Source organism: Mesorhizobium sp. BAC0120 (genome assembly GCF_033542235.1).
In the GTDB taxonomy this organism is placed as follows: domain Bacteria; phylum Pseudomonadota; class Alphaproteobacteria; order Rhizobiales; family Rhizobiaceae; genus JAWRCU01.
Genome location: NZ_JAWRCU010000002.1, coordinates 110,226 through 167,896, shown reverse-complemented (window position 1 = coordinate 167,896; position 57,671 = coordinate 110,226). Strand labels below are relative to the sequence as shown.

The following is a 57,671-nucleotide window of genomic DNA, read 5'->3' as shown; positions in this document are numbered from 1 at the left end:
CAGGATCGGGTCTATCGGCATGGCCGACCACAACCTCAGCGTGTTGACGCGCTTGCCGCGCCAACCGACCACCGGCGTGTCGTAGGCGACGGCCAGCACACGCTCCTGCGGCTTCCAGACGTGGCGTTCGAGGCGGCCGTCGCTGGAGGTGATCGATTCCACCGAACCACCGAAGCCTATCTCGAAGCTGCGCTCCCGGCGCTCGAACTCCCATGGATTGCCGTGGTCTAGCCAGGTCTCCGGCAACTCCACCTGCCAGCCGTCATGGATCTCCTGCCGGAACATGCCGTTGACATAGCGAATGCCGTAGCCGTGCGCCGGCACGTCTATGCTCGCCATGCTTTCCATGAAGCAGGCAGCCAGGCGGCCAAGCCCGCCATTGCCGAGCGCGGCGTCCGGCTCGAGCGCCTCGATCACCTCCATATCCACTCCGAGGCTGGCCAGCGCCTTGCGCATCGCCTCGAGCAGGCCGAGATTTGAGAAGGCGTCCCGCATCAGGCGCCCGATCAGGAACTCGAGCGACAGATAATAGACCCGCTTGGCCTCCTCGCTGTAGGCCTCCTTGGTCGCCTCGATCCAGTAATCGATGATGCGATCGCGTACGACCGAGATCGATGCCGTCAGCCAGTCATGCTGCGTCGCGACCGACGCATCCTTGCCGATCCGGTAACGAAGGCTCGTCAGGATTTCGGATGCGAGGTTTGTCGGATGGGGGATTGTCACGAAGGGCCTTTGGAGTTCGACTGTTTTCGCCCGCGCCATTATCGCCTCGAAAAATATACCGCCAGCTTGGACCAGCGCGGCGGTTTCCACCAGCTTTCCTCCAACGACGTTTCCTTATTCCCTGTCTTGTACCAATTGAAGTGGCTGGCCTGAGATTAGTTCCCCGCCTGAAACGAAGATCAAGCGGCCATGGCAGCCTCCGGTGGCCTCTTTGCGCCGGTCATGAACGCAACGGCATCAGACATCGAATATTCCTTCGGGTTTATGACGCAAAGACGACGGCCGAGCCGGTGGATGTGGATTCGGTCTGCAACCTCAAACACGTGCGGCATGTTATGCGAGATGAGCACAATGGGCAGGCCGCGCTTCTTGACGTCGAGGATCAGTTCGAGCACGCGACGCGATTCCTTGACGCCCAGTGCCGCCGTCGGCTCGTCCATGATGACGACCTTCGATCCGAAGGCCGCGGCACGGGCCACCGCCACGCCTTGTCGCTGACCGCCGGACAATGTCTCGACCGCCTGGTTGATGTTCTGAATGGTCAGGAGGCCAAGCTCGCTGAGCTTCTCGCGGGCAATCCTCTGCATCGTCGAGCGATCGAGCCGGCGAAACAACGTGCCGACCCAGCCCGGCTTGCGGACCTCGCGCCCGAGAAACATGTTGTCCGCGATCGACAGCGCTGGCGACAGCGCGAGGTTCTGGTAGACCGTCTCGATCCCGGCATTGCGCGCCTCGATCGGCGAACGGAAACTCACCGGCTGACCGTCGAGAAGCACCTGCCCCGAGTCCGGGATGACCGCTCCCGTAAGGACCTTGATCAGTGTCGACTTGCCAGCGCCGTTGTCGCCGATAACCCCAAGGATCTCGTTTCGCCTGAGGTCGAAATCGGCGTTGTCGAGCGCCACGACGCGACCATAGCGCTTGGTGATGCCGCGCGCCTCGAGAACCGTTGAAATGCCCGCTCCGCTCATGCCGATATCTTCCTGATCCATTGATCGAGGGTAACGGCCACGATGATCAGCACGCCGACCGTGAAATCCTGCCACAACACTTCGAGACCGGATAAGGCCAGGCCGTTGCGGAACACTCCCACGATCAGCGCCCCGATCAGCGTGCCGATGATCGAGCCGCGGCCGCCGAACAGGCTGGTACCGCCGATCACCACGGCGGTGATGGAATCAAGGTTGGCGGTCTGTCCGGCCTGCGGGCTCACGCCGCCGATCCGGCCGATCAGCACCCAGGCGGCGATCGCGCAGATCAAACCGGCGATCGTGTAGACGGCGACAAGCGTCCGGTCGGTATTGATGCCGGCAAGGCGGGCCGAGTCGGGTTCATCACCGGTCGCGTAGATGTGGCGGCCGAACGCAGTGCGGTTCAGCATGTACCATACCGCTATCGCCAGCAGCACCATCAGCAATGAGCCGTAGGTGATGACCGAGCCCTTGAGCCATCCGACCTCGATCCCGATCGTATTCAGAATGAGGTCGTAAGGCTTGATGATCGTGCCCGTCCATTGGAGGAAGGGCGCGGAAGCTTCGATGTCCTGCTGCCTGATGGTTTCGCTGCGGGAATAGAAGACATTGAGCGCCCCGAAGATGCTCCAGGTGCCGAGCGTCACGATGAATGGCGGCAGCCGCAGGGCCGTCACGATCACGCCGTTCACCAAGCCGCATAAAAGGCCGACCAAAAGGCCAAGCGGGAAGGCGATCCAAAGTGGGACCCCATAGATGACACAGGTGCGGCCCATCACGACCGAGCAAAGGATCATGATCACGCCGACAGAAAGATCGATGCCGGCCGTAAGGATCACCAGTGTCTGGGCGATGCCCAGCACGGCGATGATGGTCACCTGCTGGAGAATGAGCGAAAGGTTGAAGGCGGAGAAGAAACGGGCACCGGCAAGCGCCGCGAACTGAAGCTCGCCATCGACATATCGCGGAACGGGGATCGTGAAGGCCGCGATGCCGATGAGGAGCACCACGAACGGCACCATCGTCGGAAACTGGTGCAGGAAATGCTGCACCCGGCGCATTGCGCTCTTGTGCTCTTCCTCGAAGGAAGCGACAGCTGCCGGCGCAGATGCCAATGAAGCTTCGAAATCCGCAGGGCGGTGATTGGCCGTGTTGTCGGCGGTGCTCATGCGCTTATCCAGTGCCTCCCACACGAGACCGAGAGAGCAACAGGTGCCTGTTGCTCTCTCATTGAAGCGATAAGTTTGGCTTTCAAGCGATCAGTCTAGGGAAAGTACCGTGAGAAACTAGCCCCAGCACAGCTTCAGACCTTCCTCGACCGAAATCGAGGGAACGCCTTCCACCGGCTTGGCAGTGATAAGCTGCGCTCCGGTATCGAAAAAGCCGACCTTGGGATCGATTTCGGGAAGCTTGCCCGACACGATTGCCTCGAGCGCCATCGAGGCCATCTTGAGCGGATATTGTTGCGAAGTTGCGCCGATCACGCCGGCCTTCACGTTCTTCACGCCGGGGCAGCCGCCGTCGATGGAGACGATCATGACGCTGCCATCATCCTTGCCAACACTCTTCAACGCTTCCCAGGCACCCGCTGCAGCAGGCTCGTTGATCGTGTAGACCACGTTGACGTCAGGGCACTTCTGGAGAGCGTTCTCCATTGCCGTGCGGCCCTTCTCCTGGTCGCCCTGGCTGATCTCATGCGTGCAGATGCGCTTGTCGTTCTCATCGCCGTATTTGTTGGGATCCTTCACGTCGATGCCGAAGCCCTGCATAAAACCTTGATCGCGCAGATAGTCGACGGTCGGCTGGTTGGTCGCGAGATCGAGGAAGACGATGCTGGCGTCCTTGGCCTTGTCGCCAAGCGTCTTCGACGCCCACTCGCCGATCAGCATGCCAGCCTTGCGGTTGTCGGTGGCGAAGGTCGCGTCCGCCGCGTCCATCGGGTCGAGCGGGGTGTCGAGGACGATGACCTTGAGACCGGCGTCACGCGCCTTCTTGATGGTCGGCACGATAGCCTTGGAATCGCTCGGAACAATCGCAAAGCCCTTGGCGCCAGCGGCAATCAGGTTCTCGATCGCAGCGACCTGGCCGTCATTGTCGCCGTCATATTTGCCAGCCGCGGTGATCAGGTTGACGCCAAGCTCCTTGGCCTTGGCTTGAGCGCCTTCACGCATCTTCACGAAGAACGGGTTTGTCTCCGTCTTCGTGATGAGGCCGACAGTATCAGCCGCATAGGCCGCCGTGCCGGCCATCAGGCCGAAAATCGCGGCTGCAGCCAACGGGGTCTTCAAAAGTCTCAGTTTACCCATCGCGGATTCCTCCCAGTGAACACTTTGGAAGCCGGCTCGGCCGGCATCCCTCTGCGAGCTCCGGATTACACTCCCATTCCGGACCTCGTGTGAAGGGAATACCAAGGCGACAATGTTGTCAATAAATAAATCAATCTGATTTAATATTGACAGCACCGGCGGACGCCGCCATTCTCCGCCCGAAATCTGAACGCTCACGGAGGCGCTGGGTGGAGGAGACCGGCATCCTCAGGAACGGCATACCGGTTGCGGCCGAGCGCTATCACCGCGGCACCAACCAGAGCGGCATGCGCGATTTCAATGAGCGGCTGGTGCTGTCGCTCGTGCGCCGTCACGGCAGCCTCGCCAAGACCGAGATCGCCCGCCTGACCCGGCTTTCCGCACAGACCGTTTCCGTCATCATGCGCGAGCTGGAGGAGGAAGGCCTGCTGCTTCGCAACGAGCCGGTGCGCGGCAAGATCGGCCAGCCGTCGATCCCGATGTCGCTCAATCCGGAGGGCGCCTTCTTCCTCGGCCTCAAGATCGGCCGGCGTAGCGCCGAGCTGGTTCTGATCGACTTTCTCGGCACGGTCCGGTCGATGCTCCAGCACTCCTACCGATACCCTACCCCGCGCGACACCGTCGAGTTCGTCGCAGAGGGCATCAAGCGCATCCGCGCCGGCTTGACCCTGGAGCAGGACCGGCTCATTGCCGGCCTCGGCATTGCCATGCCCTTCGAGCTGTGGAGCTGGGCCGACGCAGCCGGCGCGCCGCGCGAGGTAATGGATCATTGGCGCAACCGCGACATCCGTGCCGACATCCAGGCTGAGCTCCCCTTCCCCGTCTACCTGCAGAATGATGCGACCTCGGCATGCGGGGCAGAGCTGGTGTTCGGCAAGGGCGGCACCCCGCGCGACTTCATCTATTTCTATATCGGCGCCTTTGCCGGCGGCGGCATCGTGCTGAACGGCGGGCTGTATAGCGGTCCGACCGGAAACGCCGGCGCGCTCGGCTCGATGCCGGTCCCAGGTCCCGGCGGTGCGCCACGCCAGCTCATAGACATCGCCTCGCTCGCCATGCTCGAGCGGGCGCTCAACACCAAGGGGCGCGACACGTCATTCCTCTGGAACTCGCCGGAAAGCTGGGGCGAGTTCGGTCCCGAGCTGGACGACTGGATCGGATCGGCGGCCAATGGGCTGGCCTATGCGATCGTCTCGGCATCCTCCGTCATCGATTTCCAGGCTGCCGTCATCGATGGCTGGATGCCAGGCGCGATTCGCGCCCGTCTCGTCGCGACCGTCGGCGAAGCGCTGATGAGGATCGATGCGGAAGGCCTTTCGCTGCCGCCGGTGCGCGAGGGGACGGTCGGCATCCATGCCCGCGCGCTGGGCGGCGCGAGCCTGCCGCTTTCGGACCGCTTCCTCGTAGGAGCGACCGCGGCTATTGGAGGCTAGTTGCTGCCGTGCAGCCTTGGCTTTATGGCAACGTCGTCATCCGCAAGTGTATGATCAATCCATGAGGGGCTCGTAGAGAATGATTGTCTGCTGCGGCGAGGCGCTGATCGACATGCTTCCGCGCGAGAGCACGGCGGGTGAGCCTGCCTTCGCGCCCTATGCCGGCGGGGCATTGTTCAACTCGGCAATCGCGCTCGGCCGGCTCGGCGCGCCGGTCGAATTCTTCTCCGGCCTCTCCTCCGACCTGTTCGGCCAGCAGATCCGCGAGACACTCGCCTCCAGCAAGGTCGGCTCGCGTTACGCCGACATTTCCGCGCGGCCGACGACGCTCGCCTTCGTGCGGCTTACCGACGGTCACGCCACCTACACTTTCTATGACGAGAACACTGCCGGCCGCATGCTGAGCGAGGCCGATCTGCCGAGCTTCGACGCCGACATCGACGCCATGCTGTTCGGCGCGATCAGCCTGATCCCCGAGCCTTGCGGCTCCGCTTATGAAGCGCTGATGAAGCGCGAGCACGAGTACCGCGTGGTGATGCTCGATCCGAACATCCGCCCCGGCTTCATCCAGGACAAGGACAAGCACCTTGCCCGCATGGAGCGCATGATCCAGCTCGCCGATATCGTCAAGCTCTCGGAGGATGACCTCACCTGGTTCGGCGAGACCGGCTCGCCTGCCGAGACGGCCGCGAAATGGCTGGGCCTCGGTCCGAAACTCGTCATCGTGACCGGCGGCAGTAAGGGCGCGACCGGCTACACGAAGGACCACAAGATCTCGGTCGCGTCCGGGCAGGTGACGGTGGTGGACACGGTAGGCGCCGGTGACACGTTCAATGCCGGGGTGCTCGCATCGCTTCACGACCAGCACCTGCTCTCCAAGGAAGCAATCGGCAAGCTGTCCGAAACGCAGATCCATCGGGCGCTGACGCTCGGCGCAAAGGCTGCAGCAATCACCGTCTCAAGAGCCGGCGCAAACCCGCCCTGGCGGCGCGAAATCGACTGATCTACTGCCGGCTGATTTTCAGGTCGGGATCAGGCTCTGAGGCCCATTTCACGATCAAAATATATTTCGCAGTGCAGCACGAGGAGCCAGCAGAATCGGCGCTCCCGCGGCAAAAAGCTTGGCCGCCCTCACCTTGCAGCAATCGGCACAGGCGCCTCCGGTAACATCGGCCGCCTGAGGTCCCCTGGCCCTGCAGGCCTCGGCTGCTTCCGCCGTTCCGGCAACTCTGATATCAGCCTTGCCCATAAGATAGTGAAATTCTTCTGCTTTTGGGGGCCTGATGCAGTTCATCGATCTCGGCGCACAGCGCGAGCGGATTGGCGCCAAGCTTAATGCCGCGATCAGCCGCGTCGTCGAGGGCGGTAAGTATATCCTCGGTCCGGAAGTCACGGAATTCGAGCGGCAGCTTGCCGCCTATGTCGGCGTCAAGCATGTCGTCGCCTGCGCCAACGGCACAGACGCGCTGCTGATCCCTCTCTACGCTTCCGGCATCGGCCCGGGTGATGCGGTGTTCGTGCCGAGCTTCACCTTCGCCGCGACCGCCGAAGTGGTTGCGCTTGCCAAAGCGGAGCCAGTTTTCGTCGACATCGACCCCGACACCTACAATATCGACATCGCCAGCCTCGAAGCGGCAATCGATATGGTGAAACGCGAAGGCCGGCTGACCCCCAAGGCGATCATCCCAGTCGACCTGTTCGGGCTCGCGGCGGATTACGATGCAATCGATGAGATCGCCGCGCGCGAGGGCCTGCTGGTGATCGAAGACGCCGCGCAGTCGATCGGCGGATCGCTTGCCGGCAACAAATGCGGCAGCTTCGGCAAGGTCGCCGGCACCAGCTTCTATCCGGCCAAGCCGCTCGGCTGCTATGGCGACGGCGGCGCGATGTTCACCAATGACGACGAGTTCGCCGAAAAGCTTCGTTCCTTCGCCTTCCATGGCAAGGGCGAGACGCAGTACGACAACATCCATGTCGGCGTGAATTCGCGCCTCGACACGCTGCAAGCAGCGATCCTGATCGAGAAGCTGTCGATACTCGAGGACGAAATGGCCGCCCGCCAGAGGATCGCCCGGCGCTATGCGGAAGGCCTCGGCAATGTCGTCAGGGTCGCATCCGTGCCAGAGGGCAGCCGCTCGGCCTGGGCGCAATTTTCGATCGAGACGCCCGAGCGCGAAGCGCTCAAGGCGCATCTCCAGTCACTCGGCATTCCGACCGCCATCTACTACGCCAAGCCGCTGCACCTGCAGGTCGCCTATCGCGATTTCCCGCGCACGCCGACTGGCCTCTCCGTCTCGGAATCGGTTGCCGAGCGCATCCTGTCGCTGCCGATGCATCCCTATCTCAGTGAAGCCGACCAGGACCGTGTCATAGAGGCCATCCGCGAATTCGTGATCAGCCGTGCAACGCCGATTGCGGCGGAGTAGACCGCCTCAACAGCCCTCGACCTGCCCTTTCGCGATGAAGTCGGGATTGGCGAAATCGGCGCCCCCCGGCCGGCCGCGCTTGCCGTAGATGAGCGGCTTACCGTCGAGCGTCGTCGTCAGTCCGCCTGCCGCCCTGAGCACCGCATCGCCCGCCGCCGTGTCCCACTCCATGGTGCGGCCGAAGCGCGGGTAAAGGTCCGCCTGGGCCGCAGCTATCATGCAGAACTTCAGTGACGAGCCGACCGAGACGATCTCGGCTGCGGCGAAGTTGCGGATGTAGAGGTCGGTCTCACTGGTCCTGTGCGAGCGGCTCGCGACAATAGTCAGTGGCGTGACCCCGGCGCGCACCCGGATCCTGCGCCGGCCCTCGACCACATAACCGTGTCCGACCTGAATAGCCTCAGCGTGGTCGGCGAAGCCCGAATGCATTTCGCCGCGCGCCGGGGCGTAGACCACGCCGACCACGGGTGCGCCGTCGCGGATCAGCGCGATATTGACGGTGAAATCCGGCCGATGGCCGACGAACTCGCGCGTGCCGTCGAGCGGATCGATGAGCATGAACTCACGGCCGAGCGCAGGCGGCACGATGCCGGCCGCGATCTCCTCCTCGGCTACGCAGGGCATGCCCGGAAACTCGCGGCGCAGCTGCTCGAGGATCAGCCGCTCGCTCGCGCGGTCAGCGGCCGTGACCGGCGACAGGTCGGCCTTCTCGTCGACCACGATCTCGGACGCATAGACGTCCATGATGAGCTTGCCGGCCTCGAGCGCCAGCTGTTCGAAGAAGGCGGCGATCTCAGCGTCAGATGCCTGCGCCGCTGTCGTATTCCTGATCGGCATTGTCGCGCTCACGAAGTAAGTTTTCGAGAGCGTCTACCATCTCCTCGGGAGATTTGCCGAGCGTCTCCAGGTGAATTTCCGGATTTTCCGGCGCCTCATAGGGCGAATCGAGGCCGGTGAAGTTCTTGATCTCGCCGCTCAAGGCCCGGGCGTATAGGCCCTTGGGGTCGCGCTTGGCGCATTCGTCGAAGGGCGTGTCGACGAACACCTCGACGAACTCCCCCGCCCCCATGATCGATCGCGCGAATTGGCGCTCCGCGCGGAAGGGCGAGATGAAGGAGACGAGCACGATCAGACCGGCATCCGCCATCAGCCGCGCAACCTCGGCGACGCGCCTGATGTTCTCGACGCGGTCCTTCTCGCTGAAGCCGAGATCACGGTTGAGGCCATGGCGGACATTGTCGCCGTCGAGGATATAAGTGTGCTTGCCCTCGGCGTGCAGCTTCTTTTCGAGCAGGTTGGCAATCGTCGACTTGCCGGACCCCGATAGTCCGGTGAACCACAGCACCGCCGGCTTCTGACCCTTGAGGCCGGCGCGCGCTGCCCGGTCCACCTCGATCGACTGCCAGTGAATGTTGGCAGCCTGCAGCGGACGGAGGAACATGCCGGCGCCGACAGTCGCATTGGTGATGCGGTCGATCACGATGAAAGAGCCGGTCGAGCGGTTTTGCGAGAAGGGATCGAAAGCGATCGGCGACTGCGCCGTGATGTGGCAGACGCCAACCTCGTTCATTGCGAGCTGCTTCGCCGGCTCAGCGGCAAAGCTGTTGACGTCGATGCGATGCTTGAGCTCGGTGACCGTGGCGCTCGTCTGATCCGTCTCGGTGCGCAAGATGTAGGCGCGACCTGGGAGCATCGGAGTTTCGTCGAACCAGACGACATTCGCCGCGAATTGGTCGGCGACGCTCGGCCGCGCCATGGGCGAGACCAGCATGTTGCCGCGCGAGACCTCGACCTCGTCTTCGAGAACGATGGTCACCGCCTGCCCCTCGACCGCACGCGGCAAGTCGCCGTCTTGCGCGACGATGCGCTTCACGTGCGACGACTTGCCGGATTTTGCGACCACGACCTCGTCGCCCGCCGCGATCGAGCCTGAGGCGATCGTGCCGGCAAAGCCGCGGAAGTCGAGGTTCGGGCGGTTGACGTACTGCACCGGGAAACGGAACGGCGCCTCCTGGCTCTCCTCGTCGACGACGATCGTCTCGAGATGCTCGAGCAGCGTCGGGCCGGAATACCAGGGCATCCGCTCGGAGCCCTGGGTGACATTGTCGCCGAAGCGCGCCGACATCGGGATCGGCGTGACCGAGGCGAAGCCAAGGTCGGCCGCGAAACCTGCATAAGCGGCGCGAATGCGGTCGAACACGGCCTCGTCGAAGCCGACGAGGTCGATCTTGTTGATGGCGAGCACGACGTGGCGGATGCCGAGCAGCGAGGCGATGATCGAGTGCCGCCGGGTCTGGACCAGCATGCCCTGGCGCGCATCGACCAGCACCACCGCGAGATCCGCGGTGGAGGCTCCGGTCGCCATGTTGCGTGTGTACTGCTCATGGCCAGGCGTATCGGCGACGATGAACTTGCGCTTCGGCGTGGCAAAGAAGCGGTAGGCGACGTCGATCGTGATGCCCTGCTCCCGCTCGGCTTCGAGCCCATCGACCAGCAGCGCGAAATCGATATCGTCGCCATTGGTGCCATGCTTCTTCGAATCGCGCTCGAGCGCGGCAAGCTGGTCGTCGAATATCAGCTTGGTGTCGTAAAGCAGCCGCCCGATCAGCGTCGACTTGCCGTCATCCACCGAGCCGCAGGTGAGGAAGCGCAACAGCGACTTTTTCTCCTGCGCGGCGAGGTAGTCGCGAATGTCGTTCGTGCCCGTGATTTCAGCCGCCCCGACTTGCGGAATGGTCACATGCTGCATGGTCAGAAGTACCCTTCACGTTTCTTCTTTTCCATGGAGCCGGCCTCATCCTTGTCGATCAGCCGGCCCTGCCGCTCGGACGTGCGGGCAGTGAGCATCTCGCCCACGATATCCTCGAGGCTCGCTGCACTGGATTCGATGGCACCGGTCAGCGGGTAGCAGCCGAGCGTGCGGAACCGCACCACGCGCTCTTCGATGGTCTCGCCTTGCCTGAGCTTCAGCCGGTCGTCGTCGACCAGGATCAGCATGCCGTCGCGCTCGACGACAGGCCGCCGTCCGGCGAAATAGAGCGGCACGATCGGGATGTCCTCCTGGAGGATGTATTGCCAGATATCGAGCTCGGTCCAGTTCGAGAGCGGGAAGACACGGATCGATTCGCCGGGCGAAACACGCGTGTTGTAGATCTTCCACATCTCCGGCCGCTGATGCTTGGGATCCCAGGCGTGCTGGGCGTTGCGGAAGGAGAAGATCCGCTCCTTGGCCCTTGACTTCTCCTCGTCGCGCCGGGCGCCGCCGAAGGCTGCGTCGAAACCGTATTTATCGAGCGCCTGGCGCAATGCCACGGTCTTCATGATGTGTGTGTAGGTGTTGGAGCCGTGGTCGAACGGGTTGATGTTCTGGCTCTTCCCCTCCTGGTTGGTGTGGACGAGCAGGTCGATGCCGAGCTTCGCCGCCATCTGGTCGCGGAAGGCGATCATCTCCCGGAATTTCCAGGTGGTGTCCACATGCAGGAACGGGAAAGGCGGCTTCGCCGGAAAGAACGCCTTCATGGCAAGGTGCAGGAGCACCGAAGAATCCTTGCCCACCGAATAGAGCATGACGGGGTTCGCGAAGTTTGCCGCGACTTCGCGAAAGATATGGATGGCCTCGGCCTCCAGACGCTGGAGGTGGGTGAGATGAATGGTCATTGGCAGGCGCTTCGGGTGATATTCGTCAAGTGATCTCTTCGGCCGCACGCGGTCAAAGAGACTTTGTGCAAAGAGGCGGCTGCATGGAGACTTTGAGAAACGTGTTTAGCAGCCGGCCCATCAGCCGGCAAAGCGTGGCGTATCGCGCTTAACCCTCATGCAAAAGGATTTTGCCAATTAGCTCAGGCGGAATAGAATTTTCTCCCTCCACCCCAATAGCATAGCTTCCGGGCGCGCAGAACGCCTTTCCCGTCGTGCCAACCCGCCACCGGCGCAAGGGCTTGACGGGTCTCTCAAGGGGAAGTTGCATGTCGGGGGACGAGCCCCTCGCCCGCCATTCGCCATACTCTCGTGTCCACTCCGGCAAGGCAAGAATGTCACCGAAGTCGATCCTGATCACCGGCGCTACTGGATTTGTCGGCCGCCATCTCGTCGAGCGGTTGCTCCAGAGCGACGCCGGGCTCGTCCTTGCCGTCCGCGATGTCGATCGCTGCCCGCCGGACTGGCGCAGCCACAAGCGCATCCGCTTCATCGCCATGAAAGGAGCCTCGTGGCGCCAGGAACTGCGTCCGGCGGCGGGCCAGCGGATCGGCACGATCGTCCATCTCGCCGGCCTCGCGCATGTCCGGGAAGGCGAGCAGAGCGTTGCCCAAGCGCTGGAGCAATCGAATGTGGGATTCACGCACGAGCTCGTGACTGCAGCACTCGATGCCGGCATCCAGAGCTTCGTGCATATGAGCAGCATCGCGGCGGTGGCGCCGAACTCCACCCCGCTCGTGATATCGGATGGTGCGGAGGGACTGCCGGACACATTCTACGGCAAGACAAAGCGGGCGGCCGAGGCCGAAGTGCGCAGGATCGCCGAAGCCGGCGGCTTTGCGATCTCGCTGAGACCGCCGCTTGTCGTGGGGGCGGATGCAAGGGGAAACTGGGCCCTCCTGCAGAAGCTCGCCGCGACCGGCTTGCCGCTGCCGTTCGCCTCGGTCCACAACCGGCGAAGCTTCATCGGCATACGCTCACTGGCGGAGATCATCGCATCGCTCAGCCGGGCCACACCGCGAGCCGGCCTCTCCGGCGCCTATTGCGTCGCCCATCCCGACCGGCTCTCACTGCGAGAGGTCGTGCGACTGCTGAGGAGCGGGATGGAGAAGCCTGCACGGCTCTTCCCCTTCCCACCCGTTTTGCTCAGGCTGACAGGCAGCGCCGCGGGCCGCGGGCGCCTGTTCGCGGAACTTACCGGTGATCTTCGGATCGACGCCACGCGGTTCTTCGAGACGTTTCCGAGATGCAACCCGGGGCTGATCCGGGAGGAGATCGAGGAGGCCGGTTACGAGTTCATCGCGCGGCGGGGTAGGTCCTAGTGGTTGGCGGGAGTGCTTGATGCAACGGGCTGAATCAGCGTCCGTCTTCAGCTGGGCGAATGACCGGCCGAAGCTTTTCACCTGCGAGCCTGGCTGGATTGTTTCCCGTGGCACAATCCCGCATAAGCGATACGTCCAATGGCAATACTGGTATTAGATGAAGCGCGTCTTCGACATCGTCCTTGCACTGATCGGCCTGGTTGCGGCCTCGCCGGTCATTCTCGTCTGCATGGCAGCCATACGCGCAACATCGCCCGGTCCCGCCATTTTCCGACAGAAGCGCGTTGGCCTGCACGAGAAGGAGTTCACCTGCCTCAAGCTGCGCACAATGTACCGCGACACGCGCGACGCGCCGAGCCACGAGACAGGCGCGTCGGCCGTGACGCCCGTAGGCAGATACTTCCGACGGTTGAAATTAGATGAACTGCCACAACTCTGGAATGTGCTCATTGGCGAGATGAGCTTCGTCGGGCCTCGACCTTGCCTGCCGTCGCAAACAGAGCTGATCATCAGCCGCAGGGCGCTGGGGCTTTATAAAATCCGGCCGGGTATCACGGGCGTCTCGCAAGTGGCCGGAATCGACATGTCGGAGCCGGAACGACTGGCGGCCCATGATGCGACCTATCTGCAGGATATGTCGCTTGCTGCGGATTTCCGGTTGATTGCCGCTACGGTCCTGGGATCAGGACGCGGGGATCGTGTGAATTCGGCTGGGTGAAGAACGCTCATTCACCGGCGCCGACCAGCTTTATCCCCGCATACAAGAGCTGATAACTCCGCTATGATGCGTTCGGCAGCACGGCCATCCCATTTTTCTGGAATTCTGCCGTGCTTCCAGCGCCCTTGAAATAGCCGATCGAGCGTTGGTTGCAATTGATCGGGATCGGTGCCGATAAGCTCGTTCGTCCCGATCGATACCGTTTCCGGTCTCTCGGTTGTGGAGCGTAGCGTGATGCACGGTACTCCCATAACCGTCGTCTCTTCCGTCACGCCGCCTGAATCGGTAATGACCGCCTTTGCATATTTGACCAGGTAGTTAAATTCCAAGTAGGGTTGAGGCTCGACCAACTGGATCGAGCCTGGGAGGTCACCTAGCCTACTGATCGTCTTCGCCGTTCGGGGATGTACGGGGAAGATGGCAGTCATGCCTCGTGTCGCCCTGCCAATGGCATCGAGCAGGCGCCTGAATGCGCCGAGGTCGTCCACATTGCTTGGCCTGTGCAGAGTAAGTACGAAATACTCTCCGCGCTCAAGGCCAAGCCGATGCCAGAAATCCGGCGGCCGCAATCTGCCTTCATTGGATAGCAGGGTGTCGATCATCGTATTTCCAACGAAGAATATGCGCCCGTCGTCAACGCCCGAGCGCCGCAGATTTTCGTTCGCGACCTCGCTGGTAGTGAAGAACCAGTTGGTGATCGAGTCCGTCACCATCCGATTGATCTCCTCCGGCATGCCCCAGTCACCAGAACGGATACCTGCCTCGACGTGAGCGACCGGGACCCCAAGTTTCTGAGCCGTAATTGCGCAGGCCATCGTAGAGGTAACATCGCCCACAACGAGGCATACATCGCTACGCGCTGACATTAGTAACTTTTCGTAGCCAACCATGATCGCAGCCGTCTGTTCGGCCTGCGTGCCCGAACCCACCCCCAAATTGGCGTGAGGCTCCGGTATGCCGAGTTGCTTGAAGAACTCTCCAGACATGAGTGGGTCATAGTGCTGACCGGTGTGAACAAGGCGATACCGGAGGCGGGTCTGATCCTCGGGCAGTGTTTCAATCGCACGAATGATCGGAGCGATTTTCATGAAGTTGGGCCGTGCGCCCGCGATCACATCAACAAGCTTGGAGCTATTCATGGAGGTAATCTCATAATGCGCAAGGTGCTTCGGCCGAAGGTTCAGCCCGTATGGAGCGCTACTATCGTGGGGGAAGAACGTTGCGATCGTGTGAATTCGGCCGGTTGAAGGACGCGCCAGGAGCGAGCGCTACATCATGAGCAGCCAGGAGCTCATCATAAATTTCCAAGGTCTCGCTGACTATTCGATCCAATGAGAAGCTGGATTTGACTAGGTCGAAGGCCGCCGAACCGTAACGGCTGCGCAACTCCGGATGCTTTATGGCCTCGTGAAGGGCATCGGCCAGTGCCGACGCATTGCGTGGAGGCACGAGCCAGCCTGTCGACCCGTGCTTGACGATCTCGCGACAGCCGGGAATGTCCGTAGCCACGATCGCACAGCGGCTTGCGGCCGCCTCCAGGAGCGACTTGGGAAATCCTTCGTGGTAGGTTGGAAGACAAACTATCTGCGCCTGCGAAAGGACCGCGGGCATGTCGTCTTGCCAACCCCAATATTCGACCGCCCCTTCCCTCACCCAGGCATCCACCTCTTCCTGGGTCACGCTTGCCGGATTTGCAGGATCGGGCTGGCCAACCAGCGCGAAGCGAGCCTTTGTGCCCCTTTTCCGCAGCAGGCTGGCGGCGGCGACGAATTCGCCGACACCTTTTTCGCGCAGCAGGCGCGCCGGCAGAATCACAAGAGGCGGCTCCGCTGCAAAATTCGCGGCGCCATAGGAATCCGGATCGACACCGGCGCCACGGATCAATCGCACAGTGTCGGCGTCCGCGAGCTGGCCCGAAACGACTCGCTGCAAGTCATCGCCATTCTGGACGATAAGTCGCGCATTCGACCCACGTAGGGCAAACCGCAGGGCCGGTTTCGCAATGAGGCGGAGGATTTTCGCCTTGGCTCCCTCTGAAGAGAAAACGTAGCCAAACCCACCCAGCGCGTTGACCACCCCCGAAATTCTCGCGGCACGCGCGGCAATCGAGCCATAGATCACGGGCTTGAGAGCTACGTGATGAACGATGTCCGGCCGTTCGCGTCGATAGAGTTTGATGAGGCTTGCTAAGGTCCGAATCTCTTCAACCGGGCCAGTTCCGCTCCGGTTGAAATCTATGGGGCAGAGCTTGAGACCCTTCTCTCTGATCAACTCGCTAAAGCGCCCTGCACGAGTTGCAACGGTCACGTCATACCCGGCGCGACTGGCAGCGACAGCGAGTTGGAGCCGGTGCGAAACGAAATACCAGTCTTCGGTGACTACGAACAGCAGCTTGGGTGCTCTACCCGCTCCAGCGGCTTGGCCGACAGCTCTGGTTTTCAGGCCGTCCCGGCAACCGAGCCGCTCAGGCGACGTCATAGAATCCCTTGTACCAGTCGACGAAACGAGCAATGCCTTCCTCGATCGGGGTACGTGGCTGGAAGCCCGTATCGGCAACCAGTGCGTCGACATCGGCATAGGTACGCGGCACATCTCCTGGCTGGAGCGGCAGCATATTCATCTTTGCTTTCTTGCCGACCGCCTTTTCGATGCACTCGATGAAATACATCAGCTCCACAGGCTGGTTATTCCCGATATTGTAGAGGCGGTAGGGCGCTGCCGACGTGCCCGGATCCGGAGCATCGCTGCTCCAATCGGGGTTGGGCTCCGCAACGCGATCGAGTGTCCGAACGACCCCTTCGACAATGTCATCGATATAGGTGAAATCGCGCGCGTGTTCACCAAAATTGAAAACGTCGATCGGCTCGCCTGCAATGATCTTCCTGGTGAAGAGGAAGAGCGACATATCCGGCCGCCCCCAGGGGCCGTAGACGGTAAAGAAGCGCAGACCGGTCACCGGCAATCGGAATAGATGGGCGTAGGAGTGTGCAATCAGTTCATTGGACTTCTTGCTGGCGGCATAGAGGCTCAGCGGGTGATCGACATTATCATGCACGCTGAACGGCAATCTTGTGTTCGCACCATATACCGAACTGGATGAGGCATAGACCAGATGCTCGACGCCGTTGTGGCGGCACCCTTCCAGTATGTTCAGGAACCCGACGAGGTTGGATTCAACATAGCTATGCGGATTCTCCAGCGCGTAACGAACCCCCGCCTGGGCAGCCAGATTGACGACTCGCTGCGGGCGGTGTTCCGCAAAGACTTTCTCGATAGCGGCGCGATCCGCCAGGTCGCATTTGACAAATTGAAATCTTGCGCTGGGTGTCAAGCGTGACAGCCGAGCCAATTTCAAATTGACGTCGTAGTAATCGTTGAGGTTGTCTATCCCAACAACTTCGTCGCCACGGTCGAGTAGCACCCTTGCCGTATGTGATCCAATGAAGCCCGCTGCGCCCGTGACAAGAATTTTCATCCTTCGGTCCCGAATTTTATCTAAAACACAGCAAAGGGCGCTCAGACGCGCGCATCACTCGCCCCAACAGGCAGAACCTGCTTAAGATCGTAGAGCACCCCGCCCGCTGTGAGCGATCCGCGCATGCTTTCCGCGCTGAGCTGCCGGAATTGGTCGTGTCGCACAGCCAGCACCAGGCAATCGAACAACCCGTCCGGCATGTGCGTTGCAACTTCGATGCCGTACTCTTCAAAGACTTCTTCCGGATCGACGTAAGGATCATAGACGACGACTTCGTGAACCAGGCTTTTCAGCTCGCCTATGAGATCGGCAACTTTTGTATTGCGAATGTCGGGGCAATTCTCCTTGAAGGTCATGCCCATGACCAGCACCCGGGATCGACCGATTTCGATCTTGTGCTTCAGCATGGTCTTGACCACGTCCAGAGCCACCCACTCGGCCATACCGTCATTGATGCGCCGACCGGCCAGGATCATTTCAGGATGGAAGCCGATCGATTGCGCCTTGTGAGTAAGGTAATAGGGGTCCACGCCGATGCAATGTCCACCAACGAGGCCGGGCGAATACTGGTGGAAATTCCATTTCGTCCCAGCAGCACCGAGTACCTCGCGCGTCTCGAGCCCCAAACGCTTGAAGAGCTGGGCAAGCTCGTTGACCAAGGCGATGTTTACGTCGCGCTGGATGTTTTCGATGACCTTGGATGCTTCGGCGATGCGGATCGAGCTTACTTTGTGGGTGCCTGCGCTTACCACTCGCGCATATACCTGGTCGACAAGGTCGGCGGCCTCCGGGGTTGACCCCGAGGTCACTTTGACGATGTCTGGCAGGCGGTGCTTATGGTCGCCTGGATTGATGCGCTCGGGCGAATACCCCGCGAAGAAATCGCGGTTGAAAACGAGGCCGGACTCACGCGCAACAATGGGCACACATGTGTCTTCGGTCACGCCCGGATAGACAGTCGATTCGTATACGACGACGCTCCCCTTGCTCAGGGCCCTACCGACGGTGGCCGAGGCTTTCTCAAGAGCACGCAAATCCGGCTGCAGCGCCGAGTCGATCGGTGTCGGCACGGTCACGATGAAAAAATTTGCCTCCCGCAATGCCTGGAAATCATTGGAGAAGCGTATGTGTGTGGCGGCAGAAAACTCCTCAGGAGTCACTTCGCGAGTGCGGTCGAGCCCGCGCCTGAGCTCAGCGATACGTGTCTCGTCTATGTCGAAGCCGATTACCGGAAAATGCCGAGCCATGTGCACGGCAAGCGGTAGCCCCACGTAGCCAAGGCCGATGATTGCGATCCTCACTTCGCTGATGCTTATCAACGCCATTCGATCCCCTGGGCTGTAAGGTCGAGGCTGGGGACACCCACCCCCCCTTTGCCAGGGTTCTGTAGAGTTACAGCCAGGACTTGGCAAGCGACTTGCGGGACGGCTTGCTCCGCTCTAACCTGGGCCCTCGCGATGCGACCCCGGCCACTCGGGACGCGGCCTGGGTCTCTCTCCGAAGCTTCCGTGTGGCGCTATGCCACGGCACAGCAGGCGCCCGCCGATATGCGGTCCCGCGGTGCCCGTGAGCCCCACCAGCAAAACGAGTTTATGTCGGTTCACGTTGACCGCATATGCCCGACGACTTAAGCACTGCCGGAAGCCAACGACGCTGACTTGGTGGGAGCGCAACACAATGTCACAACACGACTCGGCCGAAACATCACAACGCTACGAATTCGGCGCGAACTGGAAAAATTTTATCGACAAGCACTATTCCAAGGAGCGGCTCGACCAGGCACAAATGGCCCTTCTCAAATTTCTGGACATGCAGGATTTGAGTGGCCTCACTTTTCTCGACATTGGCTGTGGGAGCGGCTTACACTCCTTGGCTGCACTTCAAGCAAACGCCCGGCGCATCCATTCCTTCGATTTCGACAAGAACTCTGTAGAGACAACCCTGAAATTGCAGGGCTTAGCGAAATCTCCGTCCCACTGGACTGTCGAGTGGGGGGATGTTCTGGACAGCGGCTACATGGGCAATCTTGGGCTTTGGGACATCGTCTATTCCTGGGGCGTTCTGCACCATACCGGCTCCATGTGGCAGGCCATCGACAATGCGGCCCAGAGAGTGGCCAATAATGGGTTGTTCTTTATTGCGCTTTATTCATCAAACGTCGCCACACCTTCACCGGAGTTCTGGCTCGATGTGAAGCGGCGCTACAACGCGGCCGATGCCAAATCCAGGCGCAGGATGGAATATTGGTATCTGTGGCGCTTCGGTTTACGTCGGAATCCGCTGCGGTTACCGCTGCTTCTTAAGCAAATCTACGACAAGAAAAAACAGCGTGGCATGAGCTATATGACTGATGTGAAGGACTGGCTCGGGGGCTGGCCGATGGAGTATGCCGATGACCAGCAGGTCGTGGATCGCCTTGAGGAAAAGCATCGGTTTAAACTTGCCAAAATCTCGACCGGCGAAGCATGTACGGAATTCTTGTTTCGGAATGTCGCGATAGAAGGCAGGAAGACCAAAATCAGCGAGTTTGTGGCGAGACAAAGATCTACTGTGTCACAGGAGTGATGAAGTGAGCGCGCGCCAGTTGCGCCCTCCTTCCTGTTGAGCAGACCGGATATGACGATGCTCAGATCTGTGCGCACCGTGACGCTGCTCGGGGTCGCGGTTCAGTTCGCTGCGTTTGCGCGAACCGCAATTATCGCAGCTTCCCTCGGCGCTTCGCTGGATGTCGACGCCTACAATATCGGTCTGATCGCGCCGACGTTTGTTTCGACCGTGATCGGCAGCTGGGTCCAGGTCAGCTTTGTCGGGCGCTACACCTCGCTGGTGACACTTGGCGATGAGCGGCTCGCCGCGGCCTATCGCACACGGATGCTGGCGATTGTGCTCACCCTGGCGGCGATCTTCGCGAGTCTATGCTTCCTGCTTCCTCAGACCATCCTGGCATTGTTCATGCCCGGCATCGCGCCCGGTCTCCTGGCCACGTCCGTAGATGCCCTCCAGGTCGCCGGCTGGACCATGCTGCCCATCATCCTGGCCGATTTCATCGGATTGATCCTGAACTGCCACGGCCGTTTCCTGGCAGCCGCCATGGCGCCGCTTTTCAATGCCCTAGTGTCGGTCGCAGCCCTTCTGCTGTGGCCGACATCTGGCCTGTCATCTCTCGTGTGGACGCTTCTCTTGGGGAGCGTCGCACAACTTCTCGTCGTCAGTGCAGCGCTTCTTCAGCTCAAGCTGCGCTATCCCATCGACACCCGCGCAGCAAAGGGCGAGGTGCGGAGAACCCTCGTCTTGGCGCTGCCGCTGCTGCCTGCGGTTATGCTCTCCAATGCGATGGCTCCGATGATCCAGTTTCGGGCTGCCGAACTGGGCGAGGGCGCGGTCGCCGTATTCGGCTACGCCATGCGCTTGCACTGGGCCCTCATGCAGGTCCTGGTGATGGGCCTGGGGACCGTTCTCTTGCCTCATTTTGCTGCGCTCGTATCCCGGAACGAAAAGGACGAAATCGTTTCGTTGTTGCGCCGGCTAGCCCGCGTCGGGATGCTTGTCACGCTCTGTCTGAGCGCGGTCATCATCCTGATGGGCAACGCAATCGTAGACACGCTCCTGGGTCGCGGCGCATTCGACAGCGCCTTGGGAATTCAGGTCGCCCAAATCTGGGCCGTGCTGAGCCTATCGCTTTTCCCTTTCGCCTTCGGCACCTTCATAGCAAAGCTCGGCCAAGCCATGCGGCAGGTCTCGATTATCCTCGCTACGAGTGTTGCGTCGTTCCTGGCAACTCTGATCATGACCAAGGTCGGAGGCTTTGCTCACGACCTAGTTGTCATCTGCATTGCTCCGACCGCTGCAGTCACCGCAGCGACCTGTATCTGGCTTATCTGGTTGAATAGGAAATTTTATGCCCGACCCGTGCTGGCCGACATCGCGGCCGCCGCGCTTCGGTCCATTGTCGTCTTGGTTATCCCTGTCTTCCTGGACATCGGGCTCCGCCCCTTGCTCGGCGACTTGCCCGGCATGATCGCTCTCGGACTGCGCGGCATTGCCTTTGTCGCCGTCGTCGGTGCGTTGTTGTGGGGGCTAGGCTGGCAAAGGTGGTTCCTTGCAGCGCAGTTCGCCCGGTCGGAGAGGCTCCCCGCGACCGCTTCAGCGGCCGAATAGAATGAAACACGTCCTGTCATGCGGCCATGGCGGGCCAGCACTCTCGCTGCTTGTCTCGCCAGGCCTGGAACATCAGGACATCCCAAAGAAGGTACTGGTTGTCCCGCCGTCCGGATAGGTGTTCCGACCAGGCATGACGGATTGGTTCCGGCCTGAGGATTCCATCCGCTTGCAGCCGCCTCTCACTCAGCAAATCCTCGGCCCAGTCACGGAGCGCACCGCGCAGCCAGTCGCCGATGGGAACGCCGAACCCCATCTTCGGTCGTTCGATCAGTGCCTTCGGGACATATTTGTAGAGAATTTGCCTGAGCGGCCATTTCGTCGTGCCTTCTGCCCGAAGCACGGAAAGCGGCAGGGAGAACGCGAACTCGACCAGTCGATGGTCGAGCAGCGGGACCCGGGTCTCCAGGCTCACAGCCATCGCCGCTCGATCCACCTTTACCAGGATATCGTCAGGCAAATAGCTCTTGAGGTCGAGATACATCATCCTCTCTACGTTGCCCTGCAAGCTTGGCAGCCCTTCAAGGCCCGTCAGCATCGTTGCCGGCTCTTCACTTCCCACAACGATCTGGCTCGGGTCTGCCCAGTGCGAGCAGAGCCGCCGATAGACGTCATTGGGGGTCCGTAACGAAAGAAGCTCCGCACCCTTGTGGACCTTGTCGCCGAAACGATTGAACCGGAACTGCTCCGGCATCAGCGGCATCAATGGCCCGACCAGCCGGTCATAGAAAGCTGGAGCGGGAAGAGTCGCCAATCCTGCAATGGCCGACCGCAAGGGCCCGGGAATTCGGGACAGCCTGTTCCAGAACGCGTCAGTTACGGAGTAGCGCGTATAGCCTGAAAACAGCTCATCGCCGGCATCTCCCGAGAGCGAAACCGTGACGCGCTGTCGCGCCAATCTGGAGACAAGGTAGGTAGGTATCTGGGAGGAATCCGCAAACGGCTCACAATAGATTTCGGGCAAGTTCGGGATGACGTCCATGGTCTCCTTTTCGGAGACGTAGAGTTCCGTGTGATCTGTTCCCAAATGTTGTGCGACTTGCTTGGCGTGATCCGCTTCATTATAGCTTGTCTGCTGGAAACCGATCGTGAAGGTACGCACCGGCTGCGAACTCATCGACTGCATGAGTGCCACGACAGTGGATGAATCGACGCCGCCCGAAAGGAATGCGCCCAGAGGCACATCGGCCATCATTTGCCCGTTCAACGACTGCCGCAGCAAAGCTTCGAGCTCAGTGACAGCCTCCTGGGGACTCCCCTCAAAAGGCCGATCCCGGCCTTGCTCCGCCGCCTCGCGCGCACTCCAATAGGGTTCGACCTGAGGCTCGGATGCCGGGCTCGAGAGGGTGAGGAGACATCCGGGAAGAAGCTTCTGGACGCCTTTGTAGATACTGTAAGGAGCGGGTACATAGTTGTGGCGCATCAACAGAGCAAGCGCGCCACGGTCGATCTCAGGCTTCCAGGACGGAAGCGCGCGGAACGCCTTCAGCTCGGAGGCGAATGCAAAGCGCCTTCCGATTCGCCCGTAGTAGAGGGGCTTTTCCCCCACCCGGTCCCGAGCCAGAAACAGCCGACGCTCTTTGCGATCCCATAATGCCAGCGCAAACATGCCGACCGAGGCCTGCAGAGCAGCCTTCACGCCCCAGCGCTCGATCGCGGCAAGCAGAACCTCGGTATCGGAATGGCCGCGCCACTCGATATTCGTCTCGCTGTCCAGCCGCTGACGCAGCTCGCGAAAATTGTACATTTCGCCATTGAAGACGATGACGTATCGTCCGCTATGCGAAATCATGGGTTGATGACCCGCTGGCGAAAGGTCGATGATGGCAAGCCGTCGCTGCGCTAATCCAATACCGGCTTCCGGATCGGTCCATTCTCCTCCATCATCAGGCCCCCGGTGCATGATGAAGTCGGTCATGCGCCGCACGGTCTCGCGGTCGATACCGGAGGAAGCGTTCGTTTCCAGAATTCCAGCTATGCCGCACATCTAATTTTCTCTTGAGAGACCAAACCAGGCCGAAACGGAGCTGCTCGAACGCCAGGACTTGTCACCATAGCCGATCTGTCGGTCCGGAACAAAGGGCTCGGGATTTGCCATTCAGACGATCGAGCTCGTGTCTACCTGGTAGATGTGCTCGTAGGCATCGACCATCGCTTCGACTGAATAGCGTTCGCGAACGCGCCGGGACCTCTCCTCCCTTTGCGGAGCTGCTTCGTGCAGACCATCGATCACTTTGAGCATGCCTCTCGCCAGGTCATCCGGATCCTCGGGGCGAACGAGCTCGCAACCTGGCATCCGGTCAAGCGCCTCTGGATTACCTCCGATTTTGGTGGCAACGACCGGCAACCCGGCAGCCAGCTTCTCGAGCAATGCGTTCGAAAAGCCCTCCTCATGGGAGGCCATGACGCCGACATCCATAGCGGCAAGGAGAGCAGGCACATCATCCCTCGAGCCCATGAATGTCACTCGTTGCTCCATGCCCAGGCGCCGCACCTCATCCCCGAGCATCTGACCGAGCCCACGATCCTCCCCTATCAGGAACAGCTTGAGCCCCACGCGTTTACTCGCGATCGCTGCAAATGCGCGAATTAGCTCGCTATGCCCCTTATAGGGAATAAGGTTTGCTACCTTTACGATTGCAATGTCGGTTGGCTCTATCCCGAGCTGGCGACGCACTTCCTCTCTGGAAGAGAGGGATTCTGCAAATCGGCTAAAATCAAGCCCGTTGGGGATGACAACGAGGGGCAGCTTTTTGTTTCCGTCACGCTTAACCGTGTCTTCTGCCACCGCATGCGAGTTTGCCGTTATGATATGCGACAGGGCGTTGGCGGTTCGGTCGAGCCATTTCATCCGTGGACGGCGGTCTTGATGCCGGCCAAGTCCGCGTTTTGAAGTAACAATTCGGGGAACGGAGGCAACCCTGCCGGCGATAGCGCACATGAAGTTTGTAAGCGGCAGAAAACCATGAGCGACGTTCGGCCTGATCGCCAAGATATGCCGGATCAGCCGGATTTCGCAGCGCGCGAGAGACAGCAGCTTTGGGATCTTTCGCACGGATCGGTGGCGATAGCCCCCGTCAATAACTTTTATCCCGGCGCTTTCAAGGCGATCAACCAGCGCTCCCGTGCGTTCAAGGGTGTAAACTGAAACCGCCCACCCACGCATGACAAGCTGCTCGGCCAATATTGCAAGCTGGGTTTCAGCACCGCCGACGGCCAATATACCGATCACAAACAGGATTTTTTTGGATCGCGCCGCTTTCACACGTTTTCTCTTCAACAAATATCTTCGAAGTTTTTCAGGTTTTCTTAGAGCTTTGGCTTCGATCATGCGCAGCCAAAGCCCATAAATGCGGTCCTGGGAATAGCGATCGTTGACCTTGGCCGCCTCGGTTCCGAGTCGACGGCGAAGGTCGGAATCGGCCGCCAGCTGCTGAAGAGCCTGGGCAAGCGCGTCTACGTCCTCAGCCGGAACGAGCCAGCCACTTTGACCATGGGCAACCAGATCCCGTGGGCCGCTTGGGCAGTCGAAGCTTATGCAGGCGCGCCCTATCTGCATGGCTTCCAGCAGCGCATTCGGAAACCCTTCGTATCGTGAAGACAGGACAGAGATGTCAGCGCGCTGAAGCCAATCGCCGACATTCGATACCCGACCAGGCACGCTGAAAGCGTCGCCCACACCGAGAGCGGCTGCTTGCTGAAGGAGTTTGGCTCTCTCCGGCCCTTCGCCAAGCACCACGACCCGCCATCCGGCTCGAGCGAGGCTCGATCTGGAGAACGCGTCGAGCAGCAGATCGTGCCCCTTTTGGTAAGTCAGTCGTCCAACGGCAAGGATGGTTCCTCCACGTTTCTCCGTTTTGTCCAATTCGCTGGCAGACGTCCGGATGAACTCACCCGATCTGATAGCATTTGGAAGTACACATATCTTGTGGACAGGTAGCCATTTTAGAAACCAGCTTCGCGCTGATTCTGTCTGCACGACAACTGCGGACGCCAGGGGATATGTGAGGCGACGCGCAACACGCCAGGCGCGAGAAACCTCATTGTAGCGGGGATCCACTCGTTCCGCAGCGATGACGGGGATGCCGGATCCTAAGAGTGAGGCAATGACGCGGACATTTGTTTGATCGATGAAACTCAGGACGATATCCGGCCGAAGCCCAACAATTCTTCGCCGCATTGTCCTCAGGTGCTTCAACGAGAACCACACCGTATCTATGATGGAATGAGACGGGCGGCGGATCTCGAGGCGTTCACGTCGTATACTAGGCGGAACAGGGTAAGCGTCTGGATCTTCGCCGCTTAATGTTAAAATCGTGACAACATGCCCCAGCTTGCACAGATACTGGGATAATTCGATGACAACGCGCTCGGCTCCGCCGCCGCCAAGCGAAGAGACCACCGTCACGATGTGCATCGGTCTTGTACCCTCACAGAGCGGAGGCTTCATGTTGGATTGATGCATGCGCCGCGGCTGGTACTGAATTCATGGAGCACATTCAACCCCGGCTTGCCGTAGATTTCGACGCGCATCGTGCTATTAGGATCTCGCCGCTCCACAGAGGCGCGTGAAGAGGAAGCTTGGCATGATCGCAACCGAAGACACACGGTTCGAATTCGGACAAAACTGGTCCAACTACTCCAAAGGGATCAGCCAGACCGAGCTGGAATTTGCGCGCATCGGCGTCCAGAAGCTTTTGCCCGAAAATTTCGATCCGGCCGGCAAAAGCTTCCTGGATATCGGCAGCGGCAGCGGACTTCATGCCGTCGCGGCATCGAGGCTGGGGTTTGGCCCCATTGTCGCGGTAGACTATGATCCGAAGTCCGTTGAGACGACGAAGAGAACAGCGGCGAGTTTTGGTGCTGATATCGAAGCGTTCCGGGACGATATCCTGCACTCTGCTGTCGACCAGAAATTTGATGTCGTTTATTCCTGGGGTGTCCTCCATCACACTGGCGATCTCGACGAAGCGGTTCGGCAGGCGAAGGCTCGCGTGAAGCCGGGTGGACTATTCATAATTGCCATTTATACAAAGACACCCTTTTGCGGGATGTGGCAACATCTCAAGCGGGCTTACTGCTCGTCGGGACGACCTGTCCAAAATGTCATGGTGTATAGCTACTATGTTATACTTACAGGAGCTCGAGCCTTGAAGGGCTCGTTATTCCGCAGCTATCGCGAACAGAGAGGCATGAACCCGTTTTATGACGCGGTAGATTGGATGGGCGGATACCCCTACCAGAGTGCCACTCCCTCCGAGATCTCGCGCCTCGTCGGCCCGGAGTTTACCCTGCTTTCTTCCCTCAACACGAAAGCCGGTCTGGGCTTACTGGGTACGGGGTGCGCTGAATATACATTCAGGCTGGCTGCCTGATCGGCTAGAGCCGCATCTGTACAGTAGGCTGAGGCAGGAACTCACGGCCTAGCTTTCCAAAAAAATGCAGCGGGTTACCTAATATAATCCATGCGCATTCTTGTCACGGGATATAGCGGGTTCATCGGCGCTTCCCTTGTGCAGCTGCTGCTTGATGCCGGATATAGGCTCAACCTGGCTGGCCGAACCGTAAACGCCGAGCACAACCAGAATCGCCGGTACTTCGCAATCGGCGATATTGGACCCTCGACGGACTGGAGTCGCGCACTCGAAGACTGCCAGGCCGTCGTCCACCTGGCGGCGCAGGTTCCAGCATCAGGCGTCTCGGACGAATTGGTCCGCAAGGTGAATGACCTCGGGACCGCCCGTCTTTTGGAGCAGGCCTCCATCTCAGGCGTCAAGCGCTTCATTCTAATGTCGAGTGTCTTCGCGGTGACCGATCATTCGGTGGATACCGTGGTCGATGAACGGCTGCCCCCTGCCCCATCGAACCCTTATGGACGTTCGAAACTCGCCGCCGAGGGGCATTTGCTCACATTCAGCGGTGAAGGTCGTCGTGGAATCGCACTGAGGCCGCCGCTCGTCTACGGAGCCGCAGCGCGCGGAAACTGGCGACTGTTGCAGCGCCTGGCTGCAAGCGGAATACCGCTGCCCTTCGGCGGGGTGTGCAATCGTCGCACGCTGATCGCCGTCGATAATCTGACCGACGCCCTGCTGAAGCTGATCTCCCTACCTCACGATGCCCTGCGCCCGGGCATCTATATGATTTCAGACAGCGAATCCGTAAGCTTGGCCGAAATACTCTGCTGGCTGCGCCATGGTATGGGACTGCCGCAACGCCTGCCGCCTGTGCCGGCTGTGGTGCTGAAAGCTGCGCTCAAAGCCCTAAATAAGGAGCAGGCGGCGAAGAGCCTTCTCGGCGATCTGGAGGTGGATTCGACATTGTTTCGCAGGACGTTCGATTGGGCGCCCAAGATAGATGCGAAGGAAGCCGTCACCCGATCCGGAGCCGAATTTGTGTCGCTGGCCCGCGGGTGAGGCCAACAAACGCAGCTTGCCTCGGTTGCGTAATCGTCATGCGTTCCCCCCTCGAGAGGCGTGTCCGAGTGGCCGCCGCCGGCAGAGCCTTCCATTAGCGTTTTCGAATAGTACACAAGTTATTGAAGATCCGGCCTAGATCGGCTATCGGGCGTTGGGGCCGCCCCGGGAGGGCAAATGGCATGATCAGGGGGGAAATCTGCGCGGGGGAGCCGATGCAGGCGGAATTCGCTACAGGCCGATACAGCGGCACCGGACTATCTTTCATACCTTATGTTTTGGTTGCCCTAACGATTATCGGGTTTCAGAGCAATCTAGTGCCCTTCTTCTCTGATTCACTCAGAGCATGGCCGGCATGGCGCCCTCTCTACTATGGTTTTTGGCTTGCGGCACTCGGCGCGGCCGCAGCAGCTCTGATATGCAATCGAAAGGTTGCCATAAAAACTTTGCCTGTACTGTTGTTATGTACCGGCTCGGCTGCCCTCGTGATTCTTCACCCAATTGATTGGGTCGCAAAAAACTACCTCGTCGCCATGGGCCTCTGCGTCAGCATAACGGCGCTGGCGCTGACGATCGGAACAGATCGCGTCCTGCGCCTTGCGGCCGCAATCACAGCGTTCAACGCTTTGATGTGTCTCGTTGACATCATGCTGGATGAAGGCTTCACGAATACCGCAGGTCGTGCCGCCGGCCTGGCCCAGGGACCGAACATGGCTGCTGCCCAGTTAGTGCTTGGGGCTGTTGTCGCATGGAGGGCCGTTCCGCCCAAATGGCTGTGGCCTTTCTTGCTGTTGGTGGGGGCCGCCCTGGTGGCCACCCTATCACGCTCTTGCCTGATGGTTGGCTCCATGGCCTTAGCGGCTGCCGGCGTGACGTACTTCATCAAGCATAGACCGCGAGTTGACGCCATCAGATGGCGAGACGTAGGGGTTGGCGCGGGCCTCGTCGGGTGGGTATTGGTGGCTGTAGTGTCCAATGATCGGTTCCTGATCGCCGTTGACGCCACTTACCACAGCCTCGGACAAGCGGTTACCGCAGCGGTCCAGGGAGCCACAAGCTTCAGCGTCTTGGCAGCCCCGGGGGCGACGATAGAGCTGCCAGAGCTAGATCAGCGTGCCCTTAGCGAAGGTGAGATAAACTCCGCCGCTGCCCGGTCAGTGCTCCTCCGCAGAGCGTTGATCCGTTATGCGACGTCACCTTGGGTTGGCGTGGGGCCGAAGGAGGCCCACCGACTGGTACCTCACAATACTTACCTGTTGCTTGCCCTGGCGTTCGGTGCTCTCGGATGGCTAGTCCCCGCAGGCTTCGTTGTGATTGCGGTTATGGTGGCAATGCGGACAGGAAACTGGGAGTTTCCCCTGACCGTCGCCGCCCTGTTCGCCGTGTCGCATGACGTGCTGCTATTCCCGTCCAGCATCGTTCTGCTGGCACTGGGCTTATCTCAGCTCAGCCAACACGGCAGCGTGTGCACCACTCCACACAGTGTCCCCTTCGCCTGAGTTATCGGAATACCAGCTCAGATAGTCGGGAGAGCTTTCGCAGCCTCATCCGCGCATCTGCGTGGCAATCGCTTCGAATGAGCCGGTTGAGGTCGCTGTGTACATTAGCTAAGCTGCAGTTGTACGAGAGAGGGGGAAATCAGGTGCATGAGCCGGCTGCGGGCCGGGCGGCGATGATTGGTCCAGCATCAACGGTGCCGAACTCCGAAAGCAAAGGAAAACAAATGCAGGGGGATTTGGCTCTGGATTGCAATGCATTGCGAAACATTGCCTTCAGCTTGGCAGCCACAGCGCTTGTGGCGTTTGAGGGGAATATAGTCACGTTCTTCTCTGGAGCGCTTGCTGACCTACCAGGGTGGCGGGCCGTCTACTACGCATATTGGCTGGCGACACTTGGTGTCGCGGCCATTGTCATCGTCAACGAACGTAAGATCGTCGACGGCACATGGCCTGCCTTGGTTACATGCTTCATCTCAGCCGCATTTGTCCTGCTCCATCCGGTTGACTTCGTCGCGAAAAACTATCTGGTTGCAATGGGGCTTTGCGCCAGCCTGACGGTTTTGTCGGCGGCCTGCGGGATCACTCGCGTCCTGCGCCTTGGGGCTGCAATCACTGCATTCAGCGCCGCAATGTGCCTTGTCGACATCCTGCTTCCGCACGGTTTCACCAATTCCGTGGGCCGGGCGGCAGGCCTCGCCCAAGGCCCCAACGTAGCGGCGGCACAACTGATCCTCGGCGCCGCTGTCACGTGGCGCGCCGTACCGAAGGCATGGCGCCAGTCCTTTGTCGTTTTGGTGGCCGCGGGGGTTTTCGTGACCTTGTCACGATCCAACTTGCTTATCGCTGCGACCGTGACAATCGTGGCACTTACGCCGGCAACCATCAAATTCCTCCAAGCTTGGCCATCGGGTGACAGACTCATCCCGGACAGGCGCGCAGTAGTAGCGGGCCTTCTGGCAGTGTTTTGGATCGGCACGGCTACGGCAACCAACGATCGCTTCGTCGTTGCCGCCGACAGTGCCTATCACAGTGTCGGCGAGGCGAAACACGCCATTGTGCGGAGCCTGTCGTCAATCGATATTCTGACTGATCAGGTGAACGGCGAGGAAGCTGGATTCAGCGATGAACTCATCGAGTTGGATCAGCGCGTGCTAACGGAGGGGATGGTGGACTCCGCCTCGGCAAGGTCGCTACTGCTTCGTCGAGCTCTGATCCGATTCTTCGACGCACCATGGCTTGGGCTTGGGCTTGTGGAGGCACACGCGTTGGTGCCACACAACACCTATCTTCTCTTCGCCTTGGCGTTCGGATGGATGGGATTTCTGATTCCGCTTCTCTTCGTCGGCACTGCCGCTTTCTATGTATGGGCCAGGCGCGATACGTGGGAATTTCCGGTCGCGGCAGCCGCCCTGTTCACGATGTCGCACGACATTCTTTTGTTTCCAGCAAGTATCGCGATCTTTGCGCTCGGCTTCTGCCAATACAGTGTGCCGAACCCTCCATTTAGGCTATCAGGCTGATATTGCCGGTAAGTTTGACTGCAGTTTCCAGCTTCGCAGCTCTATGACAATCGGAGCGACAGGGGCCGGCTTCTCCTTCTCCAGCTTACCGGGCGAGACGTGCTGGCATGTACCTGAACCGGGTGCGACTGCTGCTGAGAATCGGCCCCACCGACCTCCAAAAGCGAGGCCAGCAGAGCCCTGCATCGAGCGCCGCGACCGAAACCCACAGGGCGATCACCAGCAAACGCCACTTCCAGACAATGGCTTCGGTCTCGACTCGGCGAGCAGCATCGAACTGCGCATCTGAGCCTGAGACCATCCAGCCCTGGCGATAGATCGATCGCAGCAGTGGAACCATGCTCTGAAAAGTGGGCCCGTAATAGGTATCGACCAAGCCAAGATTGTCTCGCATCTCTTTCAGGGATCGCGGGATGAACACGCCGTAGTCAGCGTCGAGGACGTGGCCGGCTGATTCGACCACCACGTGATTAGGGTGATGGACGACGACCGACCCAATGCCCTGATCGCGCAGGACCGAGTACACGATCCGGGACACTTGAGAACAATATCCATATCCACGGTGCCAAGCGAGATCGGGTGTGATGAACTCGTAATCCGCAAAGTGCTCGTAGCCGGGAAAGAATGACTTCAGCCACAACGGGTAAAGGTCGAATGGGCTCACGCCAACGAAAGATCGATCCTCGGCGGGCCAGTAGTGAACCATCCAGGCATTGACGCCGTGAACAAGCCGCTCCTGATAGTCGGGCAGAGGCTCGCCGTCACGCCTGCGAAGTTCGCCCAGCTCGACCGCTGCCGAGCGGCCAAAATATGGGAGATTCATCGCCTCATTAGGGGGAGTTGGATACGGGTTGACGACCCCGAGTTGCACTAGCAGCACAAGTACAATGAACAGCATCGTGGCCGCCGTCACCAACCCACCCACGATCTTCAAAAATGTACCGACGAACACCTGCTAGAAACTCAATCTGGTCGCCCCATATAGTCGCAGATCTAGGCCTGAGCGTCAAAGAGCGACGACACAGATATCGGCACCCTGACTGCGCTAGGTGGGAGAGAGGGGAAATACTACGTAACGCAAAGAGTCAGCTCGTCGAAGGCGTTTTGCTCGTGCTGTATTGCAGCATAGCCGTTCACGGCTCCCGTCAGCCAGACAGACGTGTGCCGCATGCCTGCCCACTTTCGGTCGATCGGTCATCACCGTTTCCGGCCGACTCTTGCGTTGCGTGTTCTTGCACGTCCCAGGCGATATCCGCATATCATCGATATCTGTTAGCGCTGCAAGAGCGATTAGCCTGACCTCGCGCTAGAAGCGCCCTTACTGATAAGGCGAATACAACCAAAAGCGGCGCTATCGTAAACAACACGTATCTGACTTCCAAGTGTATTGCTGCATATGCAATTGACGGTCCTATACAGATGAAAAGGAGCGAAGCGACGATCGCAAGCTCGCGTTGGGACTCTTGAAAAAGAAGTGCAAAAACCGATAGAAAAATCGGGAACAATGTCACGCAAGAGAAAAATAGGACAGTGACGAATATGTTGTACGGCATACCCAATGCGTCCTGCGGCAGCATCACATTCACTAACACTGGAAGTCTACCTAACGTTTTCTCCATCATGATCTTTGTATTATTGTACCATTCGTATAGGTAACGGCTTCGGGCCAGATTGGCAATCTGGACCGTCGTCATATTATGGTTTGCTACCAACTCCGAATAAATACGCTTGGTGTCTGACCAACCATCAGATTGGACCCGCGCCCTGGCAACCCGATCCAGCAACGTATCTTGCGTGAAAATCGCCTGGCTCTGTTGGTCGGCCTCTACGAGTGGCAACAAAAGGGCTGTACCGCTCCCCGACGTGAAGACGATCTGGCCGGTGCGGCCATAGTTCCATGCGAACACAGCTAGGATTGCGAAGACCATCGGCATGTAAGCTAGTGTCAAGTGCGGCACTATCCTCACGAAGGCCTTGCGCCCGACTGCGCACAGAAGGAGAGGCACAGTGCAAACAACAATCAGTGCATTCATTTCGCGAAGCAGCGACAGACCGGCAAACGCCAGGCCAATCAGTGCGCACTCAATGTATCTAAGGTCTCTTTTCTCGATCGCGAGCAAGGCGAGTTGAGATATGACTATCGTGGAAATGGATATGGTCAAGCTATCTGACAGCAACGCCCTGTCCCACTTCTCTCGCAGAGCGATTGCCCAAACTGCTGTCAATGCCAGGGCCAGTATGCGATTTTTACCAACTCGGGCCACTGACCGGTACAGGATGAACCCCGCAAGGACTGAGATTGCCATCTGGAAACCGTACAGGGCGGGCTTCCAGTGATCTCCAGCAACCAGCTTTAAGAGAGCGATCACGATCGGGTAACCGGGGACCCGGAACAGCGTCGGGTCGGTACCAGGACCCACGGAGGCGAATGTCCAAGCCTCACCTGAAATAAAAGCATCTGCCGCAGCTACATAGAGTCCGGTATCCGGGTATTCATGGGTTCCATCTTGGATAAGTGACCAGGTTTGCAGAGCGCAGAGCGCCGCGAACACAAGCGTGTTTGATATGCGCACATCTCGAAAAATCCGTTGCGCAAGTGCCACTTCAGGTATGTCGCTAATTCGTCTATGCGCAATGACAAGCACAGCAAGCAACAGCAGCGGAAGAAATGTAATTGACGCGATAGCTGGCCGACTCTGTAATGAGTAGTTTCGCCTGTTGGTGCGCGGATCACTGTTGTCGCTCGTCGAAAAGAGAAGTCCACCGTTCCAGTGTGAGAAGCGCCCGCCACCTTTCTCGGCAATCTCTTGATGGCCCGAATGGGGAGGCCCCAGTGCGTGCTTGTTTTCAAGTAGGATCGAGCTCGAGATGGATGGGTTGTCCATAGAGTCGGATGGATAGAGGACTTCGGCGCCCCACGAGGTAGGCAAAACGAGCAGGTACGAATAGCCCTTCGCCGGCCGCATCAGGCTCGGGTCAAGCGGGTCGTTCTTCGTAAAAGCGTCAAGCTGACGAGCAACAAGAAGTCCAAGCAGGACAAGAACGACAGCGCGGATGGCAAATTCAAGGATTTTAGTAGGAACTGATTTTCTCATAGCTGATCGCAAGACGCGGTAATTATTGAAGGGTCGACCAACTGGATCACCAAGTCCTTAGCAACAGCCGATAATAACGCTTAACATTAATGGATCCCCGTTTGTCAGAAACCTTTCAGCTTCTCCCCCCTGTAATACTTTGCCCGCTCCACCAGCACGACCTGGTCAAACCCGCCGCCCTTGGCCCAAGCCTTGGCAGAATGATTCAATCGGATTGCAACTCACTCGCTTAGTCTACGTCTAGATGTTCGGTGGCCCGTTATCAGGCTGTCCTGACCCAATGTAGATAGCAAATGTAATTCAACGGTCCCTGTAAACCCAAAGACCTTGGACAACAAAGCTCACGCCAATAATTAGGACGGCCAATGCTCCCTGAACGACGACAAAGCTAACATTGAACACTTTCGGAACCGACGCAGTTGCCGCAACATTGATGCAGAACATGAGGCCCGCGAGGATCATATATCGCGCTCCGGCCGATTTATGAGGGCGGTCCGTCTGATAGGTCCATGCGTAGTGCGCCCAATAATTGAAAGCCACTGCCAAGACATACGCAACGGCCGCGCCCAGTGCCGGTTTACCTGTCCCCTGGGCAATAACCGCGAGAACAAGCGCGTAGATCGTGGCCGTCAGCAGGCCTACAGTTACAAACCGCAGGAAAGTTTCGGCCTGTTTTCGGATCACACCCATCAGCAGATCCAACGCCCTAAGTTGGGGTCTCTGTTCGCCGCCACTCCGCTAAGAAAACTGCGAAGGGCGCGCGGCCCGGAAGCTTGTTGTAGAGACTTTCAGCGGCGAATAGGGGCGGTGCAATCCGCGGCTTGAGCTTGAGCGGCACCCGCGTGACCAGGCTGTTCAAGATGAGGTAGAACGCGGGACCGCCGACATGGAGCACCCGCTCCGGCACGAAATAGGGCGCGGCCTGCCTGGAAAGCTCGTCGTGCACGAGGGCTGCTTCCGTCTCTGCCTCGAACCAGCGATCCTTCTTGTACCAGATGCGCCTGACTGCGCTGAGGAAGAAGTCCTCGCTTGGCTCCATCATGAGGAAGCGGCCACCCGGCCGAAGCATGCGCGCCACATTTTTGAGCGTCGTATCCAAATCGGCCACGCAGTGATGTAGGCCACCGATGATCAACGCAGCGTCATGGATTTCGGCCGGCTCCACTTCTCTCGTGAGGTCGATCTGGTGCGCCACGCTCCCTGTGCGGAGCCGGTAGTCACGGCAGGCGGACTCGGAAATATCATAGCCCGTGGTCCGAACCGATGGGAAATAATGCCGAAGCGCGAGCGAGTTGTGGCCGCTGCCGCAGGCCAGATCCGCTACCGAGGCGCCGTCGAGCTTCAGTCCGGCAAAGAGCGGCCGGTAGATGAACCGATGGCGATAGGCCATGGAGGATTGGTCGTAATAGTGAGCCTCGTAGGCGTCGTGAATCGCCTCGTAGTGCGCCTCCTGCGCATTGGGGAGGTCGTGGGCCGTCATTGCGTGGCACCCCTGTTCTCCAATGGACGACGCCCGAGCACCGTCCAGCTGTAGCCGTGCCGGTGATGAAGCCTCACGTCCGTGAATCCGGCTTCCTCCAATAGCCGTAACGCCTCGTCGCGCCGATAGTATTTGGCGTAGCTCGGCTTCAGTTGGTCATAGATCACGAGATAGCGCTTCTCCGCAGAGAAGCGGCCAATCACCTCGGTCATGTAGCCGCGGAGCGGCAGCGGAAAATGGCGCGCGAGCCAGATATAAACGGCGAGCATCGCGTTGAGGAAGTGGCACAGGGGCGCAAGAATGGAATGTGGAAGCTTCGTGGTCAGCTTGCGGATCGGCAGCACCAGGCCAAGATAGGCAGCGTTGCCTTCCCACCCATAAAGCCACGCCAGCATCCAGCCGCCTGGCTTCAGGGCATTATATGCGGCGGCGACCACCGGCTTCGGATCGGGGATATGGTGTAGCACGCCGATTGAGACGATCGCGTCCTGCTGCGGTTCCGGCGGCAGTTGGTCGCCGCGGCATTCGAGGTAGGTTATCCGTGCCGCGTCGCGCTCCGTGTTGCGCTTGAGGACGCTCATCGCCCGCGAGGGTTCGACAGCCGTAACATGCGCTACACCCGCCGCGAGCAGCATGCCCACGATGCGCCCGGTTCCGCTGCCGATCTCGGCTACCCGTTTCCCGCGCAACGCCTCGGGCGCCATGAGGGGCCCGAAGATATCGGTCAGAAGCTCCGGCGAGGCGTAATAGCCGTCGTTATCGGTATAACGAGTCCACTGGTCGCCGAAATCATCGATCGTGCGTTCGGTGAGGCTGCCCGTCATGGCGTGGTCCTGCTTTCCGTTTGATCCATTCCCCCGGGCCGCCGCGCAAGGGCGAGAATGGAGACGCCGAATGGCGGGTTGAGATAGGGGGCCGTGCTTACGTCGAGCCTGAAAATAAGCCCAAGTGCTCGGTTGAGGAGCGGACCGTTTACCTCGTTCTCGCTGTTCAGCTGAATGCCGAAGAGCTTTATCAGCCGACGGGCCAAATATATCGGCGTGAACAGAAGATAGTTGAAGTGGAATTTTTTCTCCACGTGGAGACCAGCCCGGTCGAGCAGCCGAAGGAAAGGTGCCATCCGGTAACGGCGGTAATGGTGCGACCGTTCGTCCTGCAATCCCCAAAGGCTCGGAAAGGCGGGAACCGTGATTAGCGCGAGGCCGCCCGGGCGCAGAACCCTGGAGATCTCCGAAAGCGCCTTGTGATCGTCCTCGACATGCTCCGCGACATCGGTCGCCAGCACCAGGTCCACCGACCCGTCCGGCAAAGGCAACGCCCTTATGTCGCCCTCGCGGACCATACCCAGTCCCTTTTCGGCACACCAATGCGCCGCCTCCGCGCTCGGGTCGATGCCAGTGACGTGAGTAAAGCCCATATCGCGCAACAACCTGAGATTGGCGCCGGTGCCTGTGCCTATGTCGACGACCGCCGCGTTTGCAGGAATGCCTGCCTGCGTTATGAGCCTGGCAAAAAGCCGGCGCCGGCCGACGAACCACCAATGGCTGGCCTCGATCTTTGCCTCGGCTGCGTAAGCGGCACGATCCATGTTCAGGCTGCCGCCGCCGGCCCGTGCAGCGCCTGCTGCAAACTGAGCCAGGTCCATAGAAAGAGCCGGTTGTCGGCGCGGTCGGCGCGATGATCCTTCCAGGCCCGCTCCACCCAGCCAAGCCGTGTGCCCGGCACAGGCTGCAGCGGCGGTGTCTCGGGCACGCTGCGCATCCATTCCGCCAGCGGAATGCCGAAGCCTTTCTTCCTGCGATGGACGATCGAGCGCGGGAGCAGCGGCTCCAGCGCCTTCTTCAGCAGATATTTTCGCTGCCCATTGCGGTATTTGAACCGGTTGGGCAAACGGCGGCAGAACTCGACAACGTCATTGTCCAGGAACACCGCGCGGGTTTCCAAAGAGGACATCATCGCAGCACGGTCGACCTTGGCCAGGATATCGTCCTGCAGATAAAAAACTGTGAAAAACTGCAGAAGGCGATCCACACGATTCTTGGCCGGTCCGGTCTCCCAGAGCTCGATCGCTTCGCTGAAGAGTTCCTCCGGGCGCATCGGCTCTTCGAATAAATGTTTTGCGCTTTTCGGGTCGAGCGGCGCCATCCAGGCCGGGGCCCAAGCGGATTCGGGCTGGGACAACCCCATCAGCGTGCGGCGTATCTTGAAATCGAGGCTCATGTTGCGCGATGAGCGCGGCAGGTAATCGGCGCAGATCCGTAGAATGTCGTGCAGCGGCGCCGGCACGAAGGAGCTGTAAAAGGCCGCCGGACGGAGCGCCTTGAATGGATCGTAGCCTGCGAGGAGCTCATCGCCCCCGTCACCTGATAGTGCGACCGTCACCTGCTCGCGCGCGAAGGCACTCAACAGATGGGTCGGCACGATCGAGGGATCCCCAAGCGGCTCATCCAGCCGCCTGAGCACTTCAGGAATGAGGTCGCGCGCCTTCGCAAGGTCGAGAATCCGTTCATTGTGACGCGACCCGACGTGCTCGGCCACCGCGCGTGCAAAGCCGGATTCGTCATACGACGGCTCGGTAAAGCCGATCGTGAAGCTGCTGACGCTGCCGGCAGGAATATGCTTTGCCGCCGCAAGGAGGATGGTGCTGGAATCGAGGCCACCGCTCAGGAACAGCCCTATCGGCACATCGCTGACGAGCCGCCGTCCGGTGGCCTGCACGAGAAGGTGACGCAGTTCCTCCGCCAGATCCTCTTCGGTCCGGGAGGCCAGATCTTCGTCCGGTTGAAGCTCGAAGCGCCAATAGGCCTGGACCCGCACTTCCAGCGTATCAAGATCGACGGTCATAAAATGACCGCCGGGCAGCTTGGCCGTGTTCTCGTAGAGCGCATGCGGCGCGGGCAAATAGCCATAGGCGAACAGCTTGCTGAGCGCGAGCTGTGACGGCGTGGGCGCGACCCGGCGATGGCGGGTTAGCGCATTGAGCTCGCTTGCAAAGGCGAAAACGCCTTGCAGCCGGGCATAATAAAGCGGCTTCTCGCCGAAGCGATCACGAGCAAGGTAGAGCTGCCGGCGCTCGAGATCGAGCACGACGAAGGCGAACATGCCATTTAGCCGCTCCGCGAGGCCAGCGCCCCATTCCACGTAGCCGTGGACCAGGACTTCGGTATCCGAATGGCTTGTCGCGAAGACGTGCCCCGCCCGTGTCAACTCCGTGCGCAGTTCCTCGTGATTGTAGATCTCGCCATTGTAGATCACACAGACCGTACGGGCCGCGTTCCACATTGGCTGCACGCCGCCGGCAAGATCGCGGATCGCCAAGCGTCGGTGGCCAAGGAAAACTGCGCGATCCGTGTCGACATGAACTCCTTCGCCGTCAGGCCCCCTATGGGCAAGCGCGCGCGTCATCGCCAGGAGATCGCTTTCGTCTCCCTTCCCGATAAAGCCGGCGATCCCGCACATCGCTATCGCTCTCCAAAATTGATGGTCTCGCGGACACTATAGACCCTGCGGTCTCGCGCTTCGAAATAGGTGCGTACCACGATCTCTGCGACCAAACCCATCAATACGCATTGCACACTGACCAGGAATGTCATGGCTGAGAATAGCGGAAGCGGAGTTTGGATCATGGAGATGCCATCGAACAACTTCAGCCAGATCATCAGCAGGCCCGAAACGATCGAGAGAATGAGGGACAGCAGGCCGAAGCCGCCGAACACATAGATCGGCTTGGCCAGGTAGCGGTCGAGAAACTTTACTACGACAAGGTCGAGTATCACCTTCGCGATGCGCTCCAGCCCGTATTTCGATCGGCCGAACTTTCGCGCATGATGCCGCACCGGCAATTCGCACACACGTGCGCCCATCCATGAGGCATAGATGGGGATGAACCGGTGCATCTCGCCATAGAGGCGAACATCCTTGACCACATCGTGCCGATAGGCTTTCAGCGTGCAGCCATAATCGTGCAGCCGAACGCCAGAGATCCGGGAGATAACCTTATTCGCGACGCGGCTTACAAAATTGCGCCGCACAGGGGCATCCTGCCGGTCCTTTCTCCAGCCTGAAACGACATCGAATCCTTCCTCCATCTTGGAAAGAAGGGTTGGGATGTCTTCGGGGTCGTTCTGCAGGTCAGCGTCGATCGAAACAATGATCTCGCCTTCGGCATGGTCGATCCCCGCCATCATAGCCGCCGTCTGCCCGAAATTCCTGCGGAAGCTGACCACCTTCAGCTCTTTGCGTTGAGCAGCAACTTTTCGCAGGGCAGTCAACGAGGCATCGGAACTGCCGTCATTGATACATATTATCTCGAATGTCTTCCCCATGCGATCGAGGACGCCAAACAGCTTTTCGCACAGGATCGGAATGCTTTCCTCTTCATTGTAGATCGGAACAATAACGGAAAGAAAAAGGGCTTCCCGCCGATACTTGGTGGTCGATATGGAACCGAACTCCCAGACTTGGTTCACTTCCTTCCCCTCCCAATTCACGGTCCATGATCCTTGCTTCGGTCCGTCACAGGGAAGCTGCAGAATGGACGCGCGAACCTATCCCACGAAGTTATTTTGGTGTCCCCAAGCAGCGTGTCATAGGCGGCCTTCCGCGACGAAGCTGCAATCAAGTTTGGATCGTCCCATCCGCATACGCAAACGTTCTATCCATTCTGGCATTTCGACATGATTTTGTGCCGGGGGCCGACTTCCTTGCTTCCAGCTTGACCGCAGTAGTGAGCTTGATCTGAGATAGTTCGCTCGATAGCTCACGTCCTACAGCACCTACCGTTGGCACATAAAATTCCCATGCTGGTTTGTCCAGCCAAGATTCCGCTCGATGCTGCCCGCCGCTTCTAACGCCGGTTGAGAACTCAAAGATTGCCCCGGACAAACTAGCCGCAGGTAGGCCGAGCAGCTCGCGGATTTCTCCGGTCATTTGTTGCAAAAGTCACTGGAACAAGAATGGCGATCATTGTGAACTATGCAGCTCGTCGTGTATTGGCGCATGGGCCCGCGGCCTATCCATTTGCGCTTTCCCTACGAGTGGAATCCGATGCACCAGCCCTCGACCTGTTCCTGCCCGATTCCGAGTCGAGGTGAAAACCTCTTCAAGCGCGTAATTATAGGCCTCGCGATTGCAGGGACTATCATCGCGCTTATCATGATAGCATTGCAGGCTTTCGGTTTGAGCCGCCGAACAATTACCATTGATCCCACCCTCATCAGCCCTTTGGGCGGCTTTGGATACGTGTACCCAATTTCGGGGGCTCCGCCGATAGCTGGAATGAATCTGCGCAGTGACAAAGCAGGGTCCCACGCCTCAGACCTTGTTTTGAAGGAGAACGGAACAGCCTTAACAGACCCACATAGCCAACACTCAGAGATAGTGTCGGAGGGCAACGGTCGCTATTCCCATTGGGGTGCAACCCTCTATTTTTCCACCTCTGACAGAACAGACCCTCGTAGCAACGGAAGGACGTATCAGGCAGAATACAGCTTCGCGCCTCCCGCCTGGCTTATTTTGGCCGTTTTGGCCCTCGACGCTGTCGCAGTTCGCCTGTGGCTGCCAAGCATCAGCATTCGGCCAATTGATAAACTGATCCTCAGCCGGGCTGATACATTGCCATTGACCCTTCTGGGTGCCGTCGCCAGCTTTGAAGTGCTGCTGCTGCTCGCTGCAAATAGTTCACCTACAATTATCCAGAATACCGATGCCGGAACCATCTCAGGATGGGTCGCAGGCGAGCTCCATCCGGACCGCCTTGCCAGCGATTTTGTCGTCTCCGATCCCAGCACCAGTCGTTTTTACATCTCAGCGTTCGTGCCAGTCGTAAAATCGCTTGCTTCCTACACAGACGACATCGGACTAGCTTATCTATTTATGTATATACCGATCGTATTGATTGAATTGTTTGGGTATTATCTTCTCGGATTGAGAATCACTGGAAACAGGCTCTGGTCCTCCGTTTTAGCACTGATGACCATCGTTCCAGTGTGGAATTTGGGTCGAAGTGATCTGTTCGGACTTTACTGGATTCCTCTCGTTCGGAATGCTTACGACGGTCTATTGCCGTTTCTCATAATCGCCTTTCTCTCATTTGGCGCGCGGCTGGCTGCTCTTCCCGTCTTGTTCGCACTGTGCGGGCTGACGATTTATGTCCACCCCGTCAGCGCCCCAGTGGGCGCTGCAGGCTTGTGGCTAGGAAGCTTCGCGCTCGCAGGTCCACGTACAAGCTTTGGACGCAACTTTGCGGTCCTCATTGCGGCCGGGTTGGTGTTCGTTTTGATGGCAACTCCATTCGCTATTAGTTTCTTTTCGTCCTTCTCGGGAGGCGAAGTGGTTAACTCACCGAATGTAACCGAACTCCAGGCAGACGCACTGAAGGACTTCCAGAAGTCACTTGCTCCCGGCCAATATGACGCTTGGCTCGCTGTCAGAGAATTTCTTGGAGATACCGGAGTTACGGCATGGCCCATATGGGTAACCGGACTCGCGGGGCTAATATTTGTGCCGTTCGTACAATCGAAATTTCGTCGCACGTGTCATTTCTTCCTACTTTTCCTATTGGGCTGCCTGGGAGCTTCAGTTGGACTTTCCTGGGTCGACCAGGCCATCGCCCATTGGCTGGGCAGAACCCCATTTCAACTCGATCTTATACGTGGGATGCGCCTGATCGTAATGCCGGTGCTTGTCGGCTTTGTGCTCCTCTTGACACTCGTCGAAACGAGGTTTTTTGCCGCTGGCCGCCTTGCGCCGCTACGTCCAGCGATTCCTGCTGCAGCAATCTTGCTGGTGGCATATTGGTGGGGACTCTTTCCCAATTGGATATCAGATCGCATCGGCATCAGCTCGATAACAAATGATGTCAAATCCCAGGATCCAGATGCTTCGGCGCTAATCAGCTATCTTCGCGGCCGTCCGAGCAATGGGACGGTGCTGCCAATCGGCAGACAAGTTGTGGGACAGGCGGTGCGCTATGCCGGACTGCAGCCGCTCGCTTTTTTGAAGATCGACGCCAATTCACTGTTTTACAGCGGAAGCGACAAATGGATCAAATGGGCAGAGCTGAACAAATTGAACCGTGCTATGCTTGATCCTAACAATCGCAACGGAGCGGATTCGTTCGATCTGCTTGCGGCTCGTTCTGGCGCCCGCTACGTCGTGCTTGAGAAGGGGGCTGTCTCACCCACGGTGGAGACACATATCCTGGCGAAAGGAAAAATGATCAACCAGTTCGGGCACTGGTCGCTGGTCGAGCTGAATTGAAAAGCAGGACCGATGAGACTTAACTGTGGATCAAGTCAGTTGCGTCGGCAGCCGAACGCTCGGTCGAGTTGTCGAATGGAGATATAGCCACTCGACATTCGCGGTCAGAGTCGAGCACTTCCTACTCAGACCTGCTGGCTAAAAGAGCCCGGATTTGGAGCAGAGTCCGGAACCGGCCGCGTGTCCTTGCGATATTCCGGTACGATGTGCGCCAGGAATTCAAGCGCACGCTCGGCATCTTCCTGCGCCACAGCCGACTCAAGGCTGGCCAACGCCCGCGCCAGCAGCGCCTTGTCGATGATGCGCGGCGAGGCGATCATATACCCATCCACGGTGACCTCGTTCTGCACCTCGGACGGATCGAACAGTTCCTCGTACAGCTTTTCGCCGGGGCGCAGGCCGGTGAAGACGATGTCGATATCCGCATAGGGCTTGAGGCCCGCGAGCTGGATCATGCGCTCGGCGAGCTGGACGATACGCACCGGCTCGCCCATGTCGAGCACCATGATCTTGCCGCGTTCGTTGCGGCGGCGCAGCGCGTGGGCGGAGGCGTGCAGCACCAGCCGCACCGCCTCGGGGATGGTCATGAAGTAGCGCACGACCTCGGGGTGCGTGACCGTCAGCGGGCCGCCGCTTGCGATCTGCTCCTGGAAGCGGGGCACCACCGAGCCGTTCGAGCCAAGCACGTTGCCGAAGCGCACGGTTTTGTAGCGTGTCTTCTCGGAGGAAATGTCGAGGGCCTGGCAATAGGCCTCGGCGGCACGCTTGGTAGCTCCCATCACATTGGTCGGGTTGACTGCCTTGTCGGTGGAAATCATCACGCAGGCCGCAGCACCGGCGGCAAGCGCGGCATCGGCGACGTTCCTCGTGCCGAACAGGTTCGTCTTGATCGCCTCGAGCGGGTTAGCCTCCACCAGCGGCACATGCTTCAAGGCAGCGGCGTGGAAGATGGCCTCCGGGCTGAACCTCTGGAACACCTCGCGCACGCGCGCGCCATCGCGAACATCGACGATCTGCGTCTCGATGCGCAAGCCGTTGAACTTCTCGCGCAGCTCGATGTCGAGCGAATAAAGGTGGAACTCCGAACTGTCGGTGATGATCAGCCGGCGCGGCGACAGCAGCGCGATCTGCCGGCACAGCTCGGAGCCGATCGAGCCGCCGGCGCCCGTCACCAGCACGGTCCGCCCATTGATCAGGCTGGCTATTCCGGGAAGATCCGTCGCAACCTCCGGCCTGCCAAGCAGGTCGCCGAGCTCGATCGCTTTCGGCTCAAGCAGCGAATTGCTGGTGAGCTGCGATGTTTCGGCCAAATCCGGCAGGCGCGATGCCTTGATACCGAGGCTGGTCGCCAACTCGACGATCTGGCCGAGCCGCTGGCGGCTGGGCGAAGCCTCTGTGATGACAAGCTCCGCAACTCTTATCCCCTTGCGCCCGAGCTTGCCGACCACTTCTTCCAGATCCGATAGCGCGCCGTAAACCCTGACGCCCTGCACCGAGCGGGCGTGCCGTTGCGGCGCCTCATCGAGAATGCCGACGACGCGGATTCCGGCAAGGGAACCGCGGCGGGTCAACCGGATGAAGCTTTCGGCACTGTCGTTGAGACCAAGCAGCAGGACATGGCGCAGAGCGCTGGCCGGCACCTTCAGCGTCGAGATCGGCAAAATGCCGCCCTCGAGGAAAAGCCGGTAGCCGAGACGAGGTCCAGCCAGCCCCGCTATGAGATAGAAAGTTGCAAGCACCGGCACCTGCCGTGGAAAGTTGAAGCCTCGGGAAACCAGAAACGACCCGAACGTGTAAAGGATCGAGGTGACGAGCGAGGCTTTGACGATGGTCAGGAATTCGGGGATCGACACATAGCGCCAGGAGCCGCGCTGCAACGAGAAGACGAAGAAGAAAATAACGGCGGCTGCCGCGACGAAGATCAGCGTTTTGTGATAGACGGTCACGTCCGTGGAGGCGGCCGTCCAGCCGATTGCCGTGACATAGGCGACGAAGAAGGCCGCGGCGGCAATGACCATGTCATGGAGGATGCCGAGGTGGCGAAGGAGTCCGCTCGACCTCGCCTTCTCAAACAAATCCATAACAATTCCCCTCTTGAGGCCATCCTCCTTAGCCGGATCGCCTTCAAACTGCTAGCGTATCTCTAAGCCGATGAAATAAATTCAGTTTTCCGCCTGAAAGAATATTTGCGCTGCGGCCAGTCTCCTTGGCGAAAGCCAGGGCAGCAACGAGCCGCCGACAGCCGGGAAGAACCGCAGGGCCAGGCGCGCAGCGCCGCCTTCCGGAATTGCGATCGAAACCAGCGGACGCGCTGCGACATTGGATGCCATGAAAATCCTCGATTTTATTCACGAGCCTGCCGGCTCAGGATCATCGATTTCGGTATATGGGCTTCCATGCTAAGCGGCAACTCGTTTGGGAAGCTGCCGGGGAAGTGCCGGGAACAGTTGGTTTTTCCGCGACACCCACCTTGCAACTGCTCGGCCTTTCCGTGCGAGAAGGCAGACTGTCCCGGCGTAGTGCTGGTTTGCAGAGTGGATGAGGCGAGATGAAAGATGCGCTCGAATTGAACCTCAGCTTCGAGCCGGCCTATGGCTCGGCGGTCGAAATCGCGCCGGGGGTGCGGCGGCTGACTGCCAACAATCCAAGCCCGTTCACCTTTCATGGCACCAACAGCTACATCGTCGGTCGCGACAGGCTGGCAGTCATCGATCCCGGGCCGGATGACGAGACGCATCTTGCCGCCCTGATGAAGGCGATCGACGGGCGTCCCGTCAGCCATATCTTCATCACGCACACGCATCGCGACCACTCGCCGCTTGCCGACAAGCTGAAGACGTTCACCGGAGCACCTACGGTGGCCGAAGGCCCGCACCGTCCCGCCCGGGCTATGAGGAGCGGCGAGATCGACCGGCTCGATGCAAGCGGCGACCTCGATTTTCGGCCCGATATCAGGCTCGCCGACGGGGAGACGGTCGAGGGCGACGGGTGGCGGCTCAAGGCTATCCTTACGCCCGGCCACGCCGCCAACCATGCCGCCTTCGCGCTGGAAGGAACAGGTATCCTGTTTTCCGGCGACCATGTGATGGGCTGGTCGACCACCATCGTCGCACCTCCAGACGGTGCCATGGCCGACTACATGAGCTCGCTCGACAAGCTTCTCAAACGGCGCGACAGTATCTACTTTCCCGGCCATGGCGGGCCGGTGGAGAAACCCGCCAAGTTCGTGCGCGGGCTCAAGGCCCACCGCAAGATGCGCGAACGCGCGATCCTCGGGCGCGTCGCAGCCGGCGACCGCACGATCACAGAGATGGTGAGCAATATCTATCGGGACACCGATCACAGGCTGCACGGCGCAGCCGGTCTTTCGGTGCTCGCCCATCTCGAGGACCTCTGGGAACGAGGTGTGATCGCGGCCGAGGGCGAGCCGTCTCTCGAAGCGACCTATGCGCTTCGAGCCTAATCAGCTGGCGGCGCCGACGGCACTGGCACTTCCGAAGGAGCCGGCGGCGGCTCTTCCGCTGCCCGCACGCCGGCCGCACCAGCGACCGCGGCGTCGAGCGCGACCAGAAAATCATTGATCCTGGCGGCATTGTCGCCGAGATCGTGGCGGCCGTAGCGCGAGGCCGACCGCATATCCACGTAAGAGGTGTCGCCCTCGTCGGTTATCCTGATCGAGACGTCGACTGGAAAAGCCAGGTACGCAGTCTTGGCCAGCGCCTCCATGTAGCTATCACCACCCGCCAGCGCCGGTGTCGGCGGTTGGATGAACTTCCAGCCATTGGCGAGCACAAGATCGGCAGCGAGCTGCTGCACACGGTCTGCCGAAAGCGGATAGCGGCGGCCGGTGATGTCGGGATAGGCCTCCGACTGCATCTCCCCCTGCTCTGCCGAGATCGGCGCGACCGGATTCATGTCCGCCGTGCGCGATTTCTCCGCGGCATCGAGCGGCGGCGGATCGGCGATATCTGTCGAGATGTCGGAGAGCTGTGGATAGGCATAGACGCGCCAGGCCGATACCATGAACGGCGCGAGAACCACGAGCGCGATGAGCACGGCCCAGGCCGAGCTGATGCCGCCCCGCTCACCATAGGTCCACAGGCGGTAAAAGCCGGCAGCCGCCAGCAGCAATGCCGCAATCGCCAGTGTGCCGATCAGGCCGAGCAGCCAGAAGAAGCCTATGGTTTCAATGAGCCCTAACCGATGGCCGAGGCCGGATACGACGAACAGCACTGCAGAAAACCGCGCCAGCCGGCCCGCCCAAACCGCCGACCGCGACGAGCGCCTTTCAGCCAGGACTACCATCTATCGCGGCACCTCGAAAATGAGCGAAGCGGTTTTCTAGTCGCTTCACTCGGCATGGTCAAAGCAACGCTTCGTCCAGCAACATAGCACTCATGCGGCATTTGCCGGAAGAAACGACGCCGGCCTCATGCAGCCATTCCAACAGCCTGGGTCAATCCGTCGGCAGCTTGTAATCCCTGAACTGACGGCGCAGCGCCGATTTCAGGATCTTGCCCGTGGCCGTATGCGGTATCTCGCTGACGAAGGTTACGTCGTCCGGAAGCCACCATTTGGGGACCTTGCCGTTCATGAAGCTAAGCAGGTCGTCCCTGGAGATTTCCCGGCCCGCCTTGCGAACGACGATCAGCAGCGGCCGCTCGGCCCAGCGCGAATGAGGCACGCCGATGACGGCCGCCTCGGCAATGTCGGGATGGCCGACCGCAAGGTTCTCGAGCTCGATGGACGATATCCACTCGCCGCCCGACTTGATCACATCCTTGGCGCGATCGGTAATCTGCATGTAGCCGCCGGCGTCGATATGGGCGACATCGCCGGTATCGAACCAGCCGTCCTCGTCGAACTGCTCCTTGCCGGCGCCGCCGTAATAGGAGGCCGCCACCGCGAAGCCACGCACTTTCAGCCGGCCGAAGGTCTTTCCGTCCCAGTCAAGCTCCCGATTCTCGTCATCGGTCACTTTCATTTCGACGCCAAATGGGGCGTAACCCTGCTTTTCCTTTACGTCGAGCCGAGCCTCGCCTTCGAGATCCATATATTGCGGCTTCATCGTTCCGAGCGTGCCGACCGGCGTCATCTCGGTCATGCCCCAGGCGTGGATGACCTCGACATCGTAGTCGTCCTGGAACTTCCTCGTCATGGCGCGCGGGCAGGCAGAACCGCCGATCAGCACCTTCTTCAGATAGGGCAGCTTCTTGCCGGTTTCCTCGAGATGTTGAAGCAGCATCAGCCAGAGCGTCGGAACTGCCGCCGTGACCGTCACCTTTTCCGTGTCGAGGAGCTCATAGATCGACGCGCCGTCCATCCTGGAGCCGGGCATGACGAGCTTGGCGCCGACCATCGGCGTCGCCTGGGCAAGCCCCCAGCAATTGGCATGGAACATCGGCACGACCGGCATGACCGTGTCGCGCGACGACAGCCCCATCGCGTCCGGCATGGCGATCATCATCGCATGCAGCACGTTGGCGCGATGGCTGTAGACGACCCCTTTCGGATCGCCTGTCGTGCCCGACGTGTAGCACATGCCGGCCGCCGCATGCTCGTCGAGCGCCTTCCACTGATAGTCGCCGTCCGCCTCGCCGAGCCATTCCTCGTAGGAAACCGCCTGCGGAAGGCTGGTCTCCGGCATATGCTCGGCGTCGGTGAGCACGATCACCCTGCGTACCGACCCTACGGCACCGCAGTACTTCTCGACGATCGGCATGAAGGTGAGATCGACGAACAGGGCCTGGTCCTCGGCATGATTCATGATCCAGACCACCTGATCGGGAAAGAGCCGCGGGTTGAGCGTGTGGTAGACGCCGCCCATGCCCATTATGCCGTACCAGGCCTCCAGATGCCGTGCCGTGTTCCAGGCGAGCGTCGCGATGCGGTCGCCCTCCCTGAAGCCGTCGCGTTCGAGGCGCTGCGCAAGCTTCAGCGCGCGCTCGCGGAGCTCACGGTAGCTTGTGCGAACGATCGGCCCTTCGACCGAACGCGACACGATTTCACGATTGCCGTGCTGGCGCTCCGCGTGATCGAGTATCTTGTGGCACGAAAGCGGCCATTCCTGCATCAATCCCAGCATTTTCTCCTCCCAAGCTGGCACTGAGCCGATTGTGAAGTGAAGCCGGCTTTTGTCCAGATCGACCTTGAGCGATTTCAGAATCGCGACACTAGCGGAACGCAACACCTCCGCCACAAGGCTCATTACCAACCGGGCTCATTAGCAACCGGCCATATTGCAGCCTGCCGTCACGTCACATAGGATGGGTAGGCGGGGTGAAGTGCACAGGTTTCGACAGGAGAGACGGCATGGACGCCCCTTCCAGCACCGAACTCGCGACATCCGAATCGGCTTTGGCCGAGCGGCTTACTGCCCAAGGCAGTCTGGCCGCGACGGCGGAAACCAACTCGCTCGAGGCTGTCGAACTGGAACTCGCGCTGCACAACCAGAACCTCATTTCTCTGAGCTTCGAGGATTCGATTCGCACCGCTCTTCAGTCGACCGGAGGAGAGATCCTGTTCGAGATGCGCATGGAGAATGAGGACTGCCAACGCGTCGCTGCCGTGAGAATCGGCAGCGGCGAGGAAAAGCAGTTCGCGCTGGTCATCATGCCTCCGGGCGGCGGCCTGATGCGCGTCGAGCCGGTCGATCAAAGCACGAATCCGCTGGCAAGGATCGCCGAATCCTATGCCGGCCTGGTGGACGTCTTCCGCACGGCCGCCTGAAGATCGGGCCGGGTATTCGACTGCGGCCTGCAGTACCGGCAGGTTCGTTTCGTTCACGACACGCCAGTCGGGGCCGCCAAAGAGAAGCGCGGGGCCGCTTGAATTCGAGGGAGCAGGCCCCACATCAAACTTTTCCTTGGGAGTTGGAAATGTCGCAGACCGCCCGGAACCCATCGCCCGGCTTCAGGAACCATCCTGAGCATACCATCACCGTCGAACCACTCGGCAAGCACGTCACGGTGCGATCGAACGGCGTAACCATCGCCTCCTCAGACAGCGCATTGCTGTTGAAGGAGCACACCTATCCGGGCGTGATCTACATTCCTTTCGCCGACATCGATTTCGGCAAGCTGTCCGCGACAGAGAACAGCACACATTGCCCGTTCAAGGGCGACGCCAGCTATTGGAGCGTGAAGGACGGCGCCGCGGATGCAATGTGGGCGTATCAGGATCCCTATGACGAGATGGCCGAGATCAAGGGTTACGGCGCGTTTTATCCGAACCGCGTGGAGATCGAGACGCAGTAGGCAGGCCTTCGTAGCTTGTCGAACTCGTCGCGGAGAGCGCGTGACCGGTAAGGGACCTATGTGCGCTTTCTCTGCGCGGCATGCCTATTCTCTGCGCGGCATGCCTATCGGAATTGCGGAGCCAGATCTGCCGTGAGCGTGGCGAACGAAAAGCCGGGCCGCGACCCCGGCTTTTCGTTCGATGACCGCAATGCCTTGGGCTCGCCTGCGGCATGTCGAAAGGTCAAGATGAACCGCCGGCCAGTCACCGTCAACTTCTATTGAGCCGACCAAAGATCACGTTTAAGCAGGACGAATTCAAATCGGCACTCATCCGGCTCTAACGCCCTTGTTTTTGCAGCATCATTTGCCCGATAGCGGGATCGTGGTCTAAGAGCCCGCCACCTCCGCGGCATCCTGGAGCCGGACAAAGGTCACGCCTCTCGCCTTCAGTTCGAGCAAGCCCTTTACCAGCCCTGCTCCTGCAGAGTGGGTCGGCTGATTGATATGGGCGATGATCACGTCGCCGTCCTTGGCGTTGGCGACATGCTTCTCGGTCAATGCAGCACCGAGCAGCGAACCGCCGTCCGCGTTCAGCGAATAGCCGGCGATTCGATAGCCGAGCTTGCCGATCACGGCGATCGCCGAACTGTCGTATTTGGCGGTCGCTCCCCGAAACCAATGCGGCGCTGACCCTCCCGCCGCCTGAAGCTGCTCGGCGCCCTTTTCAACCTCTCTCGTCACCGCCTCCCGGCTCCCGGCAGCCTTGATGCCATAGATGGTCGCCGGCGCGCCGACAGCCGGGACATGGCGCTCGCCGTGATTTTCAATCTCGAACAGCTCGGGATGGGCGCGCAAAATCGCAAACGCCTCGGCATTACGCTTCAGCCAAATGCCGGTCACGAAAACCGTTGCGGGAATCCGGTTCTCAACCAGTGCATCCAGGATTCTGTGGTCGGTCTGGCCGCCACAAGCGTCGAGGGTGAGCGCCACGCGGCCGGCGGGGCTCCCCGATGGGGAAAGACGCAGCGTCGGCTCGACCAGTCTGGACTCTGCCGATTGGACGGGCTTCGGCTTGTGCAGGTCGACCGGCGGCTTCGCGAAAGCGAGGTTCGCGCCGGCCACAAGGGCGGCCGCAGCGAGCAACACGGAAAATCGACGCATCTCTAGACCCCTCACTGGCGACGACTGCCATCTCTATCGCCGATCATGGCGGAATTCGCGCAGTTGGCTCAACTGCGTCGATTTGGCTCGGCGCCGCGCAACTTCCATCGACCATTGACGCATCCCTAGGCTGCAATATTTTCCTTTGGAGAGAAAGAGAGCACCGTTGCTCCTTCGATGCGGCTGGGCATTTCGGGTGAGTTGTGCGGTGGTCACGACGAAAACTTGTTAGCTATTGGAATTCGCAATCCCTTGCGGCGCAATTCCTGCTGATCGGCGGCCTGGTGTCGCTGATTGCCATGGCCTTGGTCGGGATTGTGGTGACGCGTGTCATTGAAGACAGTGTCACCAGAAACTCCGCCGCCTCAACAGCGCTTTACGTGGACAGCGTGATTGCGCCGCTGTTGCCGGACATGCGCAAGAACGAGGCGCTATCCGATCCGGTCGCGCATGCTCTGGACGAGACCTTGGGACAGGGGGCGCTCGGCAAACGACTGGTGTCCTTTCGGCTCTGGGGCAAAGACGGGACGATCCTGTATGCCAACGACAGGAGCCTCGTGGGCAAGCGCTTCGAGCCCAGCCCAAATCTCGAAACAGCCTTTGCCGGCAAGATGGTCGCTGAATTCAATCAGGTCGACGACATCGAGAGCAAGAGAGAGCGCGAAAGCGGCCAGATGCTGCTGGAAATATACAACCCCGTCCTGCAGCCATGGTCCGGTGAGGTCGTGGCCGTATCCGAGTTCTACGAGATCGCGACCGATTTCGAACGCAGTCTGTTATGGGCACGCGTCTGGTCCTGGCTTGCGGTCGCGGCGGCAACGCTGGGCTTTTTCCTGGTGCTGTCCGCGATCGTCTTCCGCGGCAGCCGGACGATCACGCAACAAAGTCATGCTCTGAGGGCTCGCGTTCTTGAGCTCTCAGGACTACTTGCCCAAAACAGGCTGCTGCACGCTCGCGTTCAGCGCGCCTCACAGCGTGCAGTCGCGCTGAACGAGAGTTACCTCAGGCGCATCGGCGCCGATCTGCATGACGGTCCAGCGCAGTTGGTCGCACTGGCATCCATGAAGCTGGACGGTTCGGCCCTCCTCGCACCGTGCGCTTCGCCCGAAAGCCGTGACCGCGAGATCGACACGATCAAATCGAGCCTGGACGAAGCTCTCTACGAGATCAGAAGCATCTGCCGGGGGCTCATTCTTCCGCATATCGAAACGCAGCGCACGCGGGACGTCATCGCCCACGCTGCGCAGGCCCATGAGCAGCGTACCGGTGCGACAGTGCGACAGTCGCTCTCCGACGAGCCCTGTGAGCTCTCGCCCTCGGGCAAGATCTGTGCCTATCGTTTCGTGCAAGAGGCTCTCAGCAACGCCTATCGTCACGCGGGGGGCGCAGGCCAGGCGGTCCGCCACGCTTGCGAGGCGGGGCGGGTGATCATCGAGGTGTCCGATAGTGGGCCTGGCTTTGATCCCACCCTCGCAGGACCCGAAGCATTGGGTCTTGCGGGCCTCCGCGAGAGGGTCGAGAGTCTCGGAGGCGTATTCACCTTGGAGACGTCGGAAAGGGGTACGATAGTGAGGATGGTTCTTGACGTGGAGGAGGTACACGCGCCGTGACCGCACCGATTCGCCTTGCAGTTATCGACGACCATCCCCTGTTCCGTGAGGGGCTGGCTCGTATTCTCAGCGACATCGGCTTCAAAATAGTGGCCGAAGGCGGCAGCAAGGAGGACGCTCTGAGGATTGCCGAGCAGGAGCGTCCCGATATCATGTTGATGGACATATCGATGCCTGGCGGCGGTCTGAGCGCCATTGGCCAGATCCGCGCGCGGCATCCCGATCAGAAGATCGTCATGCTGACGGTTTCCGAGCTGACGGACGATGTTGCCGAGGCGATGAACAACGGCGCAAAAGGCTATGTCTTGAAAGGCGTCGGCTCCAGAACACTCGCGGAGATCCTGCGGAATGTGGCAAATGGCGAGGCCTATGTCTCACCTGCCCTTTCGGCTCGCGTCGTATCCGACCTGTCCTCGCGCTCGACCGCACCCGCAACGAAGAACCCATTGGACGATCTGACCGAACGGGAAAGGGCAATCCTCAGCCTTGTCGCCACGGGGTTGAGCAACAAGCGCATTGCCCTTCAACTCGACACCCAGGAAAAGACGATCAAGCATCACATGACGCGGATTCTGGCGAAGCTTCGTGTCTCCAACAGGACAGAGGCGGCAGTCGCGTATCGGGATGCTGCAAACGGCCGGTGATCGTCAGATCATGCCGCGCAGCCGCGTCACGTCGGCCGCGGTTGCCCGTCGCTCGATGATCGTGCGACCGTGGGAATCCTTCATCAGATAACGGCCGTTGCGGATCCCTTCACTCATTCCGTTGTCGTGCGTGACCTCAATGCCTGTCGCGTCGATCTGAACCTTGTCGCCCGTCTGGGGGTTTACTTGCTGGGTGCTCGTTCGGCTGCCGGCTGTGGCTGAGCCCTTGCTGTTGCCGGCGCGGCCACTGCCAGTTCCTGCGCCCTGTCCACCACCGCCGTCATTCTTGCCAGCGTTTCCATTGCCGGCACCGTTTCCGCGGCCACCATTCCCGCCGTTGCCGTTGCCGCCACCGTTCCCATTGCCATTGCCGCCACCGTTCCCGTTGCCACCGCCGTTCCCGTTGCCGCCGCCGTTCCCGTTGCCACCGCCGTTCCCATTGCCGCCGCCGTTCCCGTTGCCGCCACCATTCCCGTTGCCACCGCCGTTCCCATTGCCGCCGCCGTTACCATCTTTGGCGGTCGCGTTCTGTGGGGAGATTTCCGGCAACCAATTGTCCCAGACGATGCGAAGCGGCGCCGCTGACAAGCCGGCTGCCAGCGGTGAGCGCACCAGCGCGATGATGAGTTTCCGGCGAGAAAGCATGGCCCCTCCTACAGTCGAGATCAGCGTAGGGCAAACGACATCGGCAGGCTGCTTTCTGGCCGCCGATCTGGGCTAGCCCACCGTCCGCCATTGGGGCGAACGGTGGGTAGACGGCGCGAGCGAGGGACCATGGAACCGCGCCGCATTAGCTTGCTTCAGCCGGCAAGGCGCCACACAGGGTGACAGACAGGAACAGCCCGAACAATGCTTTTCGTCACGGTCTATTGTCTCCTTGTCAGGCCGGCAACGCCTCGATTGGCAGCAGGTTTCAAAAAAGAGCGCTCTCGGCCTTTTGCCTCGGGACAGTCAGACCAAAGTCCATGAGCCCAGCAGTCCGAAGGTCACCGCCACTGCTCGAAGAGGTCCAGAGCCGGAACAGCGCCTGCGAGGCTGCGTTTCGGCAGTTCCGCGCCACTCGAGTGGCAGAGCATCACACCCGGGAGTGTATTTGGGCATGAGAGATAATGATGACGCGAAGGCCGACCGGCTCAGCGTAATGGCAGGTGTATCGATTACAGTTGTGACTAGCTTCTGGATTTTGCTGGTGGGGAGTGCATTCCTGTGATTTCAGCTTGCCCGCCACGGCAATTTGGCCCGTCAGAAGACGCGGCTAGAGCCGGGCGCTCGGCTATCCCACCTAGACCGCCCGTCGCAGTCAGTAGCCCATAATTGAGTCGACCCGGCGACTGCGCCGGAAGCTGCTCGGGCGAAAGAATCGACGCCGGCAAGCTCGGCGGATAAGGCCCAGAGCAGGGCGGCCTGTTCCAGATCGGCCGTGCGCACGCACGCCACCTTTGCGAGCCGGAGGCGCTGCCGGCCCCGCCGAGTTTCACCCCTTCCGAACCGCCGCCTGCGCCGCTGCGAGCCTTGCGATCGGCACGCGGAAGGGCGAGCACGACACATAGTCCAGCCCGACTTCCTCGCAAAAGCGGATTGAGGCCGGATCGCCGCCATGCTCTCCGCAGATGCCGAGCTTGATGCCGTTCCTGGTCGCCCTGCCCTTCTCGGCGGCGATTCGCACCAGCTCGCCGACGCCGTCCACGTCGATCGACACGAACGGGTCCTGCTCGATGATGCCTTTCTTGCGATAGGCTTCCAGAAACGAGGTCGCGTCGTCGCGCGAGATGCCGAAAGTCGTCTGCGTGAGGTCGTTGGTGCCGAAGGAGAAGAACTCCGCTGTCTCCGCAATCACATGCGCGCGGATTGCCGCGCGCGGCAATTCGATCATCGTGCCGACGAGGTACTCGACCGGTGCACCGGACTCCGTGATCACGCTCTTCGCCACCTCATCGATGCGCGCCTTGACGAAGTCCAGCTCCGTCTTCAGCCCGACCAGGGGCACCATCACTTCGGGCACGACGGGGTCTCCCGTCTTCCTGCCCGCTTCGACTGCCGCCTCGAAGATCGCGCGCGCCTGCATCTCGGCGATCTCCGGATAAGAGACCGCAAGCCGGCATCCGCGATGGCCAAGCATCGGATTGAACTCGTGCAGCGCCTCGGTCCTTTGCCTGAGCTTGTCGGGCGGGACCTGCATCGCCGCGGCAACCTCGGCGATCTCCTCATCGGTCTTGGGCAGGAATTCGTGCAGCGGCGGATCGAGCAGCCTGATCGTTACCGGCAGACCGGCCATGATCTCGAACAGCTCCAGAAAGTCCGAGCGCTGCATCGGCAGGAGCTTGGCGAGCGCCGCACGGCGGCCGTCCTCCGTATCGGCGAGGATCATCTCGCGCATGGCAACGATACGATCGCCTTCGAAGAACATGTGCTCGGTGCGGCAGAGCCCTATCCCCTCCGCCCCGAAAGAGCGCGCCATGCGGGCGTCGGCAGGCGTCTCGGCGTTGGTGCGCACCTTCATGCGGCGGATATTGTCGGCCCATTCCATCAGGGTTGCGAAATCGCCGGAGAGCTCCGGCTGCAGCATGGGCACGGCGCCTTTCAGCACCTGGCCAGTGCCACCGTCGATGGTGACCACGTCGCCCTTCTTCAGCGTCACGCCCATGGCAATCAGCGTTCCATTGCGATGGTCGACGCGCAGCGACCCTGCACCCGAGACACAAGGCTTGCCCATGCCGCGCGCCACCACCGCGGCATGGCTCGTCATGCCGCCGCGCGTGGTGAGGATGCCCTCGGCCGCATGCATGCCGTGGATGTCTTCCGGGCTGGTCTCGACGCGCACCAGGAGCACCTTCCTGCCGCGCGCCTTCATTTCCTCCGCCTCGTCCGAGGAGAAAACGATCTCGCCGGTCGCAGCTCCAGGAGAAGCCGGGAGACCGGCACCGATCACGTTGCGCTCCGCGTTGGGATCGATGGTTGGGTGAAGCAGCTGGTCAAGGGAGGCCGGATCGATCCGCGATACAGCCTCCTCCTTGCTGATCAGCCCCTCTTTCGCCATCTCGACCGCGACGCGGATCGCGGCCTTGGCGGTCCGCTTGCCGGATCGCGTCTGCAGCATCCACAGCTTGCCGCGCTCGATGGTGAATTCGAGGTCCTGCATATCGCGATAGTGCGTCTCGAGCTTGTCGCAGATCGATACGAAGCTCTGATAGGCGTCGGGCATCAGCTTCTGGAGGGAGGGCTTGTCGGAGCCTGCTTCGATACGCGCCCGCTCGGTAATGTTCTGCGGCGTGCGGATGCCCGCCACGACATCCTCACCTTGGGCGTTCACCAGGAATTCGCCGTAGAGGGCCTTCTCGCCGGTAGATGGGTTCCGCGTAAAGGCAACGCCGGTCGCCGAGCTCTCGCCCATATTGCCGAACACCATTGCCTGCACGTTGACGGCCGTGCCCCAGCTTTCAGGGATATCGTGCAGGCGGCGATAGGTGATCGCGCGCTGGTTCATCCAACTGCGGAAGACCGCCCCGATCGCCCCCCAGAGCTGCTCCTGCGGCGCCTGCGGGAACGGGTCGCCGAGCTCTTCCTCGACCTTCTGCTTGTACAGCTTGACGACGTGTCGCCACTGATCGGCCGAGAACTCCGTATCGAGATCGAAGCCGAGCCGCGCCTTTTCGTCTTCGAGTATCTCCTCGAAGTTTTCGTGATCGAGGCCGAGCACGACATCCGAATACATCTGGATGAAGCGGCGATAGCTGTCATAGGCGAAGCGTGCGTCGCCAGCGTCCGCAGCAAGGGCCTCCACTGTGACATCGTTGAGGCCGAGATTGAGGACCGTGTCCATCATGCCGGGCATCGACGCGCGGGCACCGGAGCGAACCGAGACCAGGAGCAGCCTTTCCGGGTCTCCCAGCTTGCGGCCGGCGATGGCGGTGATGTGCTCCAGCCCGTTCCCGACCTGATCTTCGAGATCCGGCGGGAAAGCCCTGCCGTTCTCGTAATACCAGTTGCAGGCATCCGTTGTGATGGTGAAGCCCGGCGGCACCGGCAGGCCCAGGCTGCACATCTCGGCGAGGTTGGCGCCCTTGCCGCCGAGCAGGTTGCGGTCGCCTGCCCTCCCCTCCGCCGCGCCGTCACCGAAAGTATAGACCCATTTCGTCATGGCGCGTCCCCAGTAAGAGAATGTGATAGGGTGAGTGTCAAAGCCCTCATATGCAATCGGGCATTGCCGTTCCAACATAAAATCGGTTGAACATTTTCGGTGCGTCAATCAGGCCCGGTTGAATTTCGATCTTGCGTTCTCCGCATTCCCGATCTAGAACATAACGAGAACATAAAGTGATCCCCATGCGTTCGACCGGCAAGCTCGACTATATCGAAATGCCAGCAACAGGCGCGACGCTTGACCGCGCCAAGGCCTTCTACAGCTCCGCCTTCGGCTGGTCCTTCACCGACTACGGCCCGACCTACGCTGCCTTCAACGAAGGATTGGACGGCGGGTTCCAGGCGGAGGCTTCCGAAGCGCCTCCGGCGCCATTGCCGGTGCT

General features: G+C 60.1%; 47 protein-coding genes (2 of these 47 cut by a window edge). 19 read left to right on the top strand and 28 right to left on the bottom strand.

Going from position 1 to position 57,671, the window contains the following annotated elements; translation table 11 throughout:
• The 4 genes from SAZ10_RS04325 to SAZ10_RS04310 form a co-directional block, all read right to left on the bottom strand.
• Positions 1 to 762, bottom strand: the beginning of a protein-coding gene (locus SAZ10_RS04325; RefSeq protein WP_318608456.1) for a glycogen/starch/alpha-glucan phosphorylase. Its footprint begins 1,707 nt before the window's first position; the window shows 762 of its 2,469 coding nt (coding positions 1–762); it begins with the start codon at positions 760 to 762; its stop codon lies beyond the left edge, outside the window.
• 140 nt (positions 763 to 902) lie between these two features.
• Entirely contained in the window at positions 903 to 1,694 is a 792-nt protein-coding gene (locus SAZ10_RS04320) for an ATP-binding cassette domain-containing protein (RefSeq protein ID WP_318607949.1), read from the bottom strand.
• Positions 1,691 to 2,863 carry an ABC transporter permease gene (locus tag SAZ10_RS04315; RefSeq protein ID WP_318607948.1) on the bottom strand — a complete coding sequence of 391 codons (1,173 nt, stop codon included), beginning with the start codon at positions 2,861 to 2,863 and terminating at the stop codon, positions 1,691 to 1,693. Before SAZ10_RS04315 ends, SAZ10_RS04320 begins: the two co-directional genes overlap by 4 nt.
• Positions 2,864 to 2,980: 117 nt before the next feature.
• Positions 2,981 to 4,000, bottom strand: coding sequence for a sugar ABC transporter substrate-binding protein (locus SAZ10_RS04310; protein WP_318607947.1), 1,020 nt, complete (start codon positions 3,998 to 4,000; stop codon positions 2,981 to 2,983).
• 287 nt (positions 4,001 to 4,287) lie between these two features.
• Here SAZ10_RS04310 and SAZ10_RS04305 point away from each other — a divergent pair, with 287 nt between their 5' ends.
• The 3 genes from SAZ10_RS04305 to SAZ10_RS04295 all read left to right on the top strand — a co-directional run bounded on the left by SAZ10_RS04305 (position 4,288) and on the right by SAZ10_RS04295 (position 7,859).
• Positions 4,288 to 5,433: an ROK family protein gene (locus SAZ10_RS04305; RefSeq protein WP_318608455.1), complete on the top strand. Its 1,146-nt coding sequence runs from the start codon at positions 4,288 to 4,290 to the stop codon at positions 5,431 to 5,433.
• Positions 5,434 to 5,512: 79 nt separating this feature from the next.
• Complete coding sequence (locus SAZ10_RS04300; RefSeq protein WP_318607946.1) at positions 5,513 to 6,436, top strand: carbohydrate kinase; 924 nt, start codon at positions 5,513 to 5,515, stop codon at positions 6,434 to 6,436.
• A gap of 280 nt (positions 6,437 to 6,716) precedes the next feature.
• Positions 6,717 to 7,859: a DegT/DnrJ/EryC1/StrS aminotransferase family protein gene (locus tag SAZ10_RS04295; RefSeq protein ID WP_318607945.1), complete on the top strand. Its 1,143-nt coding sequence runs from the start codon at positions 6,717 to 6,719 to the stop codon at positions 7,857 to 7,859.
• Positions 7,860 to 7,865: 6 nt separating this feature from the next.
• Here the strand turns inward: SAZ10_RS04295 and cysQ are convergent, their stop codons facing one another.
• From cysQ to cysD, 3 genes are read right to left on the bottom strand one after another with little or no spacing between them, the layout of a single operon-like run.
• Positions 7,866 to 8,696: a 3'(2'),5'-bisphosphate nucleotidase CysQ gene (gene cysQ / locus SAZ10_RS04290; protein WP_318607944.1), complete on the bottom strand. Its 831-nt coding sequence runs from the start codon at positions 8,694 to 8,696 to the stop codon at positions 7,866 to 7,868.
• Positions 8,659 to 10,608: a sulfate adenylyltransferase subunit CysN gene (cysN, locus tag SAZ10_RS04285; protein WP_318607943.1), complete on the bottom strand. Its 1,950-nt coding sequence runs from the start codon at positions 10,606 to 10,608 to the stop codon at positions 8,659 to 8,661. Before cysN ends, cysQ begins: the two co-directional genes overlap by 38 nt.
• A gap of 2 nt (positions 10,609 to 10,610) precedes the next feature.
• Positions 10,611 to 11,516 (bottom strand): sulfate adenylyltransferase subunit CysD, encoded by a 906-nt coding sequence (cysD, locus tag SAZ10_RS04280; RefSeq protein WP_318607942.1) that lies wholly within the window; start codon positions 11,514 to 11,516, stop codon positions 10,611 to 10,613.
• A gap of 308 nt (positions 11,517 to 11,824) precedes the next feature.
• Here cysD and SAZ10_RS04275 point away from each other — a divergent pair, with 308 nt between their 5' ends.
• Together SAZ10_RS04275 and SAZ10_RS04270 are read left to right on the top strand one after the other, a co-directional pair.
• Complete coding sequence (locus tag SAZ10_RS04275; protein ID WP_318607941.1) at positions 11,825 to 12,877, top strand: NAD-dependent epimerase/dehydratase family protein; 1,053 nt, start codon at positions 11,825 to 11,827, stop codon at positions 12,875 to 12,877.
• Positions 12,878 to 13,034: 157 nt separating this feature from the next.
• On the top strand, positions 13,035 to 13,595 hold the full coding sequence (locus SAZ10_RS04270) for a sugar transferase (protein ID WP_318607939.1): 561 nt from the start codon (positions 13,035 to 13,037) through the stop codon (positions 13,593 to 13,595).
• Between the two features lie 11 nt (positions 13,596 to 13,606).
• On the opposite strand, the gene wecB is transcribed toward SAZ10_RS04270, so the two are convergent.
• The 4 genes from wecB to SAZ10_RS04250 all read right to left on the bottom strand — a co-directional run bounded on the left by wecB (position 13,607) and on the right by SAZ10_RS04250 (position 18,395).
• On the bottom strand, positions 13,607 to 14,734 hold the full coding sequence (wecB, locus tag SAZ10_RS04265) for a non-hydrolyzing UDP-N-acetylglucosamine 2-epimerase (protein WP_318607937.1): 1,128 nt from the start codon (positions 14,732 to 14,734) through the stop codon (positions 13,607 to 13,609).
• A gap of 61 nt (positions 14,735 to 14,795) precedes the next feature.
• A complete protein-coding gene (locus SAZ10_RS04260; protein ID WP_318607936.1) occupies positions 14,796 to 16,073 on the bottom strand; it encodes a glycosyltransferase family 4 protein in 1,278 nt (425 codons plus the stop codon).
• Positions 16,060 to 17,070 (bottom strand): NAD-dependent epimerase, encoded by a 1,011-nt coding sequence (locus SAZ10_RS04255; protein ID WP_318607935.1) that lies wholly within the window; start codon positions 17,068 to 17,070, stop codon positions 16,060 to 16,062. Before SAZ10_RS04255 ends, SAZ10_RS04260 begins: the two co-directional genes overlap by 14 nt.
• Positions 17,071 to 17,111: 41 nt before the next feature.
• A complete protein-coding gene (locus SAZ10_RS04250) occupies positions 17,112 to 18,395 on the bottom strand; it encodes a nucleotide sugar dehydrogenase (protein ID WP_318607934.1) in 1,284 nt (427 codons plus the stop codon).
• 352 nt (positions 18,396 to 18,747) lie between these two features.
• Here SAZ10_RS04250 and SAZ10_RS04245 point away from each other — a divergent pair, with 352 nt between their 5' ends.
• Positions 18,748 to 19,635: a class I SAM-dependent methyltransferase gene (locus SAZ10_RS04245; protein ID WP_318607933.1), complete on the top strand. Its 888-nt coding sequence runs from the start codon at positions 18,748 to 18,750 to the stop codon at positions 19,633 to 19,635.
• Positions 19,636 to 19,692: 57 nt separating this feature from the next.
• A complete protein-coding gene (gene murJ / locus SAZ10_RS04240) occupies positions 19,693 to 21,228 on the top strand; it encodes a murein biosynthesis integral membrane protein MurJ (RefSeq protein ID WP_318607932.1) in 1,536 nt (511 codons plus the stop codon).
• Positions 21,229 to 21,244: 16 nt separating this feature from the next.
• On the opposite strand, the gene asnB (SAZ10_RS04235) is transcribed toward murJ, so the two are convergent.
• Both asnB (SAZ10_RS04235) and SAZ10_RS04230 read right to left on the bottom strand, forming a co-directional pair.
• Positions 21,245 to 23,215 (bottom strand): asparagine synthase (glutamine-hydrolyzing), encoded by a 1,971-nt coding sequence (asnB, locus tag SAZ10_RS04235; RefSeq protein ID WP_318607931.1) that lies wholly within the window; start codon positions 23,213 to 23,215, stop codon positions 21,245 to 21,247.
• Positions 23,216 to 23,326: 111 nt separating this feature from the next.
• Positions 23,327 to 25,645 (bottom strand): glycosyltransferase, encoded by a 2,319-nt coding sequence (locus SAZ10_RS04230; protein ID WP_318607930.1) that lies wholly within the window; start codon positions 25,643 to 25,645, stop codon positions 23,327 to 23,329.
• Between the two features lie 169 nt (positions 25,646 to 25,814).
• Between SAZ10_RS04230 and SAZ10_RS04225 the strand changes: the two genes are divergently transcribed.
• The 4 genes from SAZ10_RS04225 (at position 25,815) to SAZ10_RS04210 (ending at position 30,660) form a co-directional block, all read left to right on the top strand.
• Positions 25,815 to 26,603, top strand: coding sequence for a class I SAM-dependent methyltransferase (locus tag SAZ10_RS04225; protein WP_318607929.1), 789 nt, complete (start codon positions 25,815 to 25,817; stop codon positions 26,601 to 26,603).
• Positions 26,604 to 26,693: 90 nt separating this feature from the next.
• On the top strand, positions 26,694 to 27,641 hold the full coding sequence (locus SAZ10_RS04220) for an NAD-dependent epimerase/dehydratase family protein (RefSeq protein WP_318607928.1): 948 nt from the start codon (positions 26,694 to 26,696) through the stop codon (positions 27,639 to 27,641).
• Between the two features lie 182 nt (positions 27,642 to 27,823).
• Positions 27,824 to 29,140 carry an O-antigen ligase family protein gene (locus SAZ10_RS04215; RefSeq protein ID WP_318607927.1) on the top strand — a complete coding sequence of 439 codons (1,317 nt, stop codon included), beginning with the start codon at positions 27,824 to 27,826 and terminating at the stop codon, positions 29,138 to 29,140.
• A gap of 143 nt (positions 29,141 to 29,283) precedes the next feature.
• The gene (locus tag SAZ10_RS04210; RefSeq protein ID WP_318607926.1) at positions 29,284 to 30,660 is read left to right on the top strand and encodes a hypothetical protein; all 1,377 of its coding nucleotides are present in this window, start codon (positions 29,284 to 29,286) and stop codon (positions 30,658 to 30,660) included.
• An 85-nt stretch (positions 30,661 to 30,745) separates the two neighbouring features.
• On the opposite strand, the gene SAZ10_RS04205 is transcribed toward SAZ10_RS04210, so the two are convergent.
• The 8 genes from SAZ10_RS04205 to SAZ10_RS04170 form a co-directional block, all read right to left on the bottom strand.
• Positions 30,746 to 31,612 carry a hypothetical protein gene (locus SAZ10_RS04205; protein WP_318607925.1) on the bottom strand — a complete coding sequence of 289 codons (867 nt, stop codon included), beginning with the start codon at positions 31,610 to 31,612 and terminating at the stop codon, positions 30,746 to 30,748.
• A 307-nt stretch (positions 31,613 to 31,919) separates the two neighbouring features.
• On the bottom strand, positions 31,920 to 33,755 hold the full coding sequence (locus SAZ10_RS04200; protein ID WP_318607924.1) for a hypothetical protein: 1,836 nt from the start codon (positions 33,753 to 33,755) through the stop codon (positions 31,920 to 31,922).
• A gap of 300 nt (positions 33,756 to 34,055) precedes the next feature.
• Entirely contained in the window at positions 34,056 to 34,445 is a 390-nt protein-coding gene (locus SAZ10_RS04195) for a GtrA family protein (protein WP_318607923.1), read from the bottom strand.
• 16 nt (positions 34,446 to 34,461) lie between these two features.
• Positions 34,462 to 35,235, bottom strand: coding sequence for a class I SAM-dependent methyltransferase (locus SAZ10_RS04190; protein ID WP_318607922.1), 774 nt, complete (start codon positions 35,233 to 35,235; stop codon positions 34,462 to 34,464).
• Complete coding sequence (locus SAZ10_RS04185) at positions 35,232 to 36,059, bottom strand: class I SAM-dependent methyltransferase (protein ID WP_318607920.1); 828 nt, start codon at positions 36,057 to 36,059, stop codon at positions 35,232 to 35,234. Before SAZ10_RS04185 ends, SAZ10_RS04190 begins: the two co-directional genes overlap by 4 nt.
• Positions 36,056 to 36,823 (bottom strand): class I SAM-dependent methyltransferase, encoded by a 768-nt coding sequence (locus SAZ10_RS04180; RefSeq protein WP_318607919.1) that lies wholly within the window; start codon positions 36,821 to 36,823, stop codon positions 36,056 to 36,058. Before SAZ10_RS04180 ends, SAZ10_RS04185 begins: the two co-directional genes overlap by 4 nt.
• Positions 36,824 to 36,825: 2 nt before the next feature.
• Positions 36,826 to 38,694, bottom strand: coding sequence for an asparagine synthase (glutamine-hydrolyzing) (asnB, locus tag SAZ10_RS04175; protein WP_318607918.1), 1,869 nt, complete (start codon positions 38,692 to 38,694; stop codon positions 36,826 to 36,828).
• Positions 38,695 to 38,696: 2 nt separating this feature from the next.
• A complete protein-coding gene (locus tag SAZ10_RS04170; RefSeq protein ID WP_318607916.1) occupies positions 38,697 to 39,704 on the bottom strand; it encodes a glycosyltransferase family 2 protein in 1,008 nt (335 codons plus the stop codon).
• Between the two features lie 577 nt (positions 39,705 to 40,281).
• Here SAZ10_RS04170 and SAZ10_RS04165 point away from each other — a divergent pair.
• Positions 40,282 to 42,495 (top strand): hypothetical protein, encoded by a 2,214-nt coding sequence (locus SAZ10_RS04165; protein WP_318607915.1) that lies wholly within the window; start codon positions 40,282 to 40,284, stop codon positions 42,493 to 42,495.
• 125 nt (positions 42,496 to 42,620) lie between these two features.
• On the opposite strand, the gene SAZ10_RS04160 is transcribed toward SAZ10_RS04165, so the two are convergent.
• Both SAZ10_RS04160 and SAZ10_RS04155 read right to left on the bottom strand, forming a co-directional pair.
• A complete protein-coding gene (locus SAZ10_RS04160) occupies positions 42,621 to 44,576 on the bottom strand; it encodes a nucleoside-diphosphate sugar epimerase/dehydratase (protein WP_318607914.1) in 1,956 nt (651 codons plus the stop codon).
• Between the two features lie 81 nt (positions 44,577 to 44,657).
• Positions 44,658 to 44,825, bottom strand: coding sequence for a hypothetical protein (locus tag SAZ10_RS04155; protein ID WP_318607913.1), 168 nt, complete (start codon positions 44,823 to 44,825; stop codon positions 44,658 to 44,660).
• Positions 44,826 to 45,043: 218 nt separating this feature from the next.
• Here SAZ10_RS04155 and SAZ10_RS04150 point away from each other — a divergent pair, with 218 nt between their 5' ends.
• Positions 45,044 to 45,958, top strand: coding sequence for an MBL fold metallo-hydrolase (locus SAZ10_RS04150; protein ID WP_318607912.1), 915 nt, complete (start codon positions 45,044 to 45,046; stop codon positions 45,956 to 45,958).
• Here SAZ10_RS04150 and SAZ10_RS04145 read toward each other — a convergent pair.
• A complete protein-coding gene (locus SAZ10_RS04145; protein ID WP_318607911.1) occupies positions 45,955 to 46,800 on the bottom strand; it encodes a DUF1499 domain-containing protein in 846 nt (281 codons plus the stop codon). The genes SAZ10_RS04150 and SAZ10_RS04145 overlap by 4 nt on opposite strands.
• A gap of 151 nt (positions 46,801 to 46,951) precedes the next feature.
• Positions 46,952 to 48,580, bottom strand: coding sequence for a long-chain-fatty-acid--CoA ligase (locus SAZ10_RS04140; RefSeq protein WP_318607910.1), 1,629 nt, complete (start codon positions 48,578 to 48,580; stop codon positions 46,952 to 46,954).
• Positions 48,581 to 48,807: 227 nt separating this feature from the next.
• Here SAZ10_RS04140 and SAZ10_RS04135 point away from each other — a divergent pair, with 227 nt between their 5' ends.
• The 3 genes from SAZ10_RS04135 to SAZ10_RS04125 all read left to right on the top strand — a co-directional run bounded on the left by SAZ10_RS04135 (position 48,808) and on the right by SAZ10_RS04125 (position 50,015).
• Positions 48,808 to 49,224: a hypothetical protein gene (locus SAZ10_RS04135; RefSeq protein WP_318607909.1), complete on the top strand. Its 417-nt coding sequence runs from the start codon at positions 48,808 to 48,810 to the stop codon at positions 49,222 to 49,224.
• Between the two features lie 149 nt (positions 49,225 to 49,373).
• A complete protein-coding gene (locus SAZ10_RS04130; RefSeq protein ID WP_318607908.1) occupies positions 49,374 to 49,751 on the top strand; it encodes a DUF427 domain-containing protein in 378 nt (125 codons plus the stop codon).
• 132 nt (positions 49,752 to 49,883) lie between these two features.
• On the top strand, positions 49,884 to 50,015 hold the full coding sequence (locus tag SAZ10_RS04125; protein ID WP_318607907.1) for a hypothetical protein: 132 nt from the start codon (positions 49,884 to 49,886) through the stop codon (positions 50,013 to 50,015).
• A 105-nt stretch (positions 50,016 to 50,120) separates the two neighbouring features.
• On the opposite strand, the gene SAZ10_RS04120 is transcribed toward SAZ10_RS04125, so the two are convergent.
• A complete protein-coding gene (locus tag SAZ10_RS04120) occupies positions 50,121 to 50,894 on the bottom strand; it encodes a polysaccharide deacetylase family protein (RefSeq protein WP_318607906.1) in 774 nt (257 codons plus the stop codon).
• Between the two features lie 284 nt (positions 50,895 to 51,178).
• On the opposite strand from SAZ10_RS04120, the gene SAZ10_RS04115 reads away from it, so the two are divergent.
• Together SAZ10_RS04115 and SAZ10_RS04110 are read left to right on the top strand one after the other, a co-directional pair.
• Positions 51,179 to 52,504 (top strand): sensor histidine kinase, encoded by a 1,326-nt coding sequence (locus tag SAZ10_RS04115; RefSeq protein ID WP_318607905.1) that lies wholly within the window; start codon positions 51,179 to 51,181, stop codon positions 52,502 to 52,504.
• Entirely contained in the window at positions 52,501 to 53,148 is a 648-nt protein-coding gene (locus tag SAZ10_RS04110; RefSeq protein ID WP_318607904.1) for a response regulator transcription factor, read from the top strand. Before SAZ10_RS04115 ends, SAZ10_RS04110 begins: the two co-directional genes overlap by 4 nt.
• A 3-nt stretch (positions 53,149 to 53,151) precedes the next feature.
• Here SAZ10_RS04110 and SAZ10_RS04105 read toward each other — a convergent pair whose 3' ends face one another.
• Together SAZ10_RS04105 and ppdK are read right to left on the bottom strand one after the other, a co-directional pair.
• Positions 53,152 to 53,793 (bottom strand): hypothetical protein, encoded by a 642-nt coding sequence (locus tag SAZ10_RS04105; RefSeq protein WP_318607903.1) that lies wholly within the window; start codon positions 53,791 to 53,793, stop codon positions 53,152 to 53,154.
• An 829-nt stretch (positions 53,794 to 54,622) separates the two neighbouring features.
• The gene (gene ppdK, locus SAZ10_RS04100) at positions 54,623 to 57,286 is read right to left on the bottom strand and encodes a pyruvate, phosphate dikinase (RefSeq protein WP_318607902.1); all 2,664 of its coding nucleotides are present in this window, start codon (positions 57,284 to 57,286) and stop codon (positions 54,623 to 54,625) included.
• Between the two features lie 185 nt (positions 57,287 to 57,471).
• On the opposite strand from ppdK, the gene SAZ10_RS04095 reads away from it, so the two are divergent.
• A protein-coding gene (locus SAZ10_RS04095; protein WP_318608454.1) for a VOC family protein crosses the window boundary here: on the top strand, positions 57,472 to 57,671 show its 5' portion. Its footprint extends 145 nt past the window's final position; 200 of the gene's 345 nt are visible here — the first part of the coding sequence; the start codon lies at positions 57,472 to 57,474; the stop codon falls past the right edge of the window.

Bases quoted from the DNA above. Each gene is read 5' to 3' on its own strand.
- SAZ10_RS04320 (WP_318607949.1), bottom strand. From the start codon at position 1,694: ATGAGCGGAGCGGGCATTTCAACGGTTCTCGAGGCGCGCGGCATCACC.
- SAZ10_RS04315 (WP_318607948.1), bottom strand. From the start codon at position 2,863: ATGAGCACCGCCGACAACACGGCCAATCACCGCCCTGCGGATTTCGAA.
- SAZ10_RS04310 (WP_318607947.1), bottom strand. From the start codon at position 4,000: ATGGGTAAACTGAGACTTTTGAAGACCCCGTTGGCTGCAGCCGCGATT.
- SAZ10_RS04305 (WP_318608455.1), top strand. From the start codon at position 4,288: ATGCGCGATTTCAATGAGCGGCTGGTGCTGTCGCTCGTGCGCCGTCAC.
- SAZ10_RS04300 (WP_318607946.1), top strand. From the start codon at position 5,513: ATGATTGTCTGCTGCGGCGAGGCGCTGATCGACATGCTTCCGCGCGAG.
- SAZ10_RS04295 (WP_318607945.1), top strand. From the start codon at position 6,717: ATGCAGTTCATCGATCTCGGCGCACAGCGCGAGCGGATTGGCGCCAAG.
- cysQ (WP_318607944.1), bottom strand. From the start codon at position 8,696: ATGCCGATCAGGAATACGACAGCGGCGCAGGCATCTGACGCTGAGATC.
- cysN (WP_318607943.1), bottom strand. From the start codon at position 10,608: ATGCAGCATGTGACCATTCCGCAAGTCGGGGCGGCTGAAATCACGGGC.
- cysD (WP_318607942.1), bottom strand. From the start codon at position 11,516: ATGACCATTCATCTCACCCACCTCCAGCGTCTGGAGGCCGAGGCCATC.
- SAZ10_RS04275 (WP_318607941.1), top strand. From the start codon at position 11,825: ATGTCGGGGGACGAGCCCCTCGCCCGCCATTCGCCATACTCTCGTGTC.
- SAZ10_RS04270 (WP_318607939.1), top strand. From the start codon at position 13,035: ATGAAGCGCGTCTTCGACATCGTCCTTGCACTGATCGGCCTGGTTGCG.
- wecB (WP_318607937.1), bottom strand. From the start codon at position 14,734: ATGAATAGCTCCAAGCTTGTTGATGTGATCGCGGGCGCACGGCCCAAC.
- SAZ10_RS04260 (WP_318607936.1), bottom strand. From the start codon at position 16,073: ATGACGTCGCCTGAGCGGCTCGGTTGCCGGGACGGCCTGAAAACCAGA.
- SAZ10_RS04255 (WP_318607935.1), bottom strand. From the start codon at position 17,070: ATGAAAATTCTTGTCACGGGCGCAGCGGGCTTCATTGGATCACATACG.
- SAZ10_RS04250 (WP_318607934.1), bottom strand. From the start codon at position 18,395: ATGGCGTTGATAAGCATCAGCGAAGTGAGGATCGCAATCATCGGCCTT.
- SAZ10_RS04245 (WP_318607933.1), top strand. From the start codon at position 18,748: ATGTCACAACACGACTCGGCCGAAACATCACAACGCTACGAATTCGGC.
- murJ (WP_318607932.1), top strand. From the start codon at position 19,693: ATGCTCAGATCTGTGCGCACCGTGACGCTGCTCGGGGTCGCGGTTCAG.
- asnB (WP_318607931.1), bottom strand. From the start codon at position 23,215: ATGTGCGGCATAGCTGGAATTCTGGAAACGAACGCTTCCTCCGGTATC.
- SAZ10_RS04230 (WP_318607930.1), bottom strand. From the start codon at position 25,645: ATGCACATCGTGACGGTGGTCTCTTCGCTTGGCGGCGGCGGAGCCGAG.
- SAZ10_RS04225 (WP_318607929.1), top strand. From the start codon at position 25,815: ATGATCGCAACCGAAGACACACGGTTCGAATTCGGACAAAACTGGTCC.
- SAZ10_RS04220 (WP_318607928.1), top strand. From the start codon at position 26,694: ATGCGCATTCTTGTCACGGGATATAGCGGGTTCATCGGCGCTTCCCTT.
- SAZ10_RS04215 (WP_318607927.1), top strand. From the start codon at position 27,824: ATGATCAGGGGGGAAATCTGCGCGGGGGAGCCGATGCAGGCGGAATTC.
- SAZ10_RS04200 (WP_318607924.1), bottom strand. From the start codon at position 33,755: ATGAGAAAATCAGTTCCTACTAAAATCCTTGAATTTGCCATCCGCGCT.
- SAZ10_RS04195 (WP_318607923.1), bottom strand. From the start codon at position 34,445: ATGGGTGTGATCCGAAAACAGGCCGAAACTTTCCTGCGGTTTGTAACT.
- SAZ10_RS04190 (WP_318607922.1), bottom strand. From the start codon at position 35,235: ATGACGGCCCACGACCTCCCCAATGCGCAGGAGGCGCACTACGAGGCG.
- SAZ10_RS04185 (WP_318607920.1), bottom strand. From the start codon at position 36,059: ATGACGGGCAGCCTCACCGAACGCACGATCGATGATTTCGGCGACCAG.
- SAZ10_RS04180 (WP_318607919.1), bottom strand. From the start codon at position 36,823: ATGGATCGTGCCGCTTACGCAGCCGAGGCAAAGATCGAGGCCAGCCAT.
- asnB (WP_318607918.1), bottom strand. From the start codon at position 38,694: ATGTGCGGGATCGCCGGCTTTATCGGGAAGGGAGACGAAAGCGATCTC.
- SAZ10_RS04165 (WP_318607915.1), top strand. From the start codon at position 40,282: ATGCACCAGCCCTCGACCTGTTCCTGCCCGATTCCGAGTCGAGGTGAA.
- SAZ10_RS04160 (WP_318607914.1), bottom strand. From the start codon at position 44,576: ATGGATTTGTTTGAGAAGGCGAGGTCGAGCGGACTCCTTCGCCACCTC.
- SAZ10_RS04155 (WP_318607913.1), bottom strand. From the start codon at position 44,825: ATGGCATCCAATGTCGCAGCGCGTCCGCTGGTTTCGATCGCAATTCCG.
- SAZ10_RS04150 (WP_318607912.1), top strand. From the start codon at position 45,044: ATGAAAGATGCGCTCGAATTGAACCTCAGCTTCGAGCCGGCCTATGGC.
- SAZ10_RS04145 (WP_318607911.1), bottom strand. From the start codon at position 46,800: ATGGTAGTCCTGGCTGAAAGGCGCTCGTCGCGGTCGGCGGTTTGGGCG.
- SAZ10_RS04140 (WP_318607910.1), bottom strand. From the start codon at position 48,580: ATGCTGGGATTGATGCAGGAATGGCCGCTTTCGTGCCACAAGATACTC.
- SAZ10_RS04135 (WP_318607909.1), top strand. From the start codon at position 48,808: ATGGACGCCCCTTCCAGCACCGAACTCGCGACATCCGAATCGGCTTTG.
- SAZ10_RS04130 (WP_318607908.1), top strand. From the start codon at position 49,374: ATGTCGCAGACCGCCCGGAACCCATCGCCCGGCTTCAGGAACCATCCT.
- SAZ10_RS04120 (WP_318607906.1), bottom strand. From the start codon at position 50,894: ATGCGTCGATTTTCCGTGTTGCTCGCTGCGGCCGCCCTTGTGGCCGGC.
- SAZ10_RS04105 (WP_318607903.1), bottom strand. From the start codon at position 53,793: ATGCTTTCTCGCCGGAAACTCATCATCGCGCTGGTGCGCTCACCGCTG.
- ppdK (WP_318607902.1), bottom strand. From the start codon at position 57,286: ATGACGAAATGGGTCTATACTTTCGGTGACGGCGCGGCGGAGGGGAGG.